The 56205-nt window shown below is 53.3% G+C and carries 60 protein-coding genes (2 of these 60 cut by a window edge); 19 read left to right on the top strand and 41 right to left on the bottom strand.

The window, feature by feature from the left end:
* Both ACT9TW_RS16885 and ACT9TW_RS16880 read left to right on the top strand, forming a co-directional pair.
* Window positions 1-88 carry the 3' portion of a LysR family transcriptional regulator gene (locus ACT9TW_RS16885; protein WP_446493124.1) on the top strand. 815 nt of this gene lie to the left of the window's left edge, so only the last 88 of its 903 coding nucleotides appear in the window; its start codon lies beyond the left edge, outside the window; its stop codon occupies window positions 86-88.
* Between the two features lie 116 nt (window positions 89-204).
* Window positions 205-1194, top strand: a complete 990-nt coding sequence (locus ACT9TW_RS16880) for a zinc-dependent alcohol dehydrogenase family protein (protein WP_182061115.1) — start codon at window positions 205-207, stop codon at window positions 1192-1194.
* Between the two features lie 21 nt (window positions 1195-1215).
* Here ACT9TW_RS16880 and ACT9TW_RS16875 read toward each other — a convergent pair whose 3' ends face one another.
* Both ACT9TW_RS16875 and ACT9TW_RS16870 read right to left on the bottom strand, forming a co-directional pair.
* Window positions 1216-2508 (bottom strand): glycoside hydrolase family 28 protein, encoded by a 1293-nt coding sequence (locus ACT9TW_RS16875; RefSeq protein WP_446493123.1) that lies wholly within the window; start codon window positions 2506-2508, stop codon window positions 1216-1218.
* A 141-nt stretch (window positions 2509-2649) separates the two neighbouring features.
* The gene (locus ACT9TW_RS16870; protein WP_436352495.1) at window positions 2650-3003 is read right to left on the bottom strand and encodes a hypothetical protein; all 354 of its coding nucleotides are present in this window, start codon (window positions 3001-3003) and stop codon (window positions 2650-2652) included.
* 101 nt (window positions 3004-3104) lie between these two features.
* On the opposite strand from ACT9TW_RS16870, the gene ACT9TW_RS16865 reads away from it, so the two are divergent.
* Window positions 3105-3593, top strand: a complete 489-nt coding sequence (locus ACT9TW_RS16865; protein WP_446493122.1) for an AAA family ATPase — start codon at window positions 3105-3107, stop codon at window positions 3591-3593.
* Here the strand turns inward: ACT9TW_RS16865 and ACT9TW_RS16860 are convergent.
* Window positions 3565-4338 carry a DeoR/GlpR family DNA-binding transcription regulator gene (locus tag ACT9TW_RS16860; RefSeq protein ID WP_446493121.1) on the bottom strand — a complete coding sequence of 258 codons (774 nt, stop codon included), beginning with the start codon at window positions 4336-4338 and terminating at the stop codon, window positions 3565-3567. The genes ACT9TW_RS16865 and ACT9TW_RS16860 overlap by 29 nt on opposite strands.
* Before the next feature lie 87 nt (window positions 4339-4425).
* Here ACT9TW_RS16860 and ACT9TW_RS16855 point away from each other — a divergent pair, with 87 nt between their 5' ends.
* Window positions 4426-5010: a GDP-mannose pyrophosphatase gene (locus tag ACT9TW_RS16855; protein ID WP_446493120.1), complete on the top strand. Its 585-nt coding sequence runs from the start codon at window positions 4426-4428 to the stop codon at window positions 5008-5010.
* A gap of 83 nt (window positions 5011-5093) precedes the next feature.
* On the top strand, window positions 5094-5852 hold the full coding sequence (gene tam, locus ACT9TW_RS16850; protein ID WP_446493119.1) for a trans-aconitate 2-methyltransferase: 759 nt from the start codon (window positions 5094-5096) through the stop codon (window positions 5850-5852).
* Between the two features lie 8 nt (window positions 5853-5860).
* On the opposite strand, the gene ompC is transcribed toward tam, so the two are convergent.
* From ompC to ACT9TW_RS16815, 7 genes are all read right to left on the bottom strand, one after another.
* Complete coding sequence (gene ompC / locus ACT9TW_RS16845; RefSeq protein WP_182061108.1) at window positions 5861-6988, bottom strand: porin OmpC; 1128 nt, start codon at window positions 6986-6988, stop codon at window positions 5861-5863.
* A gap of 217 nt (window positions 6989-7205) precedes the next feature.
* The gene (locus ACT9TW_RS16840; RefSeq protein WP_446493118.1) at window positions 7206-8396 is read right to left on the bottom strand and encodes a cytochrome c biogenesis protein/redoxin; all 1191 of its coding nucleotides are present in this window, start codon (window positions 8394-8396) and stop codon (window positions 7206-7208) included.
* Window positions 8397-8533: 137 nt separating this feature from the next.
* Window positions 8534-9832 (bottom strand): ATP-binding protein, encoded by a 1299-nt coding sequence (locus tag ACT9TW_RS16835; protein ID WP_446493117.1) that lies wholly within the window; start codon window positions 9830-9832, stop codon window positions 8534-8536.
* Window positions 9829-10569, bottom strand: coding sequence for a response regulator (locus ACT9TW_RS16830; protein ID WP_446493116.1), 741 nt, complete (start codon window positions 10567-10569; stop codon window positions 9829-9831). The genes ACT9TW_RS16835 and ACT9TW_RS16830 overlap by 4 nt, the downstream gene beginning before the upstream one ends.
* Window positions 10570-10613: 44 nt before the next feature.
* Window positions 10614-11609 carry an alpha/beta fold hydrolase gene (locus tag ACT9TW_RS16825; RefSeq protein WP_446493115.1) on the bottom strand — a complete coding sequence of 332 codons (996 nt, stop codon included), beginning with the start codon at window positions 11607-11609 and terminating at the stop codon, window positions 10614-10616.
* 151 nt (window positions 11610-11760) lie between these two features.
* Complete coding sequence (locus ACT9TW_RS16820; protein ID WP_446493114.1) at window positions 11761-12201, bottom strand: N-acetyltransferase family protein; 441 nt, start codon at window positions 12199-12201, stop codon at window positions 11761-11763.
* 12 nt (window positions 12202-12213) lie between these two features.
* Window positions 12214-12684: a GNAT family N-acetyltransferase gene (locus tag ACT9TW_RS16815; protein ID WP_446493113.1), complete on the bottom strand. Its 471-nt coding sequence runs from the start codon at window positions 12682-12684 to the stop codon at window positions 12214-12216.
* A 118-nt stretch (window positions 12685-12802) separates the two neighbouring features.
* Between ACT9TW_RS16815 and ACT9TW_RS16810 the strand changes: the two genes are divergently transcribed.
* Window positions 12803-13351, top strand: a complete 549-nt coding sequence (locus ACT9TW_RS16810) for a GNAT family N-acetyltransferase (RefSeq protein ID WP_446493112.1) — start codon at window positions 12803-12805, stop codon at window positions 13349-13351.
* Here ACT9TW_RS16810 and ACT9TW_RS16805 read toward each other — a convergent pair.
* The 10 genes from ACT9TW_RS16805 to sad all read right to left on the bottom strand — a co-directional run bounded on the left by ACT9TW_RS16805 (window position 13339) and on the right by sad (window position 24898).
* Window positions 13339-14253, bottom strand: coding sequence for a bestrophin family protein (locus ACT9TW_RS16805; RefSeq protein ID WP_446493111.1), 915 nt, complete (start codon window positions 14251-14253; stop codon window positions 13339-13341). The genes ACT9TW_RS16810 and ACT9TW_RS16805 overlap by 13 nt on opposite strands.
* 242 nt (window positions 14254-14495) lie before the next feature.
* Window positions 14496-15947 (bottom strand): tagaturonate reductase, encoded by a 1452-nt coding sequence (locus tag ACT9TW_RS16800; RefSeq protein ID WP_446493110.1) that lies wholly within the window; start codon window positions 15945-15947, stop codon window positions 14496-14498.
* Window positions 15948-16064: 117 nt separating this feature from the next.
* A complete protein-coding gene (locus ACT9TW_RS16795; protein WP_446493109.1) occupies window positions 16065-16592 on the bottom strand; it encodes an N-acetyltransferase family protein in 528 nt (175 codons plus the stop codon).
* Window positions 16593-16674: 82 nt separating this feature from the next.
* Window positions 16675-17640 carry a diguanylate cyclase gene (locus ACT9TW_RS16790; RefSeq protein ID WP_446493108.1) on the bottom strand — a complete coding sequence of 322 codons (966 nt, stop codon included), beginning with the start codon at window positions 17638-17640 and terminating at the stop codon, window positions 16675-16677.
* A gap of 53 nt (window positions 17641-17693) precedes the next feature.
* Window positions 17694-18686: a diguanylate cyclase gene (locus tag ACT9TW_RS16785; RefSeq protein WP_446493851.1), complete on the bottom strand. Its 993-nt coding sequence runs from the start codon at window positions 18684-18686 to the stop codon at window positions 17694-17696.
* A gap of 189 nt (window positions 18687-18875) precedes the next feature.
* On the bottom strand, window positions 18876-20321 hold the full coding sequence (locus ACT9TW_RS16780; RefSeq protein ID WP_446493107.1) for a GGDEF domain-containing protein: 1446 nt from the start codon (window positions 20319-20321) through the stop codon (window positions 18876-18878).
* A 108-nt stretch (window positions 20322-20429) separates the two neighbouring features.
* Complete coding sequence (locus tag ACT9TW_RS16775) at window positions 20430-20792, bottom strand: DUF4186 domain-containing protein (protein WP_315688637.1); 363 nt, start codon at window positions 20790-20792, stop codon at window positions 20430-20432.
* Window positions 20792-21718, bottom strand: coding sequence for a glutaminase B (gene glsB, locus ACT9TW_RS16770; RefSeq protein WP_182061094.1), 927 nt, complete (start codon window positions 21716-21718; stop codon window positions 20792-20794). The genes ACT9TW_RS16775 and glsB overlap by 1 nt, the downstream gene beginning before the upstream one ends.
* A 62-nt stretch (window positions 21719-21780) precedes the next feature.
* Window positions 21781-23370, bottom strand: coding sequence for a methyl-accepting chemotaxis protein (locus ACT9TW_RS16765; RefSeq protein ID WP_446493106.1), 1590 nt, complete (start codon window positions 23368-23370; stop codon window positions 21781-21783).
* 139 nt (window positions 23371-23509) lie between these two features.
* Window positions 23510-24898, bottom strand: coding sequence for a succinate-semialdehyde dehydrogenase (gene sad, locus ACT9TW_RS16760; protein WP_446493105.1), 1389 nt, complete (start codon window positions 24896-24898; stop codon window positions 23510-23512).
* Window positions 24899-24997: 99 nt separating this feature from the next.
* On the opposite strand from sad, the gene ptrR reads away from it, so the two are divergent.
* Window positions 24998-25876 carry a putrescine utilization regulator PtrR gene (ptrR, locus tag ACT9TW_RS16755; protein WP_446493104.1) on the top strand — a complete coding sequence of 293 codons (879 nt, stop codon included), beginning with the start codon at window positions 24998-25000 and terminating at the stop codon, window positions 25874-25876.
* Here ptrR and ACT9TW_RS16750 read toward each other — a convergent pair.
* Window positions 25830-26312, bottom strand: a complete 483-nt coding sequence (locus ACT9TW_RS16750) for a GNAT family N-acetyltransferase (protein WP_446493103.1) — start codon at window positions 26310-26312, stop codon at window positions 25830-25832. The two genes, ptrR and ACT9TW_RS16750, sit on opposite strands and share 47 nt — an antisense overlap.
* Before the next feature lie 160 nt (window positions 26313-26472).
* Between ACT9TW_RS16750 and ACT9TW_RS16745 the strand changes: the two genes are divergently transcribed.
* The gene (locus tag ACT9TW_RS16745) at window positions 26473-27417 is read left to right on the top strand and encodes an L-lactate dehydrogenase (RefSeq protein ID WP_446493102.1); all 945 of its coding nucleotides are present in this window, start codon (window positions 26473-26475) and stop codon (window positions 27415-27417) included.
* Window positions 27418-27453: 36 nt separating this feature from the next.
* On the opposite strand, the gene ACT9TW_RS16740 is transcribed toward ACT9TW_RS16745, so the two are convergent.
* Window positions 27454-28245 (bottom strand): PhzF family phenazine biosynthesis protein, encoded by a 792-nt coding sequence (locus ACT9TW_RS16740; protein ID WP_446493101.1) that lies wholly within the window; start codon window positions 28243-28245, stop codon window positions 27454-27456.
* A 27-nt stretch (window positions 28246-28272) separates the two neighbouring features.
* On the bottom strand, window positions 28273-29061 hold the full coding sequence (locus ACT9TW_RS16735) for a PhzF family phenazine biosynthesis protein (protein ID WP_446493100.1): 789 nt from the start codon (window positions 29059-29061) through the stop codon (window positions 28273-28275).
* Between the two features lie 175 nt (window positions 29062-29236).
* On the opposite strand from ACT9TW_RS16735, the gene ACT9TW_RS16730 reads away from it, so the two are divergent.
* Window positions 29237-30433 carry a sugar transporter gene (locus ACT9TW_RS16730; protein WP_446493099.1) on the top strand — a complete coding sequence of 399 codons (1197 nt, stop codon included), beginning with the start codon at window positions 29237-29239 and terminating at the stop codon, window positions 30431-30433.
* A gap of 87 nt (window positions 30434-30520) precedes the next feature.
* On the opposite strand, the gene ACT9TW_RS16725 is transcribed toward ACT9TW_RS16730, so the two are convergent.
* Complete coding sequence (locus ACT9TW_RS16725; RefSeq protein WP_182061085.1) at window positions 30521-31186, bottom strand: MarC family NAAT transporter; 666 nt, start codon at window positions 31184-31186, stop codon at window positions 30521-30523.
* Window positions 31187-31442: 256 nt separating this feature from the next.
* On the opposite strand from ACT9TW_RS16725, the gene marR reads away from it, so the two are divergent.
* From marR to marB, 3 genes are read left to right on the top strand one after another with little or no spacing between them, the layout of a single operon-like run.
* Window positions 31443-31877, top strand: coding sequence for a multiple antibiotic resistance transcriptional regulator MarR (gene marR / locus ACT9TW_RS16720; RefSeq protein ID WP_014070273.1), 435 nt, complete (start codon window positions 31443-31445; stop codon window positions 31875-31877).
* Between the two features lie 19 nt (window positions 31878-31896).
* The gene (marA, locus tag ACT9TW_RS16715; protein WP_001303241.1) at window positions 31897-32277 is read left to right on the top strand and encodes an MDR efflux pump AcrAB transcriptional activator MarA; all 381 of its coding nucleotides are present in this window, start codon (window positions 31897-31899) and stop codon (window positions 32275-32277) included.
* A 45-nt stretch (window positions 32278-32322) separates the two neighbouring features.
* Complete coding sequence (gene marB, locus ACT9TW_RS16710) at window positions 32323-32541, top strand: multiple antibiotic resistance protein MarB (RefSeq protein WP_259837696.1); 219 nt, start codon at window positions 32323-32325, stop codon at window positions 32539-32541.
* Between the two features lie 37 nt (window positions 32542-32578).
* Here marB and eamA read toward each other — a convergent pair whose 3' ends face one another.
* Window positions 32579-33478, bottom strand: coding sequence for an O-acetylserine/cysteine exporter (gene eamA, locus ACT9TW_RS16705; protein WP_446493098.1), 900 nt, complete (start codon window positions 33476-33478; stop codon window positions 32579-32581).
* A gap of 191 nt (window positions 33479-33669) precedes the next feature.
* Here eamA and ydeE point away from each other — a divergent pair, with 191 nt between their 5' ends.
* Window positions 33670-34875: an efflux MFS transporter YdeE gene (gene ydeE, locus ACT9TW_RS16700; RefSeq protein WP_446493097.1), complete on the top strand. Its 1206-nt coding sequence runs from the start codon at window positions 33670-33672 to the stop codon at window positions 34873-34875.
* A gap of 23 nt (window positions 34876-34898) precedes the next feature.
* Here the strand turns inward: ydeE and zinT are convergent, their stop codons facing one another.
* From zinT to ACT9TW_RS16660, 8 genes are all read right to left on the bottom strand, one after another.
* On the bottom strand, window positions 34899-35540 hold the full coding sequence (zinT, locus tag ACT9TW_RS16695; RefSeq protein ID WP_446493096.1) for a metal-binding protein ZinT: 642 nt from the start codon (window positions 35538-35540) through the stop codon (window positions 34899-34901).
* A gap of 52 nt (window positions 35541-35592) precedes the next feature.
* Window positions 35593-36291, bottom strand: coding sequence for an urea ABC transporter ATP-binding subunit UrtE (urtE, locus tag ACT9TW_RS16690; protein ID WP_315688626.1), 699 nt, complete (start codon window positions 36289-36291; stop codon window positions 35593-35595).
* A gap of 9 nt (window positions 36292-36300) precedes the next feature.
* Window positions 36301-37098 (bottom strand): urea ABC transporter ATP-binding protein UrtD, encoded by a 798-nt coding sequence (urtD, locus tag ACT9TW_RS16685; RefSeq protein ID WP_182061079.1) that lies wholly within the window; start codon window positions 37096-37098, stop codon window positions 36301-36303.
* Window positions 37098-38171 (bottom strand): urea ABC transporter permease subunit UrtC, encoded by a 1074-nt coding sequence (urtC, locus tag ACT9TW_RS16680; RefSeq protein WP_182061078.1) that lies wholly within the window; start codon window positions 38169-38171, stop codon window positions 37098-37100. The genes urtD and urtC overlap by 1 nt, the downstream gene beginning before the upstream one ends.
* Window positions 38171-39745: an urea ABC transporter permease subunit UrtB gene (gene urtB, locus ACT9TW_RS16675; protein WP_446493095.1), complete on the bottom strand. Its 1575-nt coding sequence runs from the start codon at window positions 39743-39745 to the stop codon at window positions 38171-38173. The genes urtC and urtB overlap by 1 nt, the downstream gene beginning before the upstream one ends.
* A gap of 24 nt (window positions 39746-39769) precedes the next feature.
* On the bottom strand, window positions 39770-41041 hold the full coding sequence (gene urtA, locus ACT9TW_RS16670; protein WP_014070264.1) for an urea ABC transporter substrate-binding protein: 1272 nt from the start codon (window positions 41039-41041) through the stop codon (window positions 39770-39772).
* Window positions 41042-41244: 203 nt separating this feature from the next.
* The gene (locus tag ACT9TW_RS16665; RefSeq protein ID WP_446493094.1) at window positions 41245-42348 is read right to left on the bottom strand and encodes a cobalamin-independent methionine synthase II family protein; all 1104 of its coding nucleotides are present in this window, start codon (window positions 42346-42348) and stop codon (window positions 41245-41247) included.
* Between the two features lie 157 nt (window positions 42349-42505).
* A complete protein-coding gene (locus ACT9TW_RS16660) occupies window positions 42506-42919 on the bottom strand; it encodes a rhodanese-like domain-containing protein (protein WP_446493093.1) in 414 nt (137 codons plus the stop codon).
* 73 nt (window positions 42920-42992) lie between these two features.
* Here ACT9TW_RS16660 and ftrA point away from each other — a divergent pair, with 73 nt between their 5' ends.
* Window positions 42993-44000 carry a transcriptional regulator FtrA gene (gene ftrA / locus ACT9TW_RS16655; protein WP_446493092.1) on the top strand — a complete coding sequence of 336 codons (1008 nt, stop codon included), beginning with the start codon at window positions 42993-42995 and terminating at the stop codon, window positions 43998-44000.
* Between the two features lie 171 nt (window positions 44001-44171).
* On the opposite strand, the gene ACT9TW_RS16650 is transcribed toward ftrA, so the two are convergent.
* Complete coding sequence (locus tag ACT9TW_RS16650; protein WP_182061072.1) at window positions 44172-44549, bottom strand: hypothetical protein; 378 nt, start codon at window positions 44547-44549, stop codon at window positions 44172-44174.
* Between the two features lie 327 nt (window positions 44550-44876).
* Between ACT9TW_RS16650 and ACT9TW_RS16645 the strand changes: the two genes are divergently transcribed.
* Window positions 44877-45182, top strand: coding sequence for a hypothetical protein (locus ACT9TW_RS16645; RefSeq protein WP_446493091.1), 306 nt, complete (start codon window positions 44877-44879; stop codon window positions 45180-45182).
* Window positions 45183-45323: 141 nt separating this feature from the next.
* Window positions 45324-45554 (top strand): DUF2554 family protein, encoded by a 231-nt coding sequence (locus ACT9TW_RS16640; RefSeq protein WP_182061070.1) that lies wholly within the window; start codon window positions 45324-45326, stop codon window positions 45552-45554.
* Here the strand turns inward: ACT9TW_RS16640 and ACT9TW_RS16635 are convergent, their stop codons facing one another.
* On the bottom strand, window positions 45555-47519 hold the full coding sequence (locus tag ACT9TW_RS16635; protein ID WP_446493090.1) for a peptidase U32 family protein: 1965 nt from the start codon (window positions 47517-47519) through the stop codon (window positions 45555-45557).
* Between the two features lie 80 nt (window positions 47520-47599).
* Complete coding sequence (locus tag ACT9TW_RS16630; protein WP_446493089.1) at window positions 47600-48127, bottom strand: helix-turn-helix domain-containing protein; 528 nt, start codon at window positions 48125-48127, stop codon at window positions 47600-47602.
* 71 nt (window positions 48128-48198) lie between these two features.
* On the opposite strand from ACT9TW_RS16630, the gene ACT9TW_RS16625 reads away from it, so the two are divergent.
* A complete protein-coding gene (locus tag ACT9TW_RS16625) occupies window positions 48199-49386 on the top strand; it encodes a benzoate/H(+) symporter BenE family transporter (RefSeq protein ID WP_446493850.1) in 1188 nt (395 codons plus the stop codon).
* Here ACT9TW_RS16625 and ACT9TW_RS16620 read toward each other — a convergent pair.
* The gene (locus ACT9TW_RS16620) at window positions 49366-50238 is read right to left on the bottom strand and encodes a helix-turn-helix domain-containing protein (RefSeq protein ID WP_446493849.1); all 873 of its coding nucleotides are present in this window, start codon (window positions 50236-50238) and stop codon (window positions 49366-49368) included. The genes ACT9TW_RS16625 and ACT9TW_RS16620 overlap by 21 nt on opposite strands.
* A 174-nt stretch (window positions 50239-50412) precedes the next feature.
* Here ACT9TW_RS16620 and ACT9TW_RS16615 point away from each other — a divergent pair, with 174 nt between their 5' ends.
* The gene (locus tag ACT9TW_RS16615) at window positions 50413-51309 is read left to right on the top strand and encodes a DMT family transporter (RefSeq protein ID WP_446493088.1); all 897 of its coding nucleotides are present in this window, start codon (window positions 50413-50415) and stop codon (window positions 51307-51309) included.
* Between the two features lie 35 nt (window positions 51310-51344).
* On the opposite strand, the gene ACT9TW_RS16610 is transcribed toward ACT9TW_RS16615, so the two are convergent.
* Entirely contained in the window at window positions 51345-52019 is a 675-nt protein-coding gene (locus ACT9TW_RS16610) for a DUF3313 domain-containing protein (RefSeq protein ID WP_446493087.1), read from the bottom strand.
* A gap of 133 nt (window positions 52020-52152) precedes the next feature.
* The gene (locus ACT9TW_RS16605) at window positions 52153-53748 is read right to left on the bottom strand and encodes an ABC transporter substrate-binding protein (protein WP_446493086.1); all 1596 of its coding nucleotides are present in this window, start codon (window positions 53746-53748) and stop codon (window positions 52153-52155) included.
* 111 nt (window positions 53749-53859) lie between these two features.
* On the opposite strand from ACT9TW_RS16605, the gene pepT reads away from it, so the two are divergent.
* On the top strand, window positions 53860-55089 hold the full coding sequence (gene pepT, locus ACT9TW_RS16600; protein ID WP_446493085.1) for a peptidase T: 1230 nt from the start codon (window positions 53860-53862) through the stop codon (window positions 55087-55089).
* Here pepT and tehB read toward each other — a convergent pair.
* Entirely contained in the window at window positions 55086-55679 is a 594-nt protein-coding gene (gene tehB / locus ACT9TW_RS16595) for a tellurite resistance methyltransferase TehB (protein ID WP_446493084.1), read from the bottom strand. The two genes, pepT and tehB, sit on opposite strands and share 4 nt — an antisense overlap.
* A protein-coding gene (gene tehA / locus ACT9TW_RS16590) for a dicarboxylate transporter/tellurite-resistance protein TehA (protein ID WP_446493083.1) crosses the window boundary here: on the bottom strand, window positions 55676-56205 show its 3' portion. It continues 475 nt past the right edge of the window; only the last 530 of its 1005 coding nucleotides appear in the window; its start codon lies off the right edge, out of view — the gene reads right to left on this strand; it ends in the stop codon at window positions 55676-55678. The genes tehB and tehA overlap by 4 nt, the downstream gene beginning before the upstream one ends.

The following is a 56205-nucleotide window of genomic DNA, read 5'->3' as shown; positions in this document are numbered from 1 at the left end:
GTTGTTCCCGGACAGACGCTATTTACCGCCAAAAGTCAGGGTCTTTATTGACTGGTTCAGTGACGTCTTTTCTCGCTATCAGGGCTGATTCGATTGGTAATTTAAAGGCAACACTGAGGTGCCTGAGTGGTGCTTTATCCTTCACGAACAACCTCTTACAGTAACCCCATCGGATCATTAAGTCGTTTTATCGTGGGGTTTACTATGTCTAAAGTTGTCACTTTTAATCGTACCGGTGCGCCAGACGTGCTGGAAATCACTCACATGACAGTCGCCGCGCCAGCAAGCCATGAAGTGCAAATTCGCGTGAAGGCCATCGGTATTAACCGGGCCGAAGTGATGTATCGCACCGGGCAATACGTGATTGAGCCGCAGTTTCCTGCCCGCCTGGGATACGAAGCCGCCGGGATTGTCGAAGCCGTGGGCTCCGGCGTCACGGATTTTGCCCCGGGCGATAGCGTCAGCGTTATTCCCTCTTTTATGTTCAGCGAATATGGCATGTACGCCGAGCGGGTAAATGCCCCCGTTCATGCCGTGGTAAAACACCCTGAGAATCTCTCCTTCGAAGAGGCTGCCGCCAGCTGGATGATGTTTGTTACCGCTTACGGCGCGCTGATTGAGTACGGCAATTTGCAGGCCGGGCAATATGTCGCGATTGGCGCGGCATCAAGCAGCGTGGGCATTGCCGCCATGCAAATCGCAAATATGGTCGCGGCTTATCCGATCGCACTTTCACGTACCCGCCATAAAAATGCGCTACTGATGGATGCGGGCGCGTCAGCGGTGATTGCCACCACCGAGCAAGACGTTGCCGAAGAACTCAACAAGCTGACTCAACGCGCAGGGGTAAATATTGTGTTCGACCCGGTCGGCGGCCCTGATGTGGCAAAACTGGCCAGCGGAATGGCGAAAGACGGCGTGTATTTCCAGTACGGCGCACTGGACGAACGTAACCTGTCGATCCCGGTGATGGATATTCTGGTGAAACACCTTCTCTTCCGGGGCTACGAGCTGTTTGAAATCACCACGAACCCGGAAAAAATGGCCAGAGCAAAAGCCTTTGTCTACGACGGGTTGCGTTCCGGGAAATTAAAACCCGTCATTGATAAGGTATTTTCGTTCGATGACATCGTACAGGCACACCGTTATATGGAATCGAATAACCAGACCGGCAAAATTATCGTTACGGTTTAAGCCCGTTTATGCAGGGCGTGGTTATCGTTCATAAATGTCGTTAACATCCTGCGTGGTGTCTGTGGCCGTCACCTGCACATCACGTAACACCAGGCCATTCACGCCGGATATTTTGCCGAACTCGCTGGCGTCTATCACAACGGATGCCAGCGTTAACGTCGAAATTGGTCGGTCTGGATAGCCCTCAATAAAGAAGGCGCGGGAAAATACACTGTTTTCTGAGCGGCGCGCAGAGATATTCTCCAGCGACAGATTACTGACATACGTCAGACCCGCCTCTCCCTGAACATCGTCCGCCAGTTTGCGCCAGTGGTCGGGTTTATCCGTCAGGTCCCCTCGCTCGCCATAGCTGTATTGTGCAAACCAGTTCAGCTGGATCATCACCGGGAAACGCACATCAACGAGTTGCAGATGGCGAACCTTGATATCGCGAATAAAGCCACCGCGATTACGGGCAGACTTAATGCGAAAGCCCACGCCCGTGCCGTTGAAGCGATTATGTTCAATCAATACCCGTTCAATCCCGCCAGAAGTTTCACTGCCAAGGGTAATACCGGAACCACTGTTCAGCGTACAGTCGCGAATGACAATATCCAGTGCGCTGCGGGCTTTTGACGCGGCCTCCTGTCCCCGCCCTGCTTTGATACAAATATTGTCGTCATTACAGGAAACGACACAGCGTTCCACCCGTACCTGTTCGCAGGAATCGATATCAATGCCATCGGTGCTTGGCCCTGCTGAATTGCTTATCTGAACGCTGTCGAGCGTAATATGCCGTGAATAGCAGAGATGCACATTCCAGAAGCCCGACTCGCGGCTGGTGAAATCACGCAGCGTGATGCGCTCACTTTCATACACCAGAATGTTACGCGGTCGCTGGCAGTCATAATCCACCACCCAGCGAAGGCCTCTGGCGCTGTAATCTCCCAACATGCCACTCTGCTCGTCATCCCCCCAGAAGCGTTGCCACCAGACAAGCCCCTGACCATCGATTGTGCCGCTGCCGGTGATACGGACATCATGGCAATCAATAATATTGATAATCGCCCCAGGCCAGCGCATATCAATGCCCGCCACGCGGGTATCAATCAGCGGATAGTCATCCAGGCGCTGGCTGCCAAGAAGCTGTGCGCCTGCCTCCAGGTGCAGGGTCATTCCACTTTTCAGGAAAAGGGAGCCTGTAAGGAAACGGCCTGCCGGGATCACCAGGGTATCGTTGTGGCCCGTCTCGGCAATTGCCCGCTGAATGGCGGTCGTTGATACCTGTCGCCCGCTGGGATCTGCCCCAAAATCACACACATTACGTATCGTCATATTTTTTCCTGATTCGGATAAAAATCATGAGTATACGTAGCCGCCAGTGACATAACCTTTTTGTCACCGACACCCAACCGTGAAAGCTGGCAAAAATACGGTAATGGTTTCAATGAAAGGAACGGTGAACGCAAGCCCCGGTCAGAAAGCGAGTTCAGGCACCAGGGCATCTTTGCTGTGCATACACGCCTTCCATGCCCGTCCCGGGTCGCCGTTATCCAAAATTGTGGATGTTCTGTATTCAACAACGCGTACCCGCTGGGTGGTGAATTCCTCATCCGGCGGAAGAACATATTTCACCGTCGTCCAGCGGCTGTTGGTTGATTTCCCCTTAGCCACCAGATCGATCGTTTTCTCTTTTACCTCTTCCGAACACTGATGCGCCGCCGCATCAACCCGCTGGTATTTCTTTTCCTGAGGGGATAAATACCCCTGAGACGAGCAACTCACCACGGCAAAACATGCCAGGGTTGCTACACACATCTTCTGAAACATGGTCTGTTCCTTAAGCGTAAAATCTGCTCACCGTTTTTGGCAGTTTCCACCTAAGCGTAGTCACGTTATCCTGAATTTTCATGTCAATAGCGGAGCATATTATGTCAATGCTGCATCTTCTTTGCGGGAAAATCGCCAGCGGAAAATCCACGCTGGCCGCGAGCCTGAGCGAAACGCCTGGCACGTTGGTGATAAGTGAGGATACCTGGCTTGCGGCGCTTTACGCCGACCAGATGGCAAGCGTGGCAGACTATGTTCGTTGCGCAGGAAAATTACGTCTGGCACTCACGCCGCATCTTGTGGCGTTACTGAAAGCGGGAGTCTCAGTGGTGCTCGATTTCCCGGCGAACACCGTTGCTAACCGCCAGTGGATGATGACGGTTATCCGTGAATCCGGGGTACCGCATCAGCTGCATTTTTTGGATGTGGCGGACGGTATTTGTAAAGCACGGCTGCGCGCCAGAAATGCTTCTGGCGAGCATGATTTTGCAGCCTCCGATGAGCAATTCGACCTGATCACCCGTTACTTTGTCGCCCCGGAAGAACAGGAAGGATTCAACATCATTCGTTATCAGGGTCAGCCGTCGTAATCACAGAAATGCCCTTTTCCTTGACCGCTTTTATCCAGGTCTTATCGGCGTCGCTTTCAACCACGACAGTGTTGATAAGCGACAGGTCGCCAATCACAAAAGACGACGCGGTATTAATTTTCTCCGGTGAAGCCAGAACGATGGTTTCAGCCGCTCTGCCGGAAAATGCACGTTTGATGCACGCTTCTTCATAATCGCCCGTCGTCAGGCCGGCATCAGGATGAATACCGGTGACACCCATAAAGAACAGATCGGCATGAATGTTACCGATACCCTCAATGGCCGCGGCACCCACGGTAACAATCGAGTGCTTATACAGTCGCCCACCAATCAGGATAACCTCAATACACGGATGATCGACCAGGCCCAACGCAATTCCCGGGCTGTGCGTCACCACGGTAATGCGCAGATCCCGTGGTAAAAAGGTCAGCAGTTCGGAGGTGGTTGTCCCACCATCCACAATCACCACTTGCCCCGCAGAAATCAGCTGAGCCCCTTTTCTGGCGACACTCTTTTTAGCATCAATTTTCAGCGTCTTACGTTCAGCAAACGGAGCAATCGCGGTGGAGGATGGCAATGCGCCGCCGTGGACGCGTTGCAGACGCCCTTCTGCGGCAAGCTCTCGCAAATCGCGGCGGATGGTATCTTCGGACACATCAAAATGGAGGCTCAGTTCCCTGGAGAGAACCTGTCCCTCCGCACCGAGTTTTTCAAGGATCAATTGCTTTCGCTGGCTGGTTAGCATAGTCGTTTTCCTGATATTGCACGTTTTATCTTGAAAACGCGCGTTTATGCTGATTATGATAACAGCTCAACGCGAGGAGATACAATCGTGCACACCAAACATGCAGAAATACGCATCATCGAAACGAAGACGTTGTCCGATAACTGGTACATCCTGAAAAAATACACATTTGACCTGCAACGCCACGACGGTGAATGGCAAAGACAGCAGCGCGAAGTCTATGACCGGGGAAACGGCGCAACGATCCTGCTCTACAACCGCGATAAAAAAACGGTGATCCTGACCCGCCAGTTCCGCTTCCCGGTGTTTATCAACGGACATAATGGCTATCTGATTGAATCTGCAGCTGGGCTTCTGGACAACATGGATCCTGAAAGCAGAATCAAAGCCGAAGCAGAGGAAGAGACCGGCTTTCGTGTCTCCCGCGTGCAGAAGGTTTTCGAGGCGTACATGAGTCCCGGCTCTGTTACCGAAAAACTCTATTTCTATCTTGCTGAATATGAGCCCCACGACCGGGCAAGTGCTGGTGGGGGTATAAAAGCGGAAGGTGAAGATATCGAAGTGCTTGAGCTGACGCTTGAAGATGCTTTGCGCGGAATTGAAACCGGGCTTATCGTCGATGGTAAAACCATCATGTTGCTCTACCACGTTGCGCTGAAAGGTATTTTATAACATCAAATCTCAACAGATATCTGCCGCCGCGCAGGTATCTGCCTATGCTATTCTTGCTGAAGAATAAAACAGGAGATGCGCAAATGGCTGACTGGAACCCTTCGCTTTATCTGCAATACGGCGCAGAACGCACACGCCCCGCCGCTGAGTTGCTCGCCAGAATCCCCCTCGACAATGTCACATCAATCGTTGATCTCGGATGCGGGCCGGGTAATAGCACAGCACTGTTAAAACAACGCTGGCCTGCCGCCGACATTACCGGCGTTGATAATTCCCCTGCCATGCTTGAAGAGGCGCGCCATGCGCTGCCAGAGTGTCGTTTTGTTGAATCCGATATCCGGCAATACAAACCAGGTCTGCCACTGAGCCTGATTTACGCCAATGCGTCTTTGCAGTGGGTCCCTGACCATTACACGCTTTTGCCCCACCTTGTTTCGCTACTGCGTTTAAACGGCGTTCTGGCTATTCAAATGCCTGATAACTGGCTTGAGCCAACGCACGTCGCGATGCGCGAAGTGGCGTACGAGCAAGGTTATCCTGACCGTGGCCGTGAACCTTTACCTGGCGTACATGCGTATTACGATATTTTGAGCGATACCGGGTGTGAGGTGGATATCTGGCGGACAACCTATTTTCACAAAATGAGTTCACATCAGGCGATTATTGACTGGGTTAGCGCCACCGGGTTGCGCCCGTGGTTGCAGGAGTTAAACGAGAGCGAGCAGAATAATTTCCTGAAACGTTACCTTCAGTTGCTGGAAGAGCAGTATCCGCTCCAGGAAAACGGGCAGATACTGCTGGCTTTTCCGCGACTGTTTATTATCGCTAAACGTGTGCCCTGAGGCGTTTATCAGAACTGATAAACGACGCCTACAGCGACAACATCGTCGGTGTTGATCCCGGCTTCACGGGTAAATTTATCTTCATCGACGAGGTTAACCATATAATCAACAAACACATTAATGTTTTTGTTGAAGTTATACGTTGCACCAAAATCAACATATTTGATCAGATCTTCGTCACCATAAGTATTTCCTGTGGCTGCTTTGCCCAGATTTTTACCTTTCAGGACGTCATACGCCACAAATGGTTGCAGACCGAAATCAAATTGATAACCCGCGTAGAATTCCATGATTTGCGATTTATTCGCATAACCATAGGCACTGTCGCTGGAATGAGAGCCAAAGCGAGATGCGTTATATGCCTGGGTAAACATAGCGGCCAGATAGATGTTATTGGCATCATATTTAATTGCGCCTGAATACGCTTCAGCGCGTTTACCCTGCCCCATAATACCGCTGGTGTTATTTTGCTCGTTAGAGCGGTCAGCACTCATCATGGAACCGGCAATGCTGAAACCAGCGCCGATATCATAAGTAATAGATGCGCCAAAACCATCACCATTCTGGCGTAACACGTCGCGCACGCCAGGCTCACCGCCGCCGTCATTTTTACCCTGATATTGCAGGGCAAAATCGAGACCATCGACAGCACCGAAGAAATCGGTATTACGGTAAGTCAGCAGACCGTTGGCACGGCTAAACATGAACTGGTCTGAGCCATAAGTCATGCCATCGAACTCAGGCTGCATGTCGGTATAGCCAAGAGAATCGTACAGTACGCCCTTGTTACGACCGTAATCGATGGAGCCGTAGTCTTTCACCTTCAGGCCAGCAAACGCATAACGGGTTCGTGGATTGTTGCTTTCTGATTCCGCGCCGTTAGCATTAATATGCATCTGCCACTGACCATAACCAGTGATTTGATCGTTAACCTGGGTTTCACCACGGAAACCAAGACGCATATAGGTTTGGTCGCCATTCCAGTCGCTGCTGTTATTATCGGAGAAATAATGTTCGGCAGAAACTAAGCCATACAGATCCAGTTTATTACCATCTTTATTATAAATTTCGGCTGCGTGTGCGGTTGTCGCGAGCAGCGCCGCGCCAATCAGCACGCTCAGTTGATTAATTTTCATTTTATATACCCTGTCATATGCCACTTATTATATTTGTTGCAACACCAAAAGCAGTTGCAGGGTAATATAGTTACCATCGTTGTAAATCTATGTAAAACGATTAAATCATTAGCGCACAAATCGCCAAGAATGAATAAAATAAAACCAATATTTAAAAAGCACATATTGTTAAGGCGTATCGTTTTAAAGAAAGATATTAAAACGACACGCCATCAATTTATGATCTGGCCTCTTTCAGCAGTTGCTGAATCACCTGTTCTTGCTTGTCATAATTCCCTTCGCCAAATGAGGTATAACGAAGCTGGCCTTTAGCATCGAAATAGTAATGTGCCGGCCAGTACTGGTTCCCAAATGCGTTCCAGATCTGGTAGTTGTTGTCCGCCACAACGCGGTACGGGAGCTGCCATTTATTCACTGCATCTTTCACCGAGGAGAGCGGTTTCTCCCAGGGATATTCCGGTGTGTGTACCCCAATGACCACCAGGCCCTGAGACTGGTATTTGTTCGCCCAATCGCGAACATAAGGCAACGTATGCTGGCAGTTGATACAATCCCACGTCCAGAAATCGATCAGCACCACCTTCCCTTTTAAAGATTCAGGGGTAACCGGGTCGCCATTTATCCAGCCAGTGCCACCACTCAACGAAGGCAGGTCGCTACGTGGCATCTCCTGCACAACAGGCTTTAATTTCGGCTGGGTTGATGCCGGTTTAGCCAGACTCAGCAGCGAATTTTCAAGGTTATCGGCAAGGCCATTCGCCCCTTTTAAGGTCGTGGTAAGCCCCGTGGCATTGAATACAACGGCTGCCAGCATCACAACGCCCGCCCCCTGGCGTAACCTTGCCATCAGCGCCGATTTTGCTCTCAGCGGTGCCATCAGCGTACGTCCTCCGGCCGCCAGCAGAGCCAGCATCAGGGCACACCCGCTGCCGTAAGCAATCAGCAGCGCGCCGGTCGTAATGGACGAATGTCCGGCGATATTAATGCTGAAAATCGCCCCCAGGATCGGCCCGGCGCAGGGCGACCACAGCAAGCCAACCGCAAACCCGGCCAGAAATGCAGACAACAACCCGCGCGTCTGCGTGCTGCGGTTATTCAGGGCATTCCCCGCACTGACCGCAGGCCCGGCAATACGCTGGGCGAACTGCGGGAAGATTAACGCCAGCGCCGCAATCGCCAGAACCAGCAGCGCGACCCAGCGCCCAATCTGGGTGGCATTCACAATCCACTCGCTTGCCACCGTAACCAGCATGGCAACCAGAGTGAACATCACGATCATACCGGCAAATAGCGCAAGGAGATGGCGGCGTTGCCCCTGAAATCCGGCAAACAGCAGCGGGATCACGGGGAGCGTACAGGGGCTGAGCAGGCTTATCATCCCGCCCAGAAAAGCGATAATCAGAAACATAACGACCTCACAGGACAGATTATCTGCGACGTTGCAGTGAGGACATTTCAGCGTGCTGATGTGTTCAGACGATGTGCAAAACAACGCGTTTTGTGAGGCTCTGTATCCCGTTCCCTGTCTGATACAAAGCCGTACAATTAACTGCGGGGTAAGGTGATAACAACATCCAGCCCGCCTTCCGCGCGGTTATTCAGTTGTAGTGTGCCATTAAGCTGGGCGGTTAACTGCGCGGCAATGGCCAGCCCCAGTCCAGTGCCGCCGGTATCGCGATTGCGCGACGTTTCGACCCGGTAAAATGGCTGTAATACTGCTTCCAGCTCAGCCTCAGGAATGCCTGGCCCGTTATCACTGAAATGAATGACAATATGCTTAGGATCATGGTCATTGAGGGTAATAACTGCACAATCGCCAAACTTAAGCGCATTATCCAGCAAGTTAGTCATCACGCGGCGCAAGGCCTGCGGGCGTGTTGTCAGCGGCAGACGTGTGTCTGTTGCCTGAAACTGCACGTTTTTACCGATATCCTGGTAGTCGCACACGATGCTGTTAATCCAGGCGTTCAGTTCCAGTTTTAACGAGGTTTCTTCCAGAGGTTCTGATGACCGGGCATAGGCAATGCCTTCCCGCACCAGGCGCGACATATTATCTAAATCATTTAATAGCTTATCGCGCAGTTCGGGTTGGTCTGCCATTTCAACTCGCAGTTTCATCCGGGTGATTGGCGTCTGGAGGTCGTGCGAGATCGAAGCCAGAATTTGCGTGCGCTCGCGAAGATAAGCCTGAATACGGGATTGCATGGCATTAAAGGCGTGTGCCGCGCGGTGAACTTCGATCGGCCCCTGCTCCGTCATCGGGGTGTTGGCCGAAGGATCGAGCGTATCAACCGCCCGGGTGAACAGCGAAAATGGCCGCACTACCTGGCGAACCGCAATCCAGGAGCACAACGCGACAAGCAGCAATTGCAGAACCAGCACCACAGGCAGCCAACTGGCAACTGGCGGCATTCGCGGGATCAGGTCGATCGTCAGAGGCGCGCCGTCGTGCAGTTGCAGGTGGGCCTGAATATGTGAAACCGACCCCGGGACGGCTGTGAAACGCAGCGGGTATTGGGCAGCAAGCGTATCGGTTAATGTGCGGATCGCATCCTGAGAGCGTTTATCCTGCGGAGTTGCACCTGCCTCGCCCTCACCCAGGATATAACGGTAATTACCACGTTCGAGCCGCGGCAGCCAGGCTGCGCGCTCATTCGCTGGCAGCCGGTCGAGGATCGCCACGCTGGTGGCGACATCGTATTCAAGGTTGCCGAGCATCACGGTACGAACGCTGCGCATTCGCTCATACATAACCAACGTCAGGCTGAGAGAGTTCGCCAGCAGAAGCCCCATCAGGACAATGATCAGCAGGCGCGAAAGTAATGAGCGCGGCCAGAGCCTCATTCATTGACCTCTTTGATGGTGACGGGCATCGTAAATACGTAACCTTCGCTGCGCACGGTTTTGATGTAGGCCGGTGTCCGGGCGTCTTCGTTAAGACGCTGGCGCACGCGGCTGACCAGCAGATCAATTGAACGTTCAAACAACTCGGCATCGCGCCCTTGAGTCATATTGAGCAGTTGATCCCGCGTCAGCACGCGCTGGGGATGATCAAGGAACACGCGTAATAGCCGGTATTCCGCCCCGCTTAACGCCACTATCATGCCTTCATTATCAATCAGATGGCGGGCAACGGTGTCCAGTTGCCATTCACCAAATACCACTAACCGTCCAGCTTCCGTCACCTGTAAATTGGGCGGCATGGTTCGGAAACGGCGCAAAATGGCTTTGATTCGCGCCAGTAACTCCCTGGCAACGAAGGGCTTAACCACATAATCGTCAGCCCCCATTTCCAGCCCGAGTATCCGGTCGGTATCTTCATTGCGCGCGGTCAGCATCAAAATCGGCAGATCTTTATGCTTACTGCTGCGCAACTGGCGACAAAGCGTGAGCCCGTCATCGCCGGGCATCATTACATCCAGTACCAACAAATCGACATGCTGTTTATCCAGGATCACACGCATCTCTTTGCCATTGGCGGCACCAGACGCGTGATAACCAGACTTCACAAGATAATCGACGATTAACTCACGAATATCCCTGTCGTCATCGACGACAAGGATATGATCAATATGCTCCACCGAACGCTCCTGAATGAAGGGTAACGTATTGAAAATAGCACATTTCAGAGCTTATCCGCGTCGACGACTGCTTTCACAAAATCCTGTGGATCTTCCTGCGGAGGATTGTGGCCAACGGTTGCCCCAAAGGTGCGGTGCTCATATTTGCCGGTAAATTTACTGGCGTACGCTTCGGGTGCCGGGTGCGGCGCGCCGTTGTTGCCGCCTTCAATGGTGATGGTCGGCACGCTGATTGTCGGTAGCGTCGCCAGTTTTTGCTCGTAGCTGTCGTATTTGTGTTCGCCTTTTTCCAGGCCCAAGCGCCAGCGGTAGTTACTGAGCGTGATGGCGACGTGGTCCGGGTTGTCCAGTGATTTGGCGCTGGCATTAAATGTGGCATCGCTAAATTTCCAGTCAGGTGAAGCCTGAGACCAGATTAAACGGGCGAAGTCGTGGGTGTTTTTGGCATAACCCTGCGCACCGCGCTCGGTTGCAAAATAGAACTGATACCACCATTGCAGCTCCGCTTTCGGGGGCAATGGTTGTTTACCGACGGCCTGGCTGCCAATCAGATAACCACTAACGGAAACCAGCGATTTCACACGTTCTGGCCACAGTGCCGCCACAATATCTGCGGTGCGAGCCCCCCAGTCGTAACCGGCGAAGACAGCCTGTTTGATATTCAGCGCGTCCATCAGATTAACAATATCTTTTGCCAGGGCGGAAGGCTGGCCGTTGCGCGGTGTTTTGTCTGACAGAAAACGGGTGGTACCGTAACCACGCAGTGAAGGCACAATAACGCGATAGCCTTTCGCCGCCAGCGCGGGAGCAACATCGGCATAACTGTGAATGTCGTACGGCCAGCCGTGTAACAGGATAACGGGCTGTCCATCTTTCGGGCCGATATCCACATAACCTACGTTCAGATCGCCTGCGTTAATCTGATGAACCTGGTTAAACGCGGCGGTGTAATCTTTGCCGGTGATTTCAGCCTGGCAGGACATCACAGTGCCAAGAGAAACGGTCAATGCTAATGCTGAGGAAGTGAATTGAGTAAACATGTTGGTATCTCCGGTTGAGTACGCTTGACGGGGATATCACAACAAATTTATGTATAGCGGATATGTGTGAAAACGGCTTTTTTGCAAGCCTGTGTATGTATTTCAACATCAGATACAGTGTGATACAAACACAGGCTCATTCAGCGGGGCGTTACAGCGAAATACGGTAGCGAACATAGTCATCGGCTTCGCCAAAGCGGTCATACAGTTTCCGCGCAGGGTTATTCTGCCTTGTTACCCAGTAGAGTTTTGCCCATCCTTCGCGCTTGCCCTCTTCCATCAAAGCATCTATCAGCGCCTGGCCGGTTCCGGCCCCACGCAGCGCGGCATCTACAAACAAATCTTCGAGATAGCAAATGGGTGCCGTCGACCAGGTGCCTTCGTGCAGGACACACATTGCAAACCCAATCACGCGCCCTTCGCTTTCTGCCACCCGACACAACATCGATGAGTGCGGGTTTAGTGCCCGTTCCCAGGTGGATGCGGTGACCGACTCATCCAGTACACATTCATAAAAATGTGTGTAACCGTCCCAGAGCGGGCGCCACTGCGGGTAATCTTCTGCACGTATTGCTCTTACTGTTACTGCCATGTTTTCCTCACATTACAGATCTAAAACCATTTCAAAACAGCGCAACTCCGCCCCCGCCATGCGGGAAAGATGACGACTTTCCCTGAGCGTGACAAAGCCGTGCTTCTGGTAAAACGAGTGTGCGTTTGGCGTTGAAGAGAGGTTTATACGTGCTATTCCGCGCGTTCTGGCCTCTGAAATCAAGGCATTGATAATCTGCGTTGCCAACCCTTTTCCTGATGCGCCAGGCAAAGTAAATATCGCCTCGACGCTCTGGGTTTCCAGGTCCAGATACCCCGTCGCAACGATCTCCCCGGTGTCATCTTCGACCACATAAAACGGGTTTATCTCTACCATATGTCGGTAGTGCTCTGGCATCAGTTCCGGCGTCCAGCGGGCGATAACATCCGCATCGTAACTGGATTTACAGCCGAAACGGATCGCCTGATTGCGAACGTTCCAGAGTATTTCAGCCTCTTTCGGCTCAGCCTGTCTTAACGTCATTGCGCCCCCTGCAAAGAGTAGTAGTGAATGAAACACAGCACGTCATGATGGAATGTGGTAAAGATGAAAATACCAGAAGGCAAACAAAAGCATAACGCTTAAAAAAGGAAATCAAGGGATGACGACACCCACGTTAAAAACGGAGCGTTTGTTGCTAAAACCGCTGGTTTCGGAAGATGCATCGCAGATCCAGCGGCTCTATCCGCGTTGGGAAATTGTGCGTTATATGGTAGCCACGGTTCCCTGGCCTTATCCGGATAACGGCGCGGAAAACTACGTGAATAATGTTGCGTTACCGGATGTGGAGAAAGGCGTGGCCTGGTTCTGGACGCTTCGCCGCCACGACGCCCCTGATGAGCTGATGGGCCTTATCTGTCTGTATGACGTAGAAGATAACAACCGTGGTTTTTGGCTGGCACCGGAGTGGCAAGGCCAGGGTTACATGCGCGAAGCCAGCATTGCCGCAACGGATTTCTGGTTTAACACCCTGAATAAGCCGGTGCTGCGAGCACCGAAAGCGGCGGACAACAGCCGCTCTCAGCGAATTTCTGCCAGTAGCGGCATGAGACTTATCAGAACAGAAAAGAAAGAGTACGTCAGCGGTCTGCTGGACTCTGAGCTGTGGGAGATCACCCGCGACGAGTGGAACGCCCGTTACGTCAGCTGATAGTGCTTATCCGGCAGCATTCTTTCCGGTATTGCCTCTTCATCGTTCATCTGTAACAAATCACGCTCCATCGCGTTACAGATGGCGTTTAATGGCAAATCGTTGTCCTCGGTACCAAACGGATCTTCCAGCTCTTCTGCCAGCGTATCAAGCGAGATAAAGGTATAGGAAATCAGCGCGGAGACGAACGGTGTCATATAGTGCAGATCCACAACCAGCGCGAACGGTAGCATAATGCAGAACAGGTACACCGTACGGTGCAAAATAAGCGTATAGGCAAACGGCACGGGCGTGGTGGCGATACGCTCGCAGCCGGAAAGCACAACCGACATGTCGTTGAGACGATTATTCAGGCTGTGGAACAGAATGTCGGAGAGCTGCCCTTCCCGACGCCTTACGGCGAGCCATTCCCCCATTAACAGCAGAATGCGGTTGGCCGGGGAACTGGAATCCATCACCCGACGCAGATTGTCCCCGGACATATAGCCAGAGAGCTGCTCTGCCTGTGGTTCACGTCGCAGGGTCATCCTTAAGCAATGCGCAAAGGCAATTTGCAGGCGGACAAACTCCCCCAGATGCGGATCGTCCGGCAAGGTGTTTTTTACCTCGCGAAACAGCGAGCGTGCCGCTATCATCAGTTGCCCCCAAAGCTGGCGAGCCTCTACATAGCGCGAATAACAGGCGTTATTTCTGAACCCCAGAAATATGGCGATGGCCACACCCAGGATGCTGAACGGCGCAACGGTGAATTTGATGCCAAGCGAGGTGTACCACGGCAACATCAGGATCACGGCGATGGAAAGCAGGAAGTTTAGAAACAACCGGGTGTAGATTTTAGGCAGTACAGAGCCGTGCCAGACAAAAATAAGACGCAGCCAGTGCTGTTGAGGACGAACAATCATAATCAGCTTCAGAAAAGATAAAGAGCGCGGCTATTAAACGTGATCCACCTCACGGTTGCAAGCATGTTAATAGAACATTACTTTTTCTGTACTGAGTAGCCTAAACCGCACGGTGCTGAAGTCTGTTTTTTAAAAAAACAGCAAATAGTATGTTGTAACTAATGCATTGTTCAAATAAAGGGGAAAGCCAAAAGCGCTGTTCCCCTCGCTTCTACCCGCTCAATACTAGAGCGCTAAAGGTCTTAGCAAAGCGGTTTTACCGCGTCACGCATCCCCTGATGCAGAATGGCATCCAGATCCAGCGTAACTTGTTCTACCAATCCGCTAACCTGAGTGAGATCTTGCTCCCAGTGTTCGCTGACGCTGAGCACAGATTTCACCAGTTCACTGGTGCTGATCTGTTTGTCGTGGTGCTGCGTCCACAGTTGTTGATAGCGTTCCAGCCAGTGAGCATCGTCCTGAACCGGGTAGTTTTCGCCCTGGCGTTCAGCGCGGTAGAACGCAATCAAAGCCGCAAGGGCAAAGGTCAGGCGCGCAGGTAGTTTACCGGTGGCTTTCTGCCCTGCCAGCAGCTGCGGAAGAATACGGGTACGGAATTTCGTCATGCCGTTCAGCGCGATAGACAGCAGCTGGTGCTTGATGTACGGGTTACGGAAACGCCCGGTTACCGCGCTGGCGAAGGATTCCAGCTCATCACGCGGCAGATCCAGTACCGGAATGATCTCTTCGTAAATGGCTTTTTCAACAAACGCGCACACTTCAGCGTCGTTCATTGCTTCACCCACCGTATCCAGACCGGCCTGGAATGCAACCGGAACCAGCGCCGTGTGCGCACCGTTGAGAATAGCAACCTTACGCTCTTTGTACGGTTTGATGTCGTCAACAATCAGTACGTTAAGCGGCAGTTTGTCCAGACGCAGTTCACTGGCAAGAGATTTAGGGCCCTGAATAACAAACAGATAGAAGTGCTCAGCGGTATCAAGGAAACCATCGTGATAACCCAGTTGCGCTTCCAGTGCGGCCACTTCATCACGCGGATAACCGGTCACGATACGGTCAACCAGCGTGGAGCAGAAGCTGTTTGCATCATTCAGCCATTGGGTAAATGCCGCCGGTAACGCCCACTCCTGTGCATAGCGCAGCACCAGTTCACGCAGTGCGTCGCCGTTGTAATCAATCAGCTCACAAGGAATGATGATCCAGCCTTTATCCGCTGCACCATTAAAGTGGCTGAAACGTTCGAACAGCAGACGCGTCAGCTTCGCCGGATAACTCACGGCCGGAGCATCGTCGAACTTGTCGTCCGCATGGTAGCTGATGCCCGCTTCCGTGGTGTTAGAGAACACAAAACGCATATCCGGGTTGTGCGCCAGCTTCAGAAACTCATCGTACTGGTCGTAAACGCTGATTTCGCGGTTAACAGAGCGGATAAGACGCGCATCGCTAACAGCTTCGCCCTGCTCGTTCAGGCCACGAATAATGGTGGTGTACAGGCCGTCCTGAGTGCTCAGTGACGGCGGGAAATCGCTCTTGATTGGGCGGACAATCACCACGCCAGAGTTAAGATCGGTATGTTCGTTAAGCAGGTCGATTTGCCAGTCTACGAAGGCGCGCAGGAAGTTGCCTTCACCAAACTGAATGATACGTTCTGGGTAGAGAGCACCGGGGAAATCACGACGGTTGAGTGTGTTCACAATGGGGTCCTTTTTTGATTAGTCATACAGCCTGACAAGATTGGTGTAATAACTTATCAAAACTTTTCGACCATGACCCCTATTTTGATCAATTCATGAAGCAATTGTGAAAAATAATCACAAGAATTTATAGAACACCGAAGTGGCCGTCATTGCCCCGTCAGGCATTAAGGCATAGCGAGGGATTTCACCCACTTTGTGCCAGCCTGCGCGCTGGTAGAACGTCTCTGCCCCGCTACCTGTGGAAGTATCCAGTACCAGCACCGATATACCATGCTTTCTGGCCTCTGCCTCCAGGGCTTCCATCAGGGCCATCGCTGCGCCCTTACGCCGTGCTTTCTCATGGACCAGTAATTTTGCGACATCCGCACGGTGGGGCTGGTTTTCGGGTTGATCGGTTATCAGCTGAACCGTACCGATAAGTTCACCCTGCTCATCGGTACAGGCCAGCACGGTGCGCTCCTGGCGGCCAACGCTTTCAGCGACGCCAAGCCAGAATACGCGGGCTTTTTCGTGGGTAAAAGGCAGCATAAAGCTGACGGAGGCACCGCCGTTAACGCAGTTTTCGAGGATCTCGGCCAGCGCATCAATATGCGAGAGCACGTCGTCCCGGGTGAGTGTGTGGAGAGTCAGTGAGGTTGTCATTGTATTTCCTTGTATTGAGTCCCCTCACTTTGCATTTAACAATAATTTAACGCAACGCGCGTAAACATAGGCTTTTATTATGTTACCGGGAATGCCCTCGCTGACGCTTCATGGTGAACATCTTGTCGTCGGCATCTTTCAGCCATTGCTGCTGATCGTTGCGGTTGTGATCAAATTCGCTCACGCCCCAGGAGAACATCAGTGACCAGGGGTGTAACTTGCGGTCATTGTACTGGGCAACCTGCTCGGTAAGATACTGCATGGCAATCCACGCCCCCTGCTCATCCGTGTCGGCGAACAGCACGGCGAACTCATCGCCGCCAAAACGTACAAGCAGGTCAGCTTCACGGAACGATGCCCGCAAGATGTCGGCCATCGCGGTTAACGCTTTATCGCCCTCTTCATGCCCAAACCGATCGTTAATCTGTTTGAACTGATCCAGATCTATCCAGCCCAGCGCAACTGGCTCTGCGCGGCGCCGGGCCACAGAAAGCGCAAAATTGACGAACTGATTAAACCCGCGACGGTTATATAACCCGGTCAGTTCATCGGTTGTTGCCGCACTGATGGCCGCAAACTCATCCTCCACCAGCGCACCGAGGTCCCTCAACACGGAAAGGTCGGCGTCTGAAAACTCGCGCGGCGAGTAATCGACAAGACACAGCGATCCCACACTGGCACCATCACGCAAACGCAGTGGCATCCCGGCATAAAACCGGATACCCGGCTGCCCGGTCACCAGCGGATTATCGGCAAAGCGCTCATCCTGATGGGTATCAGCCACCACCAGCGGCGCAGAATGAAGAATGGTGTGCCCGCAAAACGAGATATTGCGGGGATAGGTACAGTTGGCTGTGCCATCGATAGATCTGGCCACCAGCTCGTGTTCGGCCACCACATTGACCATCGCCAGTGGGACCTGGAAGAAACGTTTAGCCAGCCGGGTTAACCGGTCAAAGCTTTCTGAGCCATCAATATCGAGTAGCCCTGACTCTCGCAGAGAGTTCAGACGTTCCGTTTCATTTGCAGGGAATTCAGGTGCTTTCATACTGTCTCCTGACGCTTAGTTCTCTTAAAAGCGTAGCCTAAACAGAGACATTTTCAGTGTGCGAATATTCTGTTCTTGCCTTCACGCTTGGCCTGATAAAGCGCGCTATCTGCGGCCTGTAGCCAGTCTGTAACGCTTCTCATGTCGCGCGTGGCACACGCTATACCAATACTGAGCGTGCAATGCACGGCCTCTTGCGCCACATCTTTCATTATCGCGGTGGCCTCCATAATACGTGTTGCAACAATATGGGCCTCATCGAGGGTGGTATCAGGCAGCAGGATAACAAACTCATCCCCCCCCAGCCGTGCCGGGGTGTCTGCGGGCCGTGTCGCCACATGCAATATTTGTGAAACGGTCACCAGCATGGCATCGCCCACCTTGTGACCAAACCGGTCGTTCACTTCCTTAAAATTATCGATGTCGATAAACATCAGTGCCGATTCACGGCATGCCTGCTGAAGCTTCTTCAGCTCATTATCAATCCGTTTTTCGAGCAAGCGCCGGTTAGCGATATCCAACAGCGGATCCATCATGGCGATCCGCTCAAGCTCACGGCTTTTAATCCGTAAACGCAGCGCAATACTGTCGGTGAGCACGCTCAGGGCAATAAGGTAAATGGCAATCAGGGGTAAGGTCGCGAACATAGTCTGCTGGGAGACAAACAGAACGACCGCCATTCCCTGGGTCAGCCAGCTCACCAGAAACACGCCCAGCATCGCGGCAGCAGCTTTCTTCATCAGCGTAAAACCGCCCGCAGAAAGTCGGTCGGCAAGCAAAATGGTGGCAATCACCACCGAAGGCAGCGGGTTGACCGCCATCATGGCGATCCAAAAGCCCCCCGCGCCGGCATCAAACACCAGATTTTGATGTTCCGTCCTCAGAGGTTCGGGTGATTTTTGTGAACGAAACCATGCGAGAGTCGGCCAGACAAAGGCATTCGCCCCCAGCAGAATCATTAGCCAGACTGAACGTTGATGTTCAATCAACACACAGAGGATCGGAATAAAACAGAGCAGCGTACCGAGAATACGCATCAGGTACATACGTTTGACAAACCGACTTCCTGATAAGCGAGGATTTTTACTGAGTTTGCCAGTTCCGTTCATGCCACGATTTTTCCGATATATTTCTTGCGGTATCTTATTGAGCTTAAAAATGCGTAGCAAGCAATTTATCAGCGAATCGTTAACATCAATGTCGCATTCTACCTAATGTGGTTACGCTTACACCGGTTATGTTCCACTCTCAGGTTCCGCCACGATCAAATCGTCTGACAAACGTGCACTGGTACGATTTCGCCCTGCTTTTTTCGAACGATACAGATAATCGTCCGCCTCGGCCATCAGTCGGGTAAAGACCTCTGTCAGCTGCCAGGATTCCGACTTACCGCTCCCCAGCCCAATACTCACGGTAATAAACAGCGTTTGTTGCCGCCAGATAAACGGATGATTTGCTATCGAAACTCTAATACGTTCGGCCAGTTCAATTCCTTTACGGGCGTCGCCGGAATTCACCACAACCGCGAACTCTTCACCGCCCATGCGCGCCACCATTCCTTCTTCACCCACCACCTTCTGCACTTTCTGGGCAAAGGTCGCCAGTACCTTATCTCCGCACTCATGACCGTAGTTATCGTTGATGCTCTTGAAATAATCGATATCCAGCAGCATCACCGTCAAGAAACGAGGATGGCGATGGGCCTCTTCCCGCTTAAGCGATTCAAACAGGCCAGAACGGGAATAGACATGGGTCAGGAAGTCGAAGTCGGCACGCAGCGAAACTTGTTTAATCAGCGAGTTAATGGCCGCCACGCTGACAGAAACCATCACCGGGCAGATAGCCATGGTCGCGATACCAAGACGAGCAGAAAACATCTGTGGCGTGGAAAGCGGCGTCGCAACGGCAATATTGATAATCGAGTTCGCCACCAGGATAACTTCAACGGCACCCGTCAGGAAGGTCAGCAGACAGGTCGCGGGAAGCGAATAGCGCACGGCACACCAGATAAGCGCAGGCAGCGGAAAAGCCAGGCTACCGGCACCGCCAATGACAACCGATGCCACAACCGAAACGATCAGCGCCACCACCGGTAAGCATTTTTCAGGTGCGGGCCAGGTGGGGATAAACCGCTGAGGCATTTTCACCGTCAGCATACAAGGCACAATCAGCACCCCGGTTGAAAACTGCTCGCTAAACCAGTCCGCAAACAGTGGCCAGAAGGTTTTACTGTCAATCCCGACTGAACCAAACGCCCCCAGCAATGCGCAGAACACGGCCGCGATCAGGCAGTAATTAAACAACCGCAGCGCATTAATCGGGTCGGGTCTACCCTTCAGCAACCGCTTGTCACGCATGACAAGTAAGGCCACGATCACAATAAAGACCATATTCGACAGGTTGATCACCACCGACGCAACGCCCCAACTGGTGGTGACCGCGTCGTACATCAGCATGGCGACATACGACACCGCGTAATAATGCAGACGATTAAGATACGCGTAACGGGCAAATACCCCCGCCATCACGCCATTCAGCGGCCAGAAGAGAGATAACGCTTCCACCAGGCGTAATTCTGCCCCCACAAAATAAAACAATGTGGTGAGCGCGAAGATCCCCACCGCATTTCGCAGGGGGCTATCTGGATGAAAAAGCTTGAACGACGTGATTGCAGAAGACATTGAATATCAATCCATATAATTGCTTAACGCAATTATTTGTGGTCATCAGCATGAATGGTAATAACGTAACATGCATCTATAGCACATATAGAACCGGATAATAACTCGTCAATTTTGGGGGTTCATCTGCAATACCAGCCAGTGATGGATTACGCCGACAATATAGTGCTGTTGCTGTGCATCAAGCACAACACCCTGCGGAATATCGTGCCATTTTTCCAGGCACCCCCGACAACAGGTCGCTGTAGCATGTTGCGCGATAAACACCGGATGGCCGCGCATGGGCGTTTGCTTCCCGTCATTCGCCGGATAAGCAGGTGCCAGCCTTTTAGCGACGAAGTCAGCGGCGTGCTGGTCAATGGTGTCGGCACCTTTATCCCAGCAGTATTGCCGCTCTTTAGGCCCCAGGCGAAAGCGCGAACGAAATGTGGAACGCGCCAGCCGGGTAAATAACGGATCATGTGTCGACATCAGTACACGGAGCGCCCCAGCCGTTGCGTGAGTTTCTCCAGTACCGCGACTCCCGCCAGCGAGTTACCCGTTTCATCCAGTTCAGGGCTCCAGACAGCAATCGCCATCTCATGCGGCACAATCGCCACCACACCTCCGCCAACACCGGATTTTGCAGGCAGGCCAACGCGCCAGGCGAATTCACCCGCGTTCTGGTACATGCCACTGGTCGCCATCAAGGCATTAATCTGACGCGCCTGCATTGGCGAAACCACTTCCTGAGAGAGATGCGATGCGTAACCCTGATGCGCCAGGAACAAAAACGTCTGGGCCAGTTCGACACAGCTCATTTTCAACGCACAATAATGAAAGTAATTTTGCAGAACCGTTGCAACATCATTATGAAAATTACCGAAGGATTTCATCAGCCAGGCAATAGCGGCGTTGCGGGCGGAATGCTCAAACTCAGAGCGTGCCACGACGGGATCGTAGGCAATATCCTGCTCGCCACAGAGCAAACGGACAATTTCGAGCATTCGCTGACGCGGCGCGCTCAGGCGGCTTTGCAACATATCGCACACCACCAGCGCCCCGGCATTGATAAAGGGGTTACGCGGCTTTCCGTGTTCAATTTCCAGCTGAAGCAGTGAGTTAAAGGGCTGCCCGGACGGGTCCTTACCCACGCGCTGCCAGATTTCCTCTTCCTCATACTGGCGCATTGCCGCCACCAGACTCAGCACTTTCGAAATCGACTGAATAGAGAAGCGTTCTGTGGCATCTCCGGCCTGATAGCGCTGACCATCCACCGTACAAATGGCGATACCGAGCTTATTGCCGCTGACGGATGCCAGCGCCGGAATATAGTCGGCAACTTTCCCCTGTCCCAGTAATGGACGAACCTGCGCCAGAATCTCTTCCAGCATCTCATTATGGATTACCGCAGCCACATTTTGCTCCTTGCCCTCAGGCTAAAACGGGCTGCGAGTATAACAGAGGCTTATCGATTGCGTCAGGCGGGAAGACGAAAACGCGATACCGCCTGGAGTAAAATGTCGGACTCCTGATGCAAACGGTCGGAAGCCTGTGACGCACCAGACACCAGCACATCCGTCTGACGTGACACCTGGTTCAGCGCCTGAAGCTGACGGGTCATCCGATGAATACTCTCCCCCTGGCTCAGGGTTGCCACCGAGATATCATTCAGCAAACTGCTTAAATTCCCCACCAGCCCGGTCACCTGTTGCAGGTTGTCCTCAAGACGGGTCACCGCTTTAGAACCGTCTTCAATGCCTTGCAACGAGTGGTTAATCAGCTCCTGAATCGTTTGGGTCGAATGGCTACTTTTACGGGCCAGCAATCCCACTTCTCTGGCCACCACTGCAAAGCCCCGCCCTTGATTACCCGCATGAGCGGCCTCAATGGCCGCATTCAGTGCCAGAATGTTGGTCTGAAACGCCACATTGTCGATCAGGGATACGATCCCACGCATTTCTGACGATCGTTCAACGATCGCCTGCATTGAGGCATTGACCGTAGACATCATCTGGTCGCCGCCGGCTGCCGCTTCCCGCGCTTCGTCAGCGCGTGAACTGGCAAGCTTCGCATAGCCGGTATTGCCCTCGACATGGGTTTCCAGCGACGCAATATGCGCCGTCACCTCTTCCAGCTCTTTTGCCTGGCGTGCCGACTGCTGATACAGCTTCTGATTACCCTGCGCAAGCGATCCAATATTCTCTACCATTGAGGTGGTGGCCTCACTCACCTGCGTGACCAGCTGCTGTAATCCCTGCTGCATGGTGAAAATGCTGTCGCCCAGTTGCCCTATTTCACGGTTAAAACGCGTCACACCCGGCGGGCTGGCAGACAAGTCCCCCGCCGCAAGCTGATTAATATGACCAATCAGACGCCGCAGTGGGGTAATGACCCACTTCGCCATGCCAAACCAGACCACAATAACAATCGCCAGCAACACCAGCGGGGCAAACAGGAACAGCGTTTGTAACCCGGAAAGGCGCTCCATTAAGGATTGTCGTCCCTCTGTCGCCAGCTTTTCGCTTATCTGCTGGTAGCGGGCATAGTTATCGTTGAAATCAGTCTGAAAGGCCTGCGCGGGTACAGCAAAAAAGGCATCGATGGAATTGGTTTTGATAAGCCCTTCGGCCTGTTCTTTGATGGCACCATAGAAAAGCTGATAGCTGTTCACCAGCGCCTCATCTTTCGGCGGATTTAGTGCCAGCCATGCTTTCCACGCCTGCTGGGATGCATCGAGCGCCTTTTGCGCTTCATCCATCAGGCTGTGCCAGCTGCCGTCAGAGCCGGTCTCTTTATCCTGCATAAAGTACACGCCCGAGCGGTTCAGCAAATCGCTGGCGGCCAGTAATGACACGCGCGCCTGATCCAGCTTGCCCTGTTGCTGATAGGCCAGCTGATTATGCTGTTCGTTACGCTGCGCTTCGCGAAGAGAGGCGGTAAGCAGAAATGAAGAGGAAAGTTGCAGTGCGGAGAAAAGCCCAATAATACAAAAGATGCCGGCCAGCAATCCAAACTGACGTGGAATGATGCGCTGCGCAATACGGCGAAAAATTTGCGTTAGGTTCATAATTTTCTTCTGTAACAATACGTTAGACGCGAAGGAGTCTACGAAACGAAAATGACAGAACCATTGCAGAAAAATGACAGAGGGCAGGAATTGCCGGGTGGCGATAATGCCTGCCCGGCTTGATAAGGTATTGATTAAACTAGACGCGATCCTTCCACACCGTCTGCACATTACAAAACTCGTGCAAACCGAAGTGAGAAAGCTCACGGCCGAAACCGCTCTTCTTCACTCCGCCAAAGGCCACGCGGGCATCGCTGGCGCTATAGCCATTAATAAACACGCCGCCGCACTCCAGCTCGCGGGAGAATGTTTCAGCCAGTGCAACGCTTGTGGTAAATACCGTCGCCGACAAACCAAAGTCGCTGTCGTTAGCAAGCGCCAGGGCATGAGCGGCATCTTTCGCCACCGTAATGGCTGCTACCGGGCCAAACAGCTCCTGACGAAACGCGGTCATTTCAGGGGTAACATTGCTCAGCACCGTCGGGGCGTAATAGTTACCCTCACCCGCGATCTTCTCACCACCCAGCAGAAGGGTTGCGCCTTCGGCAAGGGAAGCAAGAACCTGCTGATGCAGCTCATCACGCAGATCGTAACGCGCCATCGGGCCAACATAGTTTTCTTCTTTATCCGGTGCGCCCATCTTCAGCGCTGCCGTGGCTGCAACAAAACGTTGGGTAAAGGTATCGGCAATGCCCTCTTCCACGATAAAACGCTTCGCCGCCGCGCACACCTGTCCGGTATTTTGATAACGCCCGGCCACCGCTGCTTTCACCGCCAGGTCCATATCCGCGTCGTTCAGGACGATAAAGGGATCCGATCCCCCCAGCTCCAGCACGCATTTTTTCAGTGCCGCCCCTGCCTGCGCACCAATCGCTGCCCCGGCGCGCACGCTACCGGTCACGGTTACGGCTGCAATACGACGATCGTTAATCGCCTGGCTTACACCTTCGTTGGTGGCATTGACCCAGCCAAACACCCCCTGCGGGAAGCGAGCATCGGCAAAAATGTCGGCGATAAGCGAAGCAGATCCCAGCACGTTCGGGGCGTGTTTAAGCAGATAGCTGTTACCGGCAAGCAGAATGGGCACCGCGCCACGCAGAACCTGCCACAGCGGGAAGTTCCACGGCATCACGGCCAGTATTGGCCCCAGAGGGCGATACTCAATGACCGCGTTATGGTTTTCTACCTGAGTGGCTTCCGTTTTCAGCATTGCCGGGCCATGTTCGGCATACCAGTCGCAAAGGTTGGCTGATTTGGTCACTTCACCGCGAGCCTGGGTAATGGGCTTACCCATTTCACGGGACATTATTTGGGCCATCTCTTCGGCGCGCTGGCGAAGTGCTGCACCTAAGTCACGCAATTTTTGCGCACGGTGCGCGACCGTTTGATTGCGCCATTGACGGAAACCGTCATCGGCCAGTGCAATCGCCTGTTCTACGTCGTCTTGTGTTGCCCACGGATAGGTTGCCAGGGTTTCGCCGGTGGCTGGGTTAACAGACAGCGCATGTGTGGCAGGTGAATGAGTCATGATTATCTCCATGCAATAACAGTTGATTCATTGTGGCTCACTCTGCTATTTCTTAAAAATGAATAATACTAACCACCTTATTCACGAATCGAGAATGGCATGGACTTAACTCAGCTTGAAATGTTTAACGCCGTTGCGCAGACCGGCAGCATTACCCAGGCCGCGCAAAAGGTGCATCGTGTTCCGTCTAACCTCACCACCCGTATCCGTCAGCTTGAAATGGATCTGGGCGTTGAGCTGTTTATTCGTGAGAACCAGCGCCTGCGGCTTTCCCCCGCCGGGCACAACTTCCTGCGCTACAGTAAGCAGATCCTGGCGCTGGTTGACGAAGCGCGCATGGTCGTGGCGGGCGATGAACCCCAGGGGTTATTTGCGCTTGGCGCGCTGGAAAGCACCGCCGCAGTGCGCATCCCGGAAAGTCTTGCCCAGTTTAACCAACGCTACCCGCGTATTCAGTTTGCCCTCTCGACCGGGCCATCCGGGACCATGATTGACGGTGTTCTGGAGGGCACGCTAAGCGCCGCCTTTGTCGACGGGCCGTTATCGCACCCTGAACTGGAAGGAATGCCGGTCTACCGGGAAGAGATGATGCTGGTTGCCGCGGCGGGCCATCCTGAGGTTTCGCGGGCCACAGAGGTGAACGGCAGTGACGTGTATGCTTTTCGCGCCAACTGTTCTTACAGACGGCACCTAGAAAGCTGGTTCCATGCTGACCGGGCGATGCCCGGGCGCATTCATGAGATGGAGTCCTATCACGGGATGCTGGCCTGCGTTATCGCCGGTGCGGGTATTGCGCTGATGCCCCGTTCGATGCTGGAAAGTATGCCGGGGCATCATCAGGTTGAGGCGTGGCCGCTGGCGGAAAACTGGCGCTGGCTCACCACCTGGCTGGTGTGGCGACGTGGCGCAATGACCCGCCAGCTGGAGGCGTTTATAGCGCTGCTAAACGAACGTCAACCACCAGCGCCTTCTCCATAAACAGGCTCAGGGGATCGGCAGTATAAGGGGCAAACGGCGGGCGCATTTCGTAGCCGCAGCGCTCATAAAGCCGCACAGCCGCATGTTGTTTGATCCCCGTTTCCAGACGCACAGTATGGCAGTGGCGGCTTAACGCCTCGTCCTCCAGCGCAGCTAACAGGGTTTCCCCCAGATGTTGCCCGCGATGGGTGGGGTCGATATACACCCGTTTCATTTCGCCGGTGCCGTCACCGTTGAGCACCACCGCACCGCAACCCACGGCCGTCAGCTGCTGGTCGCGAATGACCATCAGGATCAAGTTCTCTTCTTTCAGTTCTGATAAATCAAGCAGATGGTTGCTTTCCGCCGGGTAGAGTTCGCTCTGATAACGATCAAGCGCCGCAATCAGATTGATGATGTCAGGATGGTGTGACGATTCAGAGGTAATAGAGTACATAGCCGGTTCCTTATCTTTTTATTTCATCTTTATTTCAAAATAGCCCAGCCACTTAAGGGTGCTTCATAGGATTAACTTATGCGTCTCTTCACCTGTTGCACGCCACCCCGTCCGGCAGTAATTTTGTGTGCAGAAGCCGTTAAATCACAGTGGAAAACGAATGAACACCAAAGCCCGTAAAGTGATGATTATTGGTGCAGGAAACGTGGGTGCCTCTGCCGCCTATGCCCTGCTCAACCAGAACATTTGTGAAGAGCTGATTCTGGTCGACTTAAACCGCGAACGGGCCCAGGGCCATGCACAGGATCTTAGCGATGCGGCCGCCTATATGCCGGGGATGATGACTATCTCAACCCGTGATGCCAGCGAGTGTGCCGATGTCGATATCGCGGTGATCACCGTTTCGGGCGGTGCGTTACAGCCCGGGCAATCCCGTCTTGATGAGCTGAACAATACCGCGCGTATAGTCAAAAGCATTGTCCCGCAGATGATGGACAACGGCTTTAAGGGCATTTTCCTGATAGCCACCAACCCGTGCGACATCATTACCTGGCAGGTGTGGCAGCTGTCTGGCCTGCCGCGCAACCAGGTGATCGGCACTGGCGTGTGGCTGGATACCACCCGTCTTCGCCGCACGCTGGCGCAGGAGCTGAATATCGGCGCGCAAAGTATCGATGCCTTTATTCTGGGTGAGCATGGGGATACCCAGTTCCCGGTCTGGTCACACTCGTCGGTTTACGGCTCCCCCATTGCCGGGGTCTATCAGCGCCACACCGGGAAAATGCTCGACAAAGAGCAACTGGCGGAGAAAGTCCGCAAACTTGGGTTTGAGATTTACAATCGTAAGGGCTGCACGGAATACGGGATCGCCGGGACCATTGCCGAGATTTGCCGCAACATTTTTACCGGCAGTCACCGTGCGCTGGCGATCTCCTGCGTTCTGGATGGTGAATACGGCGTAGACGGAGTGGCGATTGGTGTGCCTGCGGTACTGGCGCAGGGCGGCGTACAGCAGATTATTGAATTGCAGCTGGCAGAAGAAGAACAGGCCAAATTCCGCCACTCTGTTGAGGTGATTAAAAGCAATATCGCCCGTCTGCCCTGACCAGAAAACAGGGATGACGGGCGGGGTATCACTCAGTTAACGCAGATAAATACGGCCTTTCAGATACAGCGCGGCTTGTCCGCCAATCAACACACGATCGCCCTGCAATTCGCAGCGCAAATCCCCGCCCCGCCGGGATACCTGGCGGGCGTTTAACTGGGTTTTGCCCAGCTTCTCGCTCCAGTACGGGATCAACATGCTGTGCGCTGAACCGGTCACCGGATCTTCCGGCACCCCTTCTCCCGGGCAGAAGAATCGGCTAACAAAATCGTACTGGTCACCCGGCGCGGTGATGCAGACCATTTTATCCAGCGGGATCATCGCCGAGATATCCGGCGTCACGGCTTCCACCTGCTGCTGGTTTTCCAGCACCACCATGTAATCACGTCCGACACGTACCTCTTTAGCACTGCTGATGCCCAGCGCGCTGAAGAGTAACGCCGGCGGATTATCTACCACCTCCGTTGACCACGCCGGGAAATTCAGTGTCAGCCAGTCACCGTGGCGTTTTACCGTCAGGTTGCCAACAAAACGGGTGGAGAATTTAATTTCTGTATGCGGATAGTTGAGATATTCAAAAATGACATGGGAGGCCGCCAGTGTAGCGTGTCCACAAAGGTTAATCTCATCCAGCGTGGTGAACCAGCGCAACTCAAATCCATCATCCGTGTGCACAAAGAACGCGGTTTCCGACTGGTTGTGTTGTTGCGCCATTTTGAGCAACGTTTCGTCCGGCAACCAGGCTTCCAGCGGGCAAACGGCTGCTGCGTTTCCGCCAAAGGAGGTGTCGCTAAAGGCATCTACCAGATAAAAATCGATTTCCTGCATTGTCTCTTCCCCTGTTGTTATACGTTTTTAGCGCAAAAATACCGTGCCTTTCAGATAGAGCGACGCCTTGCCGCTCATCAGTACGCGTTGCCCGTTCAGTGCACAGCGGACATCACCGCCGCGGGCTGATACCTGGCGTGCGAACAGCGTGGATTTCCCCAGTTTCTCACTCCAGTATGGGATAAGCATGGTGTGCGATGAGCCAGTGACCGGATCTTCCCAGACGGCAACGCCCGGCGAGAAAAAGCGGCTGACAAAATCGTACTCCCCGTTGCCGCGTGCGGTAACGGCCACCTTATGTTCACCTGGCGTCATCGCTGAAATATTCGGCGTGACCGCTTCCACCTGCCGCTGATTTTCCAGCACAATAACCCAGGCCCGGCCTTTGCGGGCTTCGACATAGTGGCTTATCCCAAGCGCCGAAAGCAACTCTGGCGGCGGGGTTTGTGCCTGGGTTAGGCAGGCCGGGAAATCCAGCGTCATCCAGTCACCCTCGCGGCTGACAGTCAACCGGCCTGAAGCGGTGTCGAAATGAATGCGCGAATCGGGGTAACCCAGTTCGTTAAACAATACATACGCGCTGGCGAGCGTTGCATGACCGCAGAGATTGACCTCCGTTACCGTGGTGAACCAGCGAAGTTCGATGCCGCCCTTGCTGCACACAAAAAACGCGGTTTCCGACTGGTTATGCTGCTGCGCCATCCTGAGTAGTGTCTCATCCGGCAGCCATTCCTTTAACGGGCAGACTGCTGCCGGATTACCCCCAAACGCGGTATCGCTGAACGCATCAACCAGATAAAAATCAATCTCCTGCATTGTCTTACCCCCTGTTTTTATTGTGTTGTTCTTTATATTCAATGAAAACACACGCCTTCGCTACCGCTGTCATAAGGTAAATTTTGAGATCTGCGTCACATAATGATTGAGTTTTAGCCGTTTAACGCTTTAAGATCTCCGTCACATCCTCCAGGCAACGGTTCCAGACATCCCTATGACAACAAACACAGTTTCCCGCAAGGTCGCGTGGCTACGTGTGGTCACGCTTGCCATTGCAGCGTTTATCTTTAATACCACTGAATTTGTCCCTGTTGGGCTGTTGTCCGACATTGCGGAGAGTTTCCAGATGGAGACCGCTCAGGTTGGCATCATGCTGACCATTTACGCCTGGGTTGTCGGTATGATGTCGCTGCCGTTTATGCTGCTGACCAGCCAAATGGAGCGGCGCAAACTGCTGATTGGGTTGTTCGCCTTATTTATCGCCAGCCATGTGCTGTCGTTTATGGCCTGGAACTTTACCGTGCTGGTGATAAGCCGCATCGGGATTGCCTTTGCCCACGCGGTCTTCTGGTCAATCACCGCCTCTTTAGCCATCCGACTCGCCCCTGCAGGTAAGCGTGCCCAGGCGTTAAGCCTGATCGCAACCGGTACCGCGCTGGCGATGGTTTTAGGCTTGCCGATTGGTCGCGTGGTGGGGCAATACTTTGGCTGGCGTACCACCTTCTTCGTCATTGGCGTGGGAGCTCTGGTTACGCTGCTGTGCCTGATCAAACTGCTGCCAAAAATGCCAAGCGAACACTCGGGTTCACTGAAAAGCCTGCCGCTGCTGTTCCGACGTCCTGCGCTGATGAGTATCTATCTGCTCACCGTGGTGGTAGTTACAGCGCACTATACGGCCTACAGCTATATAGAGCCTTTTGTGCAGACCGTGGCCGGATTTAGTGCGAACTTTGCCACCGTGCTACTGCTGATTCTGGGCGGCGCGGGCATCATCGGCAGCGTACTGTTCGGGAAACTGGGTAATCAGCACGCGTCGCTGCTGGTGAGCAGCGCCATTGGCATGCTGCTGGCGTGCCTGCTTCTGCTTATGCCTGCAGCAGACAGTGAAATGCATCTTGCCGTGCTGAGCATTTTCTGGGGCGTGGCAATCATGATTATTGGCCTGGGAATGCAGGTCAAAGTTCTGGCGCTTGCACCCGACGCTACCGACGTGGCAATGGCGCTGTTCTCCGGAATATTTAACATTGGGATTGGCGCAGGTGCGCTGGTGGGCAATCAGATAAGCCTGCACTTCTCGATGGCGTCGATTGGCTATATTGGCGCAATCCCGGCGCTGGCGGCGTTTATCTGGTCGGTTCTGATTTTCCGTAAATGGCCAGTGGCGATGGAAGAACAAGGCCAGCATGGGTGACGTTTGTTTGTGCCGGGTGGCGGCTTCGCCTTACCCGGCCTACAAAACCTGTCGGCCCGTTTAAGCAACGCGCCGCCGGGCAAAACATCAATGATAGGTCTTAATAATTTCGAGCACGCCGTTAATAATAAACTGCACGCCCATACAGACCAGCAAGAAGCCCATCAGACGAGAGATAGCTTCAATACCGCCCTTGCCCACCCAACGCATAATCGCGCCAGAACTGCGCAAAGAGCCCCACACAATAATCCCGATAAGCGCAAAGATGATTGGCGGTGCCACCGTGATAACCCAGTCCGGGAAAGTAGCGCCGTCACGCACCGTTGAGGCAGAACTGATTATCATGGCTATCGTCCCTGGCCCTGCGGTGCTTGGCATCGCTAAAGGGACGAAAGCAATGTTGGCGGAAGGCTCAGTTTCCAGCTCTTCGGATTTGCTTTTTGCTTCCGGCGACTCATGCGCTTTTTGCGCCGGGAACAGCATCCGAAAACCGATAAACGCAACAATCAGCCCGCCCGCAATACGCAGACCCGGAATCGAGATCCCGAAGGTGTTCATCACCAGCTGTCCGGCGTAATACGCAACCATCATGATCGCGAAAACGTACACAGAGGCCATCATCGACTGATGATTGCGCTCCGCACTGTTCATATTCCCTGCCAGCCCTAAAAACAGCGCAACCGTCGTCAACGGGTTAGCCAGCGGCAGCAAGACCACCAGCCCAAGACTAATTGCTTTAATCAAATCCAACATAGTGCGTCGTCGTCCTTATCCATAATTCAACACCGCAATTATAGGGTGAAACCGGGCATTTCAGCCATTGGCACAACGTAAGGATTATTTTCTCTGCTGAATCATAACAACCCGTTATGTTTATGATTTGAAAGCCCCAAAAAAAAGTTCATGAATCGTTTTAGCAATTCGTGGCATCGGCCAATTCATTCAGTTGACTTATACTTGCCTAAGCAATAATATCTGCCGTGACTAACTACTTGCCAGGGCAACCATTGTGAAAAGCACCAGTGATCTCTTTAACGAAATTATTCCACTGGGTCGTCTTATTCATATGGTTAATCAGAAAAAAGATCGTCTTCTCAATGAATACCTGTCTCCGCTGGATATCACTGCAACACAGTTCAAAGTGCTGTGTTCCATTCGCTGCGAAGTGTGTATCACGCCGGTAGAGCTGAAAAAGGTGCTCTCTGTAGATCTCGGTGCCCTGACTCGAATGCTGGATCGACTCGTCTGCAAAGGATGGATAGAACGAAGCCCTAACCCGAATGACAAACGCGGCGTACTGGTGAAACTGACCAGCGACGGCGCGGCGATGTGTGAGCAATGTCATCAATTAGTAGGACAAACAACGCACCAGGAACTAACAAAAAACTTAACGGCGGATGAAGTGGCAACGCTTGAGCACTTGCTTAAGAAAATACTGCCGTAATACAGAAAGAGGTATGACGATGTCCAGACGCAATACTGACGCTATCACAATTCATAGCATTTTGGACTGGATCGAAGATAACCTGGAATCGCCGCTCTCCCTTGAGAAAGTGTCAGAGCGTTCAGGTTACTCAAAATGGCACCTGCAACGGATGTTTAAAAAAGAGACCGGTCATTCATTAGGACAATACATTCGCAGCCGCAAGCTGACGGAAATTGCCCAGAAGCTCAAAGAAAGCAATGAACCGATCCTTTATCTGGCGGAGCGGTATGGGTTTGAATCGCAACAGACCTTAACGCGTACGTTTAAGAACTACTTCGACGTGCCGCCTCATAAGTATCGAATCACCAGTATGCCGGGTGAATCCCGATACCTGTATCCGCTGAAACATTGCAGCTGAATCACTAAAGCTAACTATCGCCTTTAAGACGTAACCGAGGAAATCATGAAATTCACCGTCTCCGCCGCCCTCGCCTTGCTGGTGCTTGTCTCCAGCCAGACCTTCGCGGAGCAAACCCCACAAGCAGCTCAGCAGAACAATCGCGATGCGATGATCATGCCTTCTGCCAATAACCAGTCACCTTTTGATTTCAACCACATGGGTGCTGGTAGCGACAAATCCGACGAATTAGGCGTGCCGTATTACAACCAGCGCGACCACTGATTCGTGTTGCCCCGCTGATGCGGGGCTTTTTTTGGCGTTAACTTCTCACCCGCGTCACCCGACGCAAGCGCAAACCAAACACGTTGATATACAGCCCGGCCATAATCAGCACTGCGCCAAACAACTGTAACGCGCTGAGTTTCTCCCCAAGCAATACGGCGGCACTGGCGATACCAACCACCGGAACCAGCAAAGAGAGCGGTGCCACACGCCAGGTTTCGTAGCGGCCCAGGAGTGATCCCCAAATACCGTAGCCAATAATGGTGGCCACAAAGGCCAGGTAGACCAGCGACAAAATCGTGGTCAGGTCGATATTCACCAGGCTATCGAGCATGACGGCCGGGCCATCAAAGCTAGCGGATGCCACCATAAACGGAACGACAGGGATCAGCGCACTCCAGACCACCAGCGACATCACCGGTGGGCGTGTTTCGTGCTGCATAATCAGTTTGTTAAAAATATTACCGCAGGCCCAACTCAGCCCCGCCGCCAGGGTTAGCATAAAACCAAGCAACGCCACATGTTGCCCGTTCAGGCTGGCCTCAACCAGCACCAGAACGCCAAACACGGCAAGGGTAATCCCCGCCAGCTGTTTGGCCTGCAAGCGTTCGCCAAAGACAAAGGCACCCAGAATAATGGTGAAGAAAGCCTGCGCCTGAAGTACCAGTGACGCCAGCCCGGCGGGCATCCCGAATTTGATGGCGCAGAACAGAAAGGCGAACTGACCAAAGCTGATGGTCAGGCCGTAACCCAGCAACAAGGTGAACGGGATTTTAGGACGGGCAACAAAGAAGATTGCCGGGAAGGCCACCAGCAGAAAGCGCAACCCCGCCAGCATTAATGGCGGCATGTTGTGCAAACCGACTTTGATTACAACGAAATTGAGCCCCCACACTACGACCACCAGCAACGCCAGTAGCCCGTCTTTACGCGTCATACCCTGCCCCTGATTATTAAATTTTTGTAAACAGATTCAAGGTAACGAAAAAAAGCACAGAGGAAAAGATCATTAATTCTGGCAGTCAGTGGAAGCACTTACGGATAAATTAGGTGCTATACAAGCCCCTTATGGCGTGATAATCCTGATAAGACACAACAATAAATCATAAGCTAATGTCGGGCAGGAATATGAAACCATCTCTCAGGCGCTCAACCGCAGCGCTGTTGGCATCGTCATTGTTATTAACCATCGGTCGCGGGGCAACACTGCCGTTTATGACCATCTATCTGACGCGCATGTATAACATGAGCGTAGAGAATATCGGTTATGCACTGACCGTGGCGCTGACTATCGGCGTGGTGTTCAGCATGGGATTTGGCATTCTGGCGGATAAATTCAATAAGAAACGCTATATGTTGATCTCCATTACGGCCTTTATTGTGGGCTTTGTGGCGATCCCGCTGGTGGATGACGTCACCCTGGTGGTGCTGTTCTTCTCGCTTATCAACTGCGCCTACTCGGTATTTTCGACGGTACTGAAAGCCTGGTTTGCCGATGTGCTGACATCGAGCGAAAAGGCCCGCGTGTTCTCGCTGAACTACAGTTTTCTCAACATCGGCTGGACGGTCGGGCCGCCGATTGGCACCTGGCTTGTGATGTACAGCCTGCAACTGCCATTCTGGCTGGCTGCGATTTGCGCCGCGCTGCCGCTGGTCTTTATTCAGTTTTACGTCCAGAAGAGCATTGCCTCTGACACGCCGCAGGAGACCACCCCGTGGCAACCCTCGATCCTGCTGAAAGACCGGGTGCTGATGTGGTATACGCTTTCCGGCCTGCTCGCCTCCTACGTGGGTGGTTCATTCGCCACCTGTATTTCCCAGTACGTGCTGGCCGCTAACGCCGACAGTGATTTTGCGCAGAATGTGGTTGCGGTGGTGTTACCGGTGAACGCCGCCGTGGTGGTGACGCTGCAATATGCCATCGGGCGCAAGCTGTCGGCGGCGAACATTCGCCCGTTAATGGCGGTTGGCACGCTCTTTTTTGTACTCGGTCTCGGCGGGTTCATGTTCTCTGGCGAGAACCTTGTTTACTGGGGGATCGCCGCAGGGATCTTTACGCTGGGAGAGATTATTTATGCACCTGGTGAATACATGCTCATTGATAACATTGCCCCGCCGGGGATGAAGGCGAGTTATTTCTCTGCGCAGGCGCTGGGCTGGCTGGGCGCGGCGGCAAACCCGATGATCACCGGTATCATCCTGAGCCATCTGCCGCACTGGTCATTGTTTGCCATTATGATGGCGGCGATTGTGGTAGCCTGGCTGATGATCCTGCGCGGGATGAGCGTGAAAAGTGACGCTAGCGTGTTAGCCTGTAGGCCGGGTAAGGCGTAGCCGCCACCCGGCAACAGCAAATTCTAGTGGTGCAACATCTCGTCTACCACCTGATCTTTGTACATCTCGTTAGGATAATAGGTTGGCCAGTTATCCATCTCTTTCAGCAGCGCCTCGTGGGAGGTGTTGCCCATAAAGATATGGAAATGCGAGGACGCTTTTGGCCCGATGATGTGGTCGCTGAACTGCACAAACTTCGGCGCGCTGCTGCTGGCGTCCTTACACTCAAACAGATAGCGAACGCCTTTCTTGCCTGATGCGTAAGTCAGGATTTTGTAGCCGCTGTAATCGTAGTGACAGCTACTGACCTCTCTGCCTGTGTGGAATTCCATGACGTTACTTTCAATGCTGATGCTGTCGACATCAGTGGCGTAGCCCGTGCGGTAATACGCTTTGACCTGGTCGAACGTTTTGCTTTTATCCTTTGCGGCTTTCTGTTTAAAGACCGGATCCAGCGAACCGTCCAGCAGGAACGGATAGACAGACTGCCAGACGCCGTCCCAGTCGGACAATTTTCGGTCCTTCACATCTTTGTCAGCAAAAACGCCGTTCGCGGCCTTCTGTTCGGCTTCCGTCATTTGGTGACCATGTGAATGAGCAAAAAGCTGGCCACTGACCAGCAGCGCCCCCAGAGTCATCGCAAATTTTCCAATATGTGCAGACAAAACAATACCCTCACTCCGTTTTATAAGAATGAGGATGTTATATTATAACATTTCAAATCGCAACCAGACCGCGAACGCCTTCTTGTTCCATATTTTCGCCACGACCACGCTGTATGATGGTTCCGCGAGACATCAGTAAATAGCTGTCGGCCAGTTCAGCGGCAAAGTCGTAAAACTGCTCAACCAGCAGAATGGCCATATCGCCCCGGTCGGCAAGCTGGCGGATCACCTGCCCAATCTCTTTAATAACCGAGGGCTGAATACCTTCGGTAGGTTCATCCAGGATAAGCAGCTGCGGGCGGCTCGCCAGCGCACGGCCAATGGCCAGCTGCTGCTGTTGCCCACCGGAAAGATCGCCACCCCGGCGGTGTTTCATCTCTTTGAGCACCGGAAAGAGCTGCCAGATCTCGTCCGGGACGTTTTTCGCCTCGCGCGCAGAGAAGCGCGATAACCCCAGGAGCAGGTTTTCTTCAACGGTTAAACGCGGGAAGATCTCCCGGCCCTGTGGCACATACGCCACGCCTGACTGCACGCGCTGATGGGGTTTGCTGTGCGTGATTTTTTTCCCCTGCCAGAGCACCTCGCCCGTTTTAGCCGGAATAAGCCCCATCAGGCATTTCAGCAGCGTGGTTTTCCCCACACCGTTGCGCCCTAAAAGGCAGGTGACTTCGCCCGTTACCGCTTCAAAGCTGACACCGCGCAGAATATGGCTTCCGCCGTAATACTGATTCAGTTCGTTGACCTGTAACATCAATGCTCCTTAGCGCCCCAGATACACTTCAATCACCTGCTCGTTGGCCTGCACCTCGCGAAGCGAACCTTCCGCCAGCACCCGTCCCTGGTGAAGTACCGTCACGTGATCGGCAATGGTTTCAACAAAGCCCATATCATGCTCAACCACCATCAGCGAATGTTTACCCGCCAGCGTCCTGAAGAGCTCTGCCGTGTATTCAGTTTCTGCATCCGTCATCCCGGCTGCGGGTTCGTCGAGCAGCAATAAATGCGGGTCCTGCACCAGCAACATACCGATTTCCAGAAACTGTTTTTGCCCGTGGGAAAGCAGACCCGCACGCCTGTCACGTTCACTGCTCAGACGTAACAGCACCAGCATCTCGTCGATGCGGTCAGCCTGTTCGCCGCTGAGCTTTGCCCGCAGGCTTGCCCACACGGATTTATCACACTTCATGGCCAGCTCCAGGTTTTCCCACACCGTCAGCGCTTCAAACACCGTGGGTTTCTGGAATTTTCTGCCAATACCCTGACGGGCGATAGCCGCAGGATCCAGCGCAGTCAGATCAATCGACTGGTCATACACCGCCCGCCCGCTTTGCGGCCGTGTCTTACCGGTTATCACATCCATCAGGGTGGTTTTACCTGCACCATTGGGGCCAATCACACAGCGTAATTCGCCTACGCCGATGTTTAATGACAGGTCGGTTAGCGCCTGAAACCCGTCGAAATTGACGTTAATGGCCTCAAGCTGCAGTACCGGGTCGGTCTGATCGCGGTAGCGATCGCCGGGCAACTGGCGGGTAAAGAGTCCTTCGGCTGGCTGCATTATTTCTCTCCCTTACGAAACAGGCCGTAGACACCGCGCGGTAAAAACAGGGTGACGGCGATAAAAATCAGCCCCAGAAACAGCTGCCAGTACTCCGGCATTGCCACGGTGAACACACTTTTTGCGCCGTTGACCAGCGCAGCGCCAATCACCGGGCCAATCAGCGTGCCACGTCCACCCAGTGCCACCCAGATAGCGGCTTCAATCGAGTTGGTGGGCGACATTTCGCCCGGATTGATAATACCCACCTGCGGGACATACAACGCGCCCGCCAGGCCGCACAGCACGGCAGACAGCGTCCACACCAGCAGTTTAAAACCACGCGGATCGTAGCCACAGAACGTCAGGCGGTTTTCCGCATCACGCACGGCGGTCAGAATGCGGCCAAATTTGCTTTTCGCCAGCGCAAAACCGATGCCCAGCGTCAGCAACAGCAGCACAACGGTAGCCAGGAACAGCGCAATGCGCGTGGACGTTGCGGTGACAGAAAACCCGAGCAGCGTTGTGAACCCCGTAAAGCCGTTATTGCCGCCAAAGCCGGTTTCATTACGAAAGAACAGCAACATGCCTGCGTAGGTCAGCGCCTGGGTCATGATCGAGAAATAGACCCCTTTAATTTTTGAGCGAAACGCAAACCAGCCGAACACCAGGGCAAGCAGACCTGGGATCATCACAATTAACACTAATGCCCAGGCAAAATGCTGGGTGCCCCACCAGAACCAGGGCAGCTCGCTCCAGGAAAGGAACGACATAAACGCGGGCAGCCCATCACCCGCGGCCTGACGCATCAGGTACATCCCCATCGCATAGCCGCCCAATGCGAAGAAAATGCCATGTCCTAACGACAACATCCCCGCATAGCCCCACACTAGATCCAGAGCGACGGCTACAATGGCGTAACAGAGAATTTTGCCCACCAGGGTGAGCATCCAGGTGGATAACGCCAGAGGGTGCGTGGCGGGCAACAGTGCCAGGAAAGGCAACACCAGCAGCAGTGTCACCAGCAGGCTGCCGAGAATTTGCGTGGTACGCGGCGCTTTACGCGCCAGCGTTAAGGTAAGTGGCTGGCTCATCAGTCAATAACTCTCCCTTTAAGTGCAAACAGCCCCTGCGGACGTTTCTGAATGAACAGAATGATCGCCACCAGGATCAGGATTTTGCCCAGAACAGCGCCCATCTGCGGTTCGAGGATTTTATTGAAGATCCCAAGGCCAAAGGCGGCAGCCACGCTACCTGCCAACTGACCGACACCACCAAGCACCACCACCAGGAACGAGTCAATAATGTAACCCTGGCCCAGTTCCGGCCCCACGTTGCCCAGCTGTGATAACGCCACCCCGCCCAGACCGGCAATGCCCGACCCCAGGCCAAAGGCAAGCATATCAATGCGCCCGGTGGGCACGCCGCAACAGGCCGCCATGCTGCGGTTTTGTGTTACCGCGCGCACGTTCAGCCCCAGACGGGTTTTATTCAGGGTAAGCCAGGTAAAGAACAGCACCAGCAGCACAAAACCGAGCACCACAATCCGGTTCCACGGCAGCGTCAGGTTGGCAAAAACCTGCACCCCGCCGGAAAGCCATGCCGGGTTTGCCACTTCGAGGTTTTGCGCGCCAAACGTCATCCGCACCAGCTGGATAATCATCAGGCTGATCCCCCAGGTTGCCAGCAGGGTTTCCAGTGGGCGGCCATACAGATGGCGGATAACAGCACGTTCAAGCACCATGCCAACACAGGCTGTCAGCATAAAGGCCACCGGTAGCGCCACTACCGGATAGAGTGCCAGCCACTGCGGGGTAAATTGCGCCATGAACTGTTGCACCATCCAGGTGGCATACGCTCCCAGCATCAACATCTCGCCATGGGCCATGTTGATGACGCCCAGTAATCCATAGGTGATGGCCAGCCCCAGCGCGGCCAGCAGTAGTACGGAACCCAGCGACAACCCCATAAAGGCCTGACCGAGTAAATCGCCCCACATCAGGCGGTGTTTAATGTGATTAAGGCTCTCTTCGGCAGCGGCACGCACTCTGGCATCCGGTTCAGTTTGTACCTGAGCATATGGTGTCAGTTTTGCCTGAACATCAGGATCGTCAGACTGCCCCAGCAGCTCCACGGCCTTCAGACGCACATCAGCCTGTGGGCTGGTCAGTTGCAGATTCGCCAGCGCCAGTAACAGCGCCTGGCGTGCGACATCATCCGTTTCACTGCCCGCCCGCTTTTGCAGGAAATCGAGCATATCGGGCTGCGCGTCGCGCTGAAGTTGTCTTGCGGCATCGCGCCTTTGCGTGACACTGTCACTCACAAGCTGATGCGTGGCGAGCGCAGTGGTCGCCAGAACCCGCAGGCGATTGGTCAGGCGAACGGCTTTTGTCTGCCCCTCTGCATTCGTTGCATCACCCAGAGCCACCATCGTACCGTTGCTGCGGGTAAACGCATGTTTTTGACTGTCGAGATAGAGATTTTCCTTTTGCAGCGCCTGCAACAGCGGCAGCCGCGCCGCTTCCGGCGAGGCCGCCCACTGTTCCAGCATCGCAGCCTGCTGGCTACGATTGGCGGCAACAAAATCATCAGCATCCGATGCCTGCGCCATCCCTGGCAGCAGTCCGGTAAGCCATACAACAGCGACAATAACGCGCATGATATTCATGGCTTTTCTCCCTTTGACAATGACTTAGTTGCTGGCCGTTTTCATTGGCTGATCGGGTTTTTTGTCATTACCGGCAATGAACGGACTCCACGGCTGGGCACGTACCGGCTGTTCCGTCTGCCAGACCACGTTAAACTGCCCGTTACCTTCAATTTCGCCAATCATGACCGGCTTATGCAGATGGTGGTTGGTGGCGTCCATGGTCAGCGTAAAGCCGGATGGTGCTTTGTAAGATTGCCCCGCCATTGCCGCACGGACTTTATCCACATCGGTGGTGCCGGCTTTTTCTACCGCCTGCGCCCACATGTGGATCCCCACGTAGGTCGCTTCCATCGGGTCGTTGGTGACCACGGTATCGGCGTTAGGCAGCTTGTGCGCTTTGGCATAGGCTTTGTAATCCGCCACAAAGGCCTGGTTGGTTGGGTTATCGACGGACTCAAAGTAGTTCCACGCCGCAAGGTTACCCACCAGCGGTTTGGTATCGATGCCGCGCAGCTCCTCTTCTCCGACGGAGAACGCCACCACCGGCACATCAGTCGCTTTCAGCCCCTGGTTTGCCAGCTCTTTATAGAACGGAACGTTGGAATCGCCGTTAATGGTGGAAACCACGGCTGTTTTACCGCCCGCGGAGAATTTCTTGATATTGGCGACAATGGTCTGGTAATCACTGTGGCCGAACGGGGTGTACACCTCTTCAATGTCTTTATCCTGAACCCCTTTGGAGTGCAGGAACGCGCGCAGGATTTTGTTGGTGGTGCGCGGGTAAACATAATCGGTGCCGAGCAGGAAGAAGCGTTTGGCACTGCCGCCGTCTTCACTCATCAGATATTCCACCGCCGGGATAGCCTGCTGGTTTGGCGCCGCCCCGGTATAGAAGACGTTTGGCGACATCTCTTCGCCTTCGTATTGCACCGGATAGAACAGCAGACCGTTCAGCTCTTCAAAGACCGGCAATACGGATTTACGTGATACTGATGTCCAGCAGCCAAATACCACGGCAACCTTATCCTGACTCAACAGCTGACGGGCTTTTTCCGCGAACAGCGGCCAGTTAGACGCCGGGTCGACTACCACCGGCTCCAGCTTTTTACCCAGTACGCCACCTTTCGCGTTGATCTCATCGATCGTCATCAGGGCAACATCTTTCAGGGGCGTTTCAGAAATGGCCATCGTGCCGGACAACGAGTGCATGATCCCCACTTTGATAGTATCCGCAGCCTGAACACCAAAACTCATTCCCATAGCGACCACAGAGGCCGACAGTGCAAAAGCTTTTACAAAGGTACGACGGTGCATATTTTCACTCCTGAAAAGAAAGCTGTGCAAAACGTCCGTTACCGCCTGGACGCAGAAAATAAACATGTGTCAGCTTAAGAGGAGCAAAAAAGATGCCAGGATGAAAAACGTGGATTTTCGGGGGCGGAATGAAGACCTGCGGGGAAAACGACTCAGAATGGTACAGCGCTGCACTTTAATAATGCAGCGCTGTGTCAGAAGTATTACCAGACTTCGCTGGCGATTTGTGTCACCAGACGCACTTTATCCCACTGCTGGGTTTCGTTCAGGGTATTGCCCTCTTCAGTGGAGGCAAAACCGCACTGCGGGCTTAAGCAAATCTGCTCTTTCGCGACATATTTTGCCGCCTCTTCCAGACGCGCCTTCACACCCTGCGGGTTTTCCAGCTCGCCATTTTTGGTGGTGATAAGGCCCAGCACCACCTGCTGTTTACCCGGGCGGATAAAGCGCAATGGCGCAAAATCACCGCTGCGATCGTTATCGTATTCCAGGAAGAAGGCATCGACGTTGACCGTACCGAACAGCACTTCCGCCACCGGCTCGTAGCCGCCTTCGGAAATCCAGGTTGAACGGAAATTGCCGCGACAGACATGCAGGCCGATGGTCAGATCATCGGGTTTCCCTTCCAGCGCTTTATTCAGCACGCGAGCATAGGTGCGCGCCAGCTCGTCGGCGTCATCCCCACGTTCGCGGATCTGACGGCGCTGATCGTCAGAGCAGAGATACGCCCAGACGGTGTCGTCCAGTTGCAGATAGCGGCAACCTGCGGCATAGAACGCATGGATAGCATCGCGCCAGGTTGTCGCCAGGTCGTCAAAATAGGCATCCAGATCCGGGTAGACCGTTGCGTCGATATCTTTGCGGCCGCCACGGAAATGCAGCACGCTTGGGCTTGGAATGGTCATCTTCGGCTGCGCATTCCCGCTGATACTCTTCAGGTATCGGAAATCAGCCAGCATTGGATGGTCACCGAAGCCCAGCTTACCGGTGACACGCACACCGTGGGCTTTGGTCTGTACCCCATTGAACTGGATACCCTGCTGAGAATCATAACGTTCAACGCCCTGCAACCCGTCGAAGAAATCGAAATGCCACCAGGCGCGACGAAACTCCCCATCGGTGACCACATGCAGGCCACAGGCACACTGCTGCTCGACAACATGGCGGATCGCCTCGTCCTCAACAGCGCGAAGCTGCCCGGCATCAATCTCACCGCTGGCAAATTTCAGACGAGCCTGTTTGATGGCATCAGGGCGTAAAAAACTGCCTACTACATCGGCGCGGTACGGGGCATGTTGTCGCTGCATGGAAATCTCCTGTTTCTGCCGGCAGATAATTGCCGACAGTGATAATTCATTTCTTGAACTTTTAGACTTCTGGATGTCTAAATGTCCAAAAAAGATGTCATACCCGCCGCGTCACGACAAACGAGAAAATTTCACCTGTGTTGAAAAAAATTCATCTTCAGCCGAGTACCGCTGAAATTTGCCCGGCAAAGTCGAAGTTTTCATCCTGCCAGCCGGTGATCCCGCCGAGCATGATTTTTACCGGCAACCCCAGCCGGGCGAGTTTCAGCGCGGCTCTGTCGGCGCCGTTACAGTGCGGCCCGGCACAATAGACCACAAAGACCGTGTCTTCTGGCCACTGCGCCATGCGCTCCGCTGTGATCTGGCTCCAGGGCAAATGGATAGCGCCCGGAACATGACGACGGGCAAACTGCTCGGGTTTGCCCACCACGTGCAGCAAAACAAAGTCCTGATCGTTATTGGTCATGGCGTGATGCACATCGGCGCAGTCTGTTTCCACACTCAGGCGACGCAGAAAATGGGCAACGGCTTCTTGTGGCTCGGCTGCCGGAAATTCCGTAACATAACTCATGAATCTTTCTCCTCTAAGGTGTTTGTGTTAACACTACTCTATCCACAAATTCACCCACTGAATGCGTCCGCTCATGCCAGAAAACCGCAAAAAGATGACAAAGTTAAGACAGCTTTCCTCCCCACGGGTGGTCGTACTGGCCTATGACGGGCTGTGTACCTTTGAATTTGGCGTAGCGGTTGAAATTTTCGGGCTTCCGCGTCCCGAAATGGGGGACGACTGGTATCGTTTTGCCGTGGCGGCGGTTGATGAAGGTGAACTTCGTGCGACCGGCGGGATCCGCATTCTGGCCGACGGCAATCTCAGCTTGCTGGAACACGCCGACCTGGTCGTTGTGCCAGGCTGGCGAGGAGTAGACTCGCCGGTGCCGGAGGCTCTGTGCGCCGCGCTGCGCCAGGCCAGCGCCCGGGGGTGCCAGGTGATGTCTATCTGCTCCGGGGTGTTCGTGCTGGCCGCCGCCGGGTTACTCGACGGACGACGCGCCACAACCCACTGGCGCTATTTTGAGACGCTGAAATCCCGCTTCCCGTCCATCGATGTGGTTGAAGACGTGCTGTATCAGGATGAGGGGGATCTTCTGACCTCCGCCGGCAGCGCGGCGGGTATTGATTTATGCCTGCACATGGTCCGCCGGGATTACGGCATGGAAGCGGCGAATCGTGTTGCCCGCCGTCTTGTCATTCCACCTCATCGGGATGGTTCGCAGACGCAGCAACTGAGCCGCCCTGTAGCGCAACTGCGCGAAAGCCAGCGTTTTGGCAAGTTGTTTGATTATCTTCATCAGCATCTCGCACTGCAACACAGCGTCGATTCACTCTCGCAGCGCGTGGGAATGAGCCAGCGCACCTTTCTGCGCCGCTTTCAGGACGCAACAGGCACAACGCCCGCGCGCTGGTTGCTCAACGAAAGGCTACTGCGGGCAAAAGATTATCTGGAAAACAGCCGGTTAAGCATCGAAAGCATTGCCGAACAGACCGGGTTTGGGCAAGCAGCTACGCTGCGTCACCATTTCCGCATGCATTTCGCACTTTCACCGGCGCAGTATCGCAAACAGTTCGCCCTTTCATCTGAACGGCCCTGATGGCGGACAGGCAAAAAAAACCGCCATTGAATGGCGGTAAATGCTTGCATGGATAGATTTGTATTTAGGTATCAACATCCCCGCCATTCCATGACGGGTTGTGTACTGCGATCACCCTATCACGGGTCGTCTCAACAAATGCTAAACAACGCAATTAACCTTGCTTAACGATCAGGACTGGGTAACATCCGCGTCTTTGGTGTTGATTTGCAGAAACTTCATCAACCCCTGTTTTGCGCTCTGTTTTGCATCGTCGTTGATGGCTTCGAGATAGAAAGAGCGAGAAACATCGTAAGGAGCTTGTTCTGCCGAATAGACCGCAAACTGGAAGCTTTTCCCGCGTTTTTGATTCAGGCAATCCAGCTCCCAACGTTGTTCGTCAATCTGGATGCTGGTGCAGGAAACTTTACCGTAATCGCTGGTCAGATATGAACCCACTCGGGATTCGGCAGATTCCATAAAATCAGGTTTGTTATTATAGGCGTAACTCGCACACGCTGTTGCCGCTACAGCGAAAACCGCAATAGCCACAGAGAGTGATTTTTTCATTTTGGAAGATCCCATTCCTAAGCCAGAAGAACGCCATTATATAAGATTTATCTTGAATCCTCATTTATCTTTATTTACCAAAAATGGTTGGTTTTTTAGATTTATATTGATACTACACCCCCAGGCCTGATTCTACGGCCATAATTGTTCAATTAACCGCCTATATCCGGAATCATACCAGGTATATTTTTTCAGATTATTCCTTGATCTACTCTCTAACTTTTCCAGTTATCCAGGCAGATTCTTAATCTCAGTACGCATCCACACTTTCTCCATTTTTCGGTGTTCAAATCAGCGGCGTTAAACAAAGAGAAAGGAAACAACAAAATGAAAAACATCACTACACTTGCTACGGTCATCGCGCTGGGCCTGTCGTCCTACGCGTTTGCGGATAACAAACCACCCGTGCCGTTTGAAAAGCAGCCAACTGAACACAATCAAAAACAGCCTCCACGTGATGGCAAACCACCTCAGCACGACGGTAAAACATCGCAGCATAATATGAATGGCGATAAGTCTCAGCATCGTGGTGATAAACCAGAACACAACGGAAAACGCCTGCAGCATAATGACGGTAAACAACCGCCAAAAGACGGTAAAAAACCATTACCACCGCAAGACCAGCGTAATTAATAAACAGGGGCGTTATGCCCCTGCTTTATTTCCGGTTACCACAGAAACTGACAATCCCTTTGCGTTAATTTGATCATCGGAATAATAACTTAATAAAACTATCTGCATCATAGCCGTGAAATGTCATTCAGCGGTGAAATAATGTTTAGAAAAGGGTTATCAGCAATAATGTTGATCTGCGCATTATTTTCGGGTCAGTTGATGGCGGGACACAAAGGGCATACCTTTTTATGGGTGAAGAATGTCGACCATCAGCTTCGTCATGAAGCCGACAGTGACGAACTACGCAGCGTGGCAGAGGATTCCGCAGAGGGCTTGCGCGAACACCATCACTGGCAGAAATCACGCAAACCCGATACTCACTTTCGTTAATTAACTGCCTTTACGTTTTGGCAGGGTTTTCATCAGATCTTCAGGGCTGACAGAGGCGACAATGCTGCCCGGCTGCGGCATTTTAAAGATGTGGTTTTTCATCTTACCAATGACGTGCATCTCACAAGGGCGGCAGTCGAATTTCAGGGTCAACACCTCGTCCCCGTTCACCAACTGCATCGGGGTCGCTTTCCAGCTTTTGATATTGCCCTTCGCCTGTTTCGGGCACAGGTTAAACGCAAAGCGCAGGCAGTGTTTGGTGATCATCACCGGTACATCGACCTTCTCTTCATGCGCTTCATACGCCGCGTCAATCAGCTGCACGCCATAGCGATGATAAAACTCGCGTGCTTTATGGTTGTAGACGTTTGCGAGGAAGGATAAGTGCGAATCAGGATAGACTGGCGCAGGCACAGAAACAGCTTTACGGCTGCCGCGTGGATAGTTAACCAGACGCGCGTCATCAAGCATTTCTGCCGTTTCACGACGAAACTTATTCAGCAGGCTATTTGGCACAAACAGTGCTTCAGGCAGGTTAACGTCGATATTACGCGCGTAATAAAGGGTTTGCCCCAGCTTCGCCACCCCATCCTTCAGGTTGTTCAGCGCTTTTTCCGCGTTGTTGGCGACTTCGAACTGGCCATCAAGGGTATGGGTCACGCTGACGCCATCTTCGCTGGTCATGGTCAGGATCAGCTGCTCTTCCCAGCCACCCAGTTCAATATCTACCGCAATGCGACGCTCGCTGGAGGTCTTGAGTAACGCCTGCTGCCAGTTGTGGTCCAGGTTGCGGTTAAGCGCTGCGTCAGGACGCGCTTTATACAGATCGGCTGGCATCTCATTCGGCCATACGCGATAACGGTTCTCAGCGGTTTTTTCGACCGTGTTGGCGCGGAAACCAACTACTTCACGCTTGATCATCACGTTCAGACCATCACCGTTCGCCAGCGGCTCCGTCACTTCCACGTCCAGATGATCTTTCGCCACTTTCAGCACCTTGCCTACCGGCAGACCGATAAACTTCGGCGAATCGAACGCACCGATGTCATCTTTACGGGCATTCACGAAGTAATCAGTGCTGCCGCGGTGGAAGGTTTTATCTGTCGACGGGATAAAGAAATGCTCAGTACGTCCGGCAGACGCGCGCGCCAGGTCACCGCGATCTTCAATAATGGCATCCAGCATCTGACGGTAGTGCGCGGTGATGTTTTTCACGTAGCTCATGTCTTTGTAACGCCCTTCGATTTTGAAGGAGCGCACGCCAGCGTCGATCAGCGCACCCAGGTTGGCGGTCTGATCGTTATCTTTCATGGAAAGCAGGTGTTTTTCAAAGGCCACCACGCGGCCCTGATCGTCTTTCAGGGTGTAGGGCAGACGGCACGCCTGAGAGCAATCGCCACGGTTAGCGCTACGCCCGGTCTGGGCATGGGAGATATTACACTGCCCGGAATAGGCCACGCACAGTGCACCGTGGATAAAGAACTCAATGGTAGCGTCTGTGGCCTGGTGGATATCGCGGATCTGGTTCAGGTTTAGCTCACGCGCCAGCACTATCTGGGAGAAACCGACGTCGGAGAGGAACTTGGCCTTTTCTACCGTGCGGATGTCGCACTGGGTACTGGCGTGTAGCTCAATCGGCGGAATATCCAGTTCCAGCACGCCCATGTCCTGCACGATCAGCGCATCAACGCCGGTCTGGTACAGGTCAGTTATCAGACGCTGCGCAGGCTCCAGCTCATCATCATGAAGAATGGTGTTCAGGGTCACGAACACTTTCGCCCCGTAGCGATGGGCGAACGGCACCAGCTCGGCAATATCACTCAGGCTGTTGCTGGCGTTATGGCGGGCACCGAAGCCAGGGCCGCCAATGTAGACGGCATCGGCACCGTGAAGGATCGCTTCACGGGCAATGGCGGCATCGCGGGCCGGGCTTAAAAGTTCAAGATGATGGGATTGCAGGCGCATACTTCGTCGTTATCCGTTATGGTCAAAATGGCGGCTATTGTAGTCAGAAGTATGCGTCAGCGAAACAGTTTTGCGTACCTTCAGCGGGGATAATGAATCAGTGAATGAAAGTGCACCGTCAGGGCGCTGCTGTTACGGTACGCGTGGGGTTTATCGCCAGCAAAACGCACGCCAGAATCAGCCTGAATGGTGCGCCACTCTCCGTCGATGTGCATATCAAGCTCACCGCTTATCACCACCACATGCTCAATGACGCCCGCTTCGTGCGGCGTGGATTCACTTATCGCACCGGGGGCAAGGGTTATCGAGAAATGATCGTATTTCAGCGCCTCATCCCACGGAAATAACGGTTTAACCACCATCGTCTGCTGCTGCGGGTCGAACATCGCTTCCGGGCTGGCCTGCGGTGTAATGAAAACGGAAAACGGCACGTTCAGTCCGGTTGCTATTTTCCAGAGCGTCGAAACCGTAGGGCTGGATTCGTTGCGCTCAATTTGTCCGAGCATCGCTTTTGACACGCCCGTCTCTTCTGCAAGCTTTGACAGACTCCACCCGCGTGTCTGGCGCAGGGTCTTCAGTGTGGATGCAAGATGCTGAGTAATGTCCATAAATTCTCCCGTTGGCGAAAAGTGTACCACTTGTACGCTATAGCGCACAGTGTTACATTGCTTCGGACGCTATAACGCACAGTGGAGTTTTTATGCGTAGTTCAACGCCTCTCTTTCCTGCCATTCTGGCCGGTTTTGTTGCTGTGCTGGTGGGCTATGCCAGTTCAGCGGCGATTATCTGGCAGGCCGCCGCCGCCGCAGGGGCAAACGCCCAGCAGATTGCTGGCTGGATGACCGCTCTCGGCCTTGGGATGGGTGTCAGCACGCTTGCGCTCTCCTGGTGGTATAAAGCGCCGGTGCTTACCGCCTGGTCCACGCCAGGTGCCGCCCTGCTGGCCACTAGCCTGCATGGCGTAACCCTGGCAGAAACGATCGGTATTTTTATTTTTGCCAACGCACTCATCCTGTTGTGCGGGCTAACCGGGCTGTTTGCCCGCCTGATGAAGCTAATCCCGCACTCCCTGGCGGCAGCCATGCTGGCCGGGGTACTGCTACATTTTGGGCTTCAGGCATTCAGCCATCTCGACGGTCATTTTCTGCTGTGCGGCAGTATGCTGGCGGCATGGTTAATAGCCAAAGCGTTTGCGCCGCGCTATGCCATTGTGGCCACCCTGTTGGTCGGCGGTGTCGTTGCCTGGGCTGGTGGTGACGTTGTCACGGAAAAAATTACGCTTTCGGTTGTTATGCCGCAATTTATTGCCCCTGCATTTACCTTTACTAGTCTGGTCAGCATCGGCATGCCGTTTTTCCTGGTGACCATGGCCTCACAGAACGCCCCCGGCTTTGCCACCATGAAAGCTTCCGGCTATCCGCTGTCGGTGTCACCGCTCATCATCATCACCGGCGGGATTGCATTACTGTTTTCACCGTTTGGGGTCTATTCCATCTGTATCGCGGCGATCACCGCCGCCATTTGCCAGAGCCCTGATGCACACCCTGATGTCAGTAAACGCTGGATTGCCGCCGCAGCTGCGGGCATTTTTTATCTTCTGGCGGGCGTGTTCGGCGGCTCCATTACCGGGCTAATGGCCGCCCTGCCGCTGAGCTGGATCCAGACACTGGCAGGGCTGGCACTACTTGGCACTATTAGCGGCAGTTTGTATCAGGCATTGAATAATGAAGCGGAGCGTGACGCGGCGATTGTCACTTTCCTGATGACCGCCAGCGGGGTAACGATTCTGGGAATTGGTTCAGCGTTCTGGGGGCTGGTTGCCGGTGGGCTTTGCTACAGCGTTTTTCTACGCGCTCGCCGCACGTAACTGAGATGGCGTCACGCCCATTACGCTGCGAAAGCGGTTGCTGAAATGGCTGGCAGAGTTAAAGCCGCAGGCAAGCGCGATATCGGTCAGCGGCTGGCTGGTTTGAGTGACCAGCTCTCTGGCTTTTTCCATCCGGCGCTGCATCACGTACTGATGCGGCGCTTGCTGCATTGACTGGCGGAACATGCGGGCAAAGTGGTACTCGCTGAGCGCGGCCTGGGCGGCAAGCTCAGCCAGCGTCAGCGGTTGCGCAAGGTTTTCTTCAATAAATGCCAGTACGTTTCGCAGTACAAATGGCGACAATCCCCCTGTCACCACCGGCAGTTTCCACTGCACGTTGGCGTAGTTTTGCAGCAGATGCGTCAGCAACATCGTCGACGCCGTGCTCAGGGTGAGCTGATTGGCTTTTTGCTGCCAGTCACAGCCGAGCAAAAACTGGCGATACAGCGCAGTAATTTTCGGGTCGCTGCCAAAGATTTTTTCATCAAGCGTCAGGGATACCGGTCGCTTATCCCAGATCTTCTCGCCGATATCGCGCAAATGCTCATCGGTACAGTAAAGATGGACAAACGACAGGTCGTCGCGGATATCCCAGGTGGATTCACTCTCTTTCGGCATCAGGCAGAAACGATCCGGGCCGCCGCCATTTTTCCAGCCACCGGGTGTTTTTTGATAACTCTCGTAGCCGTCAGCCACGTACAGGCTGAGGGTATGGTGATCGCTCTTAACGGTTATGGTGTCGTGCTTGTTGTACCACGCTGCCAGCTGAATACCGGAGTTAAGCGCAACGGTCTCCCGGAGCACCGCGTTCTGCTGGCGTAGCGTTTCAAAGGTATCGTAAGCGTGGGACATAACCATTAACACGTCATTAATCAGAGTATCAGTCTAAGAATTGTTGCCCCCTGTTGCCAGTGCCCTGACGATAAAAAAGCGCAAGAATTTGCAAGTCCGCCGCAACCAGGTGAAAGCGTGCCGGGCAGACAACCGTCAGACTGAGGGTTTTCGCGGTTTGAGAAGAGAGAGAACATGAACGCACTGTTATACGGGCTGGTGGTGGTTATCTGGGGAACCACCTGGATTGCGATTTTTCTGCAACAAGGGCCTGTCGCGGCTCCCGTGTCCATTTTTTGGCGCTTTGCCGTTGCCTGCGCCATTATGATGATTGTCCTGGTCGCCTTGCGTCGTCTGCGTAAACTGTCATTGCGGGACCATCTTTTTTGCATCATTCAGGGCTGCTGCGTGTTCTGCTTCAACTTCTGGTGCTTCTACACCGCAGCGTCGCACATTAACACCGGGCTGGAGTCTGTCATTTTCAGCATGGCGGTGCTCTATAACGCCATCAACAGCTTTATCTTCTTTGGCCAGCGTCCGCCGGCACGCTTCTGGACGGCAGCAGCACTGGGGTTAATCGGTATTATCACCCTCTTCTGGGACGACCTTCTGGCAAGCGGCTGGAGCGCCTCACTGCTGACGGGGATTGGCCTTTCCGCACTGGGCACTTACGGGTTCTCTCTGGGGAATATGATCAGTATGCGCCACCAGCGCAACGGGCTGGAAACCATGACCACCAACGCCTGGGCAATGCTATACGGGACGCTGGTAATGGGCTGTATTGCCCTGATCCGGGGGGACAGTTTTGCACCCGAGTGGACGGAGAGCTATATCGGCGCGCTGCTTTATCTGGCACTGTTTGGTTCGGTGATAGCGTTTGGCGCTTATTTCACCCTGGTGGGTCGTATCGGTGCAGGGAAAGCCGCTTACAGCACGCTTCTGTTCCCACTGGTTGCGCTGTCTATTTCAACCGTTTACGAAGGTTATGTGTGGCATGTTAACGGGATTATTGGGCTGTTGCTGATTCTGGGGGGAAATATGGTGATGTTTACAAAGCCGGAAACCTGGTTCAGGCGTCTGCGTACGGCATAAAAAAACGGCCTGCGTAATGCAGGCCGTCTTCTGTATTATTTCATTGTCTTTTTCACATCAAACATGGTGGCATCCGTTGCCATGTCATCAACAACCTGCTTCAGCGTCGCGAAGGTCATTGGCGTGCTTTCGTTATTCAGCTCTTTACCTTCGCCTTTACGAACCACTTTCATAACTGGTTTACCGGTTTTCGCGTCAATCAACTCACCTTCAAAGTACAGGTGGGTGTCCATTGTACGGTGACCGGTCGCCATCTGGGTACCCGCTACGACCAGCGCAACAGGGACCACTTCATAGAACTGCAAACCTTCTTTCTTGGAGCTAACCCCGGTCACAGCACCACGGAAGATCAGGCTGCGTGGGCCAGGCGTGGTGACGATTGGCTTACGTTGACCAATCGCAGTTTTCATTTTGTTGTTGGTGTAGTTCAGCAACTCATCCAGCGTTTTTTGACCAATCTGCGTCGTTGGTTTTGGGACAGGATAATAAGTAATTGGATTCCAGACAATATTGTCATAATTCGCTTCATTGTAAGACGGATCAACCCAACGCAAGGTTGGTTTACCCGTCGCAGATGTCGTTTCCTTCAAGCCAGAATAGTCTTTTAAAAAGCCTGAGTATTGTTCAGGAGCAGCGACTTTTGAAGAGCAACCCGCCAACGCCAACAGACCAGTAAGCACTGCAACCCTAAAGAAAGTTTGAGTACGCATGATGATATTCCATGTTATCTGCAAGTATGCATTTGAAGTTATAGCAAAAGATTGGCAAGTATGTGGTGGGAAAAAATGTTGTTGAGAGCACAAATTGAAAAAAACTGCCCGAAAGGCTTCGGGCAGTGAAAAATTACTGGTTAATATCCACTTGCCAGAAGAGATGCTTACCAAACGGGTCGATTTCGTAACCTGTCACTTCTTTGCGTACCGGCTCGAAAATAGTGGAATGCGCAATCATTACCGCTGGCATTTGATCGTGCATCATTTGCTGCGCTTCTTTGTATAACGCCACACGTTTATCGTGATCGGTTATCGATTTAGCTTCAGCAATAATTTTATCAAACGGCTTATAACACCATTTTGCGGAGTTCGATCCGCCGTTGGCGGACGTACAGGTAAACAGCGGGCCAAAGAAGTTATCAGGATCGCCCGTCGCCGTAGTCCAGCCCATCAGCGCCGCCTGATGTTCACCGCCTTTCACGCGCTTGAGGTATTCGCCCCACTCGTAGGTGACGATTTTGGTCTGCACGCCAATCTTCGCCCAGTCCGCCTGAATCATCTCAGCCATACGCTTAGCGTTCGGGTTATACGGGCGCTGTACCGGCATCGCCCACAAATCAATGCTGATACCGTTGGCAAATCCCGCCTCTTTGAGCAGGGCTTTGGCTTTTTCAGGAGAATAGTCGTAATCCTTGAGTTCGCTGTCCGCACTCCAGACGCCCGGCGGCAACAGATTTTTCGCCGCGGTGCCGGTACCGTGGAACACGGCATCGATAATCGCCGGTTTGTTGATGGCCATCGCCAGTGCCTGACGCACTTTCACGTTATCAAGCGGCGGTTTTTGGGTATTAAACGCCAGAAATCCGGTGTTCAGTCCTGCCTTGCTCATCAGGTTGATGTCTTTGTTGGCCTTCATGCGCGGCAGATCGGCCGGGTTCGGGAACGGCATCACCTGGCACTCGTTTTTCTCAATTTTGGCAAAACGCACCGAGGCATCCGGCGTAATGGTAAACACCAGGCGATCGAGCTTTGATTTACCCTGCCAGTATTCCGGGAATGCGGTAAACAGAATGCGTGAATCTTTCTGATACTGCGCCAGCCGGAACGGCCCGGTGCCTATCGGATCCATATCGACCTTCTCTGGCGTTCCAGCTTTGAGCATCGCATCGGCATATTCAGCCGACAGGATCGAGGCAAAATACCAGGCCAAATCGGCCACAAACGGGGCTTCCGGGTGCGCCAGGGTAAAGCGCACCGTATGGTCATCCACCCGGTCAATGGCGGTGATAAGGCTGCCAAACTCCAGGCTTTCGAAGTTGGAATAGCTGCCGTTAGAGACATTGTGATAAGGGTGATTAACGTCTTTCTGGCGCATGAACGAGAAAATCACATCATCCGCGTTAAAGTCACGCGTTGGCGTAAAGGACTTGTTGCTCTGGAACTTAACCCCTTTGCGCAGATGGAAGGTATAGACCTTGCCGTCTTCACTCACATCCCAGCTTTCTGCCAGGCTCGGCACCAGCTTGGTTGTGCCGGGTGTAAAGTCCACCAGGCGGTTATAGACCGGTACAGCACTGGCATCTACGCTTGTGCCAGACGTATACAACTGAGGATTGAAGTTCTCCGGCGATCCTTCGGAGCAATACACCAGCGTTTTCGCGCTGACGGCGGAACTGGCCGTCAGCGCGGCAAGCGCCAGCGTTAACATGGTGAGTTTGCTTTTCATCTTTTTTCCTGTCTTTTTAATTCGACGGCTAATTAATTCTTTTGCCATTTCATAAATAACATTAAAGTGACATTGCAAACACCTGATAATACAAAATAAGAAGGAATCACTATGGCTTCAGAACTCTCCAGACAATTAACCCATCGTTTTTTCCGCTATCTCGCCATCACCAGCCAAAGCGATCCTAAAGTCAGAACACTCCCCTCCACACCCGGGCAGCACGACATAGCGCGTGAACTGGCGAAAGAGCTAGCACAGCTGGGTTTAGAGGATATCGTCATCGATGAGTTCGCGACCGTTACTGCGGTTAAAAAAGGCAATGTGGCAGGCGCGCCGCGTATTGGTTTTATTACGCATATCGATACCGTCGACGTGGGATTATCACCGGATATTCATCCACAAATATTAACGTTTACCGGAGAAGACCTCTGTCTGAATAAAGAGAAAGACATCTGGTTACGTGTAAAAGATCACCCGGAAATTCTGTCGTATCCCAATGAAGAGATTATTTTCAGCGATGGAACCAGCGTATTAGGCGCAGATAATAAATCTGCGGTAACCGTGGTGATGACGGTGCTGGAAAATCTGAAAGCCGAACATCAGCATGGCGATATCGTGGTGGCGTTTGTTCCGGATGAAGAAATCGGTCTGAATGGCGCCAAAGCGCTGGATCTTAAGCGCTTTGACGTCGACTTTGCCTGGACCATCGACTGCTGCGAAATTGGAGAAATTGTTTACGAGAACTTCAACGCCGCGGCGGCCGAAATCCGCTTTACCGGCGTCACCGCGCACCCGATGTCCGCCAAAGGCGTGCTGGTGAATCCATTATTAATGGCGACAGACTTCATCAGCCATTTCGACCGTCAGCAAACGCCGGAGTGCACCGAAGGCCGTGAAGGTTATATCTGGTTTAACGGTATTCAGGCCGGGCAAAACGACGCAGTGCTGAAAGCGAACATTCGTGATTTTGATAAAGACAACTTTGCCGCGCGTAAGCAGCAGATTGCCGATGTGGTGGAACTGATTGCCGCACAGCACCCTGCCGCAAAAGTGGAATACCGCATTGAGGACACTTACAGCAATATCAGCAATGCGATTGGTGAAGACCGCCGCGCCATTGACCTGATGTTTGAGGCGATGAAGTCCCTCGGGATCACGCCAAAACCGACGCCAATGCGCGGGGGCACAGACGGTGCGGCGCTTTCCGCAAAAGGGCTGCTCACCCCGAACTTTTTCACCGGTGCCCATAACTTCCACTCGAAGTTTGAGTTTTTACCGTTGTCGTCGTTCGAGGCGTCTTACAAGACAGCCCTGCAAATCTGTCTGTTGGCGGCCCGTTAAGCGGGATTACGCGCCAGCATGGTGGCAAAACGCAGCTGGATGCGATTACCGTTGGCATCGGTGCGGTGTAGTTCACCCACCTCTTCGTTGTATTTGAGCAATTCCCAGCCTTCATAGTGATTGCTCAGTTCACCGCTTTTGAACGCGAACGGGAAGCCAACGGTGCACGGATAATCTGCGGTATCCATCGCGGCAACGATCAGGTTAAAGCCGCCCGGTTTAGTGCAGCGCTGCATATTGGCGATAAGGCCAGGGATGGTTTTCGCTTCCAGGAACATCAGCACCACGGTTGAGAGAATAAAATCATACTCGCCGTCAAAGCTCAGGCTGTTGAGGTCTTTGATCGCTGCCTGCAAATTGACGATCCCTTCTGCCGCTTTGATGCGTTCGATATTGTCGATGCTCATTGGGTTCTTATCCCACGCCGTCACATCGAAGCCGTTGGCAGCCAGATAAAGGCTGTTACGGCCATTTCCGCAGCCCAAATCCAGGGTTTTACCCGGTTTGACAATATCTGCGCTGTACAGCACCTCTGAGTGCGTGCGGGTCAAACCATATTTATCAGTGAAGTAGTTCTCATCAACAGTCATTGTTTTTCCTCAGGAAGCATAAGCAGTGCCTTATCAGTGCGCACCAAAAGTTTGCCCTGCATCAGCAAGATAAACGTACGAACCAACAGCATCACAATGATAATGTTAGTAAAAATAAACAACGGGACAGCAATCGCGTGGAAGAAGCCCGACGGGCTGCTCTGCCCCAGATGCAATCCGGTGGTCGCCAGCGCCGAAACGCCGAACGAGAAACTCCAGAAAGAGGCATTAAACGGCTGTGACAGATACCATGGCATCAGACGCAGCATAAACAGCAGCTGCAACAGCCCGTAACCAAACAGCATTTTGGCGAAGGTATCGGCCTGCCCACCGTTCACGCTGAACCAGGCGCTACAGGCCACCAGCGCCGGGGCCAGTTGAATGCCAAGCGAAGTACGCAGCGCGGAGGGTAACTCCCCGGCACTGCGCAGGCGTTGCAGGATAACCGGCTCCAGGCTGAGCCATGAAAAAACGCCCGCCCCCAGGAACACCAAACCGGCATCGGTAAATCCCAGCGCGCCACAGG

Source organism: Enterobacter sp. C4G1, from assembly GCF_052886895.1.
This window is presented reverse-complemented; position numbering and strand designations above follow the sequence as displayed.

Bases quoted from the DNA above. Each gene is read 5' to 3' on its own strand.
- ACT9TW_RS16880 (WP_182061115.1), top strand. From the start codon at position 205: ATGTCTAAAGTTGTCACTTTTAATCGTACCGGTGCGCCAGACGTGCTG.
- ACT9TW_RS16875 (WP_446493123.1), bottom strand. From the start codon at position 2,508: ATGACGATACGTAATGTGTGTGATTTTGGGGCAGATCCCAGCGGGCGA.
- ACT9TW_RS16870 (WP_436352495.1), bottom strand. From the start codon at position 3,003: ATGTTTCAGAAGATGTGTGTAGCAACCCTGGCATGTTTTGCCGTGGTG.
- ACT9TW_RS16865 (WP_446493122.1), top strand. From the start codon at position 3,105: ATGTCAATGCTGCATCTTCTTTGCGGGAAAATCGCCAGCGGAAAATCC.
- ACT9TW_RS16860 (WP_446493121.1), bottom strand. From the start codon at position 4,338: ATGCTAACCAGCCAGCGAAAGCAATTGATCCTTGAAAAACTCGGTGCG.
- tam (WP_446493119.1), top strand. From the start codon at position 5,094: ATGGCTGACTGGAACCCTTCGCTTTATCTGCAATACGGCGCAGAACGC.
- ompC (WP_182061108.1), bottom strand. From the start codon at position 6,988: ATGAAAATTAATCAACTGAGCGTGCTGATTGGCGCGGCGCTGCTCGCG.
- ACT9TW_RS16840 (WP_446493118.1), bottom strand. From the start codon at position 8,396: ATGTTTCTGATTATCGCTTTTCTGGGCGGGATGATAAGCCTGCTCAGC.
- ACT9TW_RS16835 (WP_446493117.1), bottom strand. From the start codon at position 9,832: ATGAGGCTCTGGCCGCGCTCATTACTTTCGCGCCTGCTGATCATTGTC.
- ACT9TW_RS16825 (WP_446493115.1), bottom strand. From the start codon at position 11,609: ATGTTTACTCAATTCACTTCCTCAGCATTAGCATTGACCGTTTCTCTT.
- ACT9TW_RS16820 (WP_446493114.1), bottom strand. From the start codon at position 12,201: ATGGCAGTAACAGTAAGAGCAATACGTGCAGAAGATTACCCGCAGTGG.
- ACT9TW_RS16815 (WP_446493113.1), bottom strand. From the start codon at position 12,684: ATGACGTTAAGACAGGCTGAGCCGAAAGAGGCTGAAATACTCTGGAAC.
- ACT9TW_RS16810 (WP_446493112.1), top strand. From the start codon at position 12,803: ATGACGACACCCACGTTAAAAACGGAGCGTTTGTTGCTAAAACCGCTG.
- ACT9TW_RS16805 (WP_446493111.1), bottom strand. From the start codon at position 14,253: ATGATTGTTCGTCCTCAACAGCACTGGCTGCGTCTTATTTTTGTCTGG.
- ACT9TW_RS16795 (WP_446493109.1), bottom strand. From the start codon at position 16,592: ATGACAACCTCACTGACTCTCCACACACTCACCCGGGACGACGTGCTC.
- ACT9TW_RS16790 (WP_446493108.1), bottom strand. From the start codon at position 17,640: ATGAAAGCACCTGAATTCCCTGCAAATGAAACGGAACGTCTGAACTCT.
- ACT9TW_RS16785 (WP_446493851.1), bottom strand. From the start codon at position 18,686: ATGTACCTGATGCGTATTCTCGGTACGCTGCTCTGTTTTATTCCGATC.
- ACT9TW_RS16780 (WP_446493107.1), bottom strand. From the start codon at position 20,321: ATGTCTTCTGCAATCACGTCGTTCAAGCTTTTTCATCCAGATAGCCCC.
- ACT9TW_RS16775 (WP_315688637.1), bottom strand. From the start codon at position 20,792: ATGTCGACACATGATCCGTTATTTACCCGGCTGGCGCGTTCCACATTT.
- ACT9TW_RS16765 (WP_446493106.1), bottom strand. From the start codon at position 23,370: ATGAACCTAACGCAAATTTTTCGCCGTATTGCGCAGCGCATCATTCCA.
- sad (WP_446493105.1), bottom strand. From the start codon at position 24,898: ATGACTCATTCACCTGCCACACATGCGCTGTCTGTTAACCCAGCCACC.
- ptrR (WP_446493104.1), top strand. From the start codon at position 24,998: ATGGACTTAACTCAGCTTGAAATGTTTAACGCCGTTGCGCAGACCGGC.
- ACT9TW_RS16750 (WP_446493103.1), bottom strand. From the start codon at position 26,312: ATGTACTCTATTACCTCTGAATCGTCACACCATCCTGACATCATCAAT.
- ACT9TW_RS16745 (WP_446493102.1), top strand. From the start codon at position 26,473: ATGAACACCAAAGCCCGTAAAGTGATGATTATTGGTGCAGGAAACGTG.
- ACT9TW_RS16740 (WP_446493101.1), bottom strand. From the start codon at position 28,245: ATGCAGGAAATCGATTTTTATCTGGTAGATGCCTTTAGCGACACCTCC.
- ACT9TW_RS16735 (WP_446493100.1), bottom strand. From the start codon at position 29,061: ATGCAGGAGATTGATTTTTATCTGGTTGATGCGTTCAGCGATACCGCG.
- ACT9TW_RS16730 (WP_446493099.1), top strand. From the start codon at position 29,237: ATGACAACAAACACAGTTTCCCGCAAGGTCGCGTGGCTACGTGTGGTC.
- ACT9TW_RS16725 (WP_182061085.1), bottom strand. From the start codon at position 31,186: ATGTTGGATTTGATTAAAGCAATTAGTCTTGGGCTGGTGGTCTTGCTG.
- marA (WP_001303241.1), top strand. From the start codon at position 31,897: ATGTCCAGACGCAATACTGACGCTATCACAATTCATAGCATTTTGGAC.
- marB (WP_259837696.1), top strand. From the start codon at position 32,323: ATGAAATTCACCGTCTCCGCCGCCCTCGCCTTGCTGGTGCTTGTCTCC.
- eamA (WP_446493098.1), bottom strand. From the start codon at position 33,478: ATGACGCGTAAAGACGGGCTACTGGCGTTGCTGGTGGTCGTAGTGTGG.
- ydeE (WP_446493097.1), top strand. From the start codon at position 33,670: ATGAAACCATCTCTCAGGCGCTCAACCGCAGCGCTGTTGGCATCGTCA.
- urtE (WP_315688626.1), bottom strand. From the start codon at position 36,291: ATGTTACAGGTCAACGAACTGAATCAGTATTACGGCGGAAGCCATATT.
- urtD (WP_182061079.1), bottom strand. From the start codon at position 37,098: ATGCAGCCAGCCGAAGGACTCTTTACCCGCCAGTTGCCCGGCGATCGC.
- urtC (WP_182061078.1), bottom strand. From the start codon at position 38,171: ATGAGCCAGCCACTTACCTTAACGCTGGCGCGTAAAGCGCCGCGTACC.
- urtB (WP_446493095.1), bottom strand. From the start codon at position 39,745: ATGAATATCATGCGCGTTATTGTCGCTGTTGTATGGCTTACCGGACTG.
- urtA (WP_014070264.1), bottom strand. From the start codon at position 41,041: ATGCACCGTCGTACCTTTGTAAAAGCTTTTGCACTGTCGGCCTCTGTG.
- ACT9TW_RS16665 (WP_446493094.1), bottom strand. From the start codon at position 42,348: ATGCAGCGACAACATGCCCCGTACCGCGCCGATGTAGTAGGCAGTTTT.
- ACT9TW_RS16660 (WP_446493093.1), bottom strand. From the start codon at position 42,919: ATGAGTTATGTTACGGAATTTCCGGCAGCCGAGCCACAAGAAGCCGTT.
- ftrA (WP_446493092.1), top strand. From the start codon at position 42,993: ATGCCAGAAAACCGCAAAAAGATGACAAAGTTAAGACAGCTTTCCTCC.
- ACT9TW_RS16650 (WP_182061072.1), bottom strand. From the start codon at position 44,549: ATGAAAAAATCACTCTCTGTGGCTATTGCGGTTTTCGCTGTAGCGGCA.
- ACT9TW_RS16645 (WP_446493091.1), top strand. From the start codon at position 44,877: ATGAAAAACATCACTACACTTGCTACGGTCATCGCGCTGGGCCTGTCG.
- ACT9TW_RS16640 (WP_182061070.1), top strand. From the start codon at position 45,324: ATGTTTAGAAAAGGGTTATCAGCAATAATGTTGATCTGCGCATTATTT.
- ACT9TW_RS16635 (WP_446493090.1), bottom strand. From the start codon at position 47,519: ATGCGCCTGCAATCCCATCATCTTGAACTTTTAAGCCCGGCCCGCGAT.
- ACT9TW_RS16630 (WP_446493089.1), bottom strand. From the start codon at position 48,127: ATGGACATTACTCAGCATCTTGCATCCACACTGAAGACCCTGCGCCAG.
- ACT9TW_RS16620 (WP_446493849.1), bottom strand. From the start codon at position 50,238: ATGTCCCACGCTTACGATACCTTTGAAACGCTACGCCAGCAGAACGCG.
- ACT9TW_RS16615 (WP_446493088.1), top strand. From the start codon at position 50,413: ATGAACGCACTGTTATACGGGCTGGTGGTGGTTATCTGGGGAACCACC.
- ACT9TW_RS16610 (WP_446493087.1), bottom strand. From the start codon at position 52,019: ATGCGTACTCAAACTTTCTTTAGGGTTGCAGTGCTTACTGGTCTGTTG.
- ACT9TW_RS16605 (WP_446493086.1), bottom strand. From the start codon at position 53,748: ATGAAAAGCAAACTCACCATGTTAACGCTGGCGCTTGCCGCGCTGACG.
- pepT (WP_446493085.1), top strand. From the start codon at position 53,860: ATGGCTTCAGAACTCTCCAGACAATTAACCCATCGTTTTTTCCGCTAT.
- tehB (WP_446493084.1), bottom strand. From the start codon at position 55,679: ATGACTGTTGATGAGAACTACTTCACTGATAAATATGGTTTGACCCGC.